A 57,671-nucleotide genomic window follows, 5' to 3' on the forward strand; every position below is an offset into this window, starting at 1 on the left:
CCCTCCTATTCCTCCCACGGCTAAAAGCCGATGGGTTTCCCGGAGTTTTTTATGAGTTTCATTTCAAGGGATAGCGATGAGATATAGCAAAGTCCTGAGTAATGAAGTGCTGAGTCGGTGAGTTCAAGATTCAACTAGCACGCTTCCTTGAGGAATCAGGAGTGTCCGCGCCCTATAAGGCGAGGTGCTATATGTGCATCTTCACGGCATCAGTTAGTCAGCCACGCATCAAATTGAATATTATGAGAACATCGCATCCTCACAATATTCCGCTCCGTCCCTACCGTATAGACGGATGGGGTATTCCGCGATCGCGATCAATAAGCCGACTGAAGAAGGATTTTCTCTACTATGCAAGCTCTTAAGCGCGTCCTGGTCAGTTTACAGGCTTACCGCTTCATTGTTTTGGGTGCTTTTGCGAGCTTGCTGCTGCTGACGGCGGCGAATGCGGTGACACCGCAACTCTTTCGTTGGGGTATCGACCAAGGAATTGCCCAGCAAGACCTGCAAGTCGTTTTCTACAGTGCCGTTTTGATGGTGGTGGTTGCCATTGGACGGGGTTTATTCAATTTTGGGCAGAGTTTTTGGTCAGAACAAGCTTCCCAGGAAGTGGCGTATGACTTGCGAAACAAAATATTTAATAAAATCCAAAACCTGAGTTTTAGCTACCACGATCAAGCACAAACCTCTCAACTGCTGACTCGCATCACGAGCGATGTCGAACAAATTCGCTCATTTGTGGGTACGAGCTTGATTCAGGTGGTGGGTTCTGTCGTGACATTAGTCAGCGTCGCCATAATCTTGCTGATTATGAACTGGCAATTGGCACTGATTACCTTAGTGTTAGTGCCGATTGCGGCATTACTGTTAGCGAATTTTCTTGTAAAAAATCAAGCGCTTTTTGGGCAAGTCCAAGAACAACTTGGCGACCTCAATGCCGTTTTGCAAGAGAATTTGTTCGGCGTGCGGGTGGTGAAGGCGTTTGTCCGCGAACCTGTGGAAAGGTCTCGCTACACCAAGCTCAATGATGAGTTGATGGCGGTGAACATGCAGACGATTAGTGCTATCCGCAACACCTTCCCGCTAATCTTTTTAATCAGTAACTTAATTACGGTGGTGGTCATCGGCTATGGCGGCGCACAGGTGATTGGGGGAACATTCACGATTGGCGAGTTGGTGGCATTTAACTCCTACCTGCTATTTATCCTCCAGCCGATCTTACTGATTGGCTTTGCTGCTCCGGTGATTGCTCAAGCGGCGGCTTCGGCAGAACGAGTGTATGAGGTGGTGGATGCACAGATAGAAATTCGCGATCGCCCTGATGCTGTACCCTTTGAGAAATGCGGCGGTCGGATCGCCTTTGAAAATGTCCATTTCCGCTATCCCGGCGCGTCTACAGAAGCGCTAAAAGGGATTTCCTTTGAGACAAAGCCAAAAGAATTGATCGCCATTCTGGGGATGACAGGTTCTGGGAAAAGTACGATTATTAACTTGCTCCCCCGCTTCTACGATGTGACTGAGGGAGCGATTCGCATCGATGGGCGAGATGTGCGGGATGTTCAACTGGAAAGTTTGCGATCGCGTATTGGCATCGTCTTCCAGGAAACCACCCTCTTTTCTGGCACTCTGCGCGATAACATCGCCTACGCGGTACCGGATGCGCCCATTGAACAAGTGATCGAAGTCGCCAAAACTGCCCAAATTCACGACTTCATCAGCAGTTTACCCGATGGCTATAACACGATAGTTGGGGAACGGGGAGTTGGTTTATCCGGGGGACAAAAGCAACGGATCGCGATCGCGCGGACTCTCCTCACGGACTACAAAATTCTGATTCTCGATGACAGCACCTCCGCCGTTGATGCCAAAACCGCTGCCGAGATTCAAGATGCTCTTGATCACCTCATGCAACAGCATACCTGCACCTCCTTTGTCATTGCCCAACGGATTACGACAGTCCGCAATGCTGACCGCATTTTACTAATAGACAAAGGACAATTAGTCGCCCAAGGCACCCATGAGGAACTGATGCGAAGGAGTCCTCTCTACGGCTCAATTCTAGAGTCACAAGTTAAAAAACATAGTCTTGTCTGAGTAGGAATACCTTAAATCCCAATACCTAAACTTATGAATTCCACTACTCTCAAACGTTTCTCTCTTGGAGAATACAATCGTTTAGGAGAATTAGGTTTCTTTAGTGAAGACGATCGCGTTGAGTTAATCCACGGACAAATCATTCAAATGGCAGCCAAGGGAACTGCTCATGAGGTTTGTTTAACGCGATTACTGCGGGAGTTGCCAAAACAGATAGGCGATCGCGCTACTTTACGTTGCCAGTCTCCCATTGTTTTACCCCCAGACAGCGAACCCGAACCAGATTTTACAATTGTCCAAAATCGCGCTGATGATTATCTCAATTCTCACCCTAGCCCCGAAGATGTCCTGCTGATCATTGAAATTTCAGCTTCTTCTGTGAGTTATGACCAAGAAGAAAAATTATCCCTTTATGCTGAAGCAGGGATTACTAATTATTGGATTTTTAACTTACTAGAAAATCACTTAGAAGTGAACAGCGAACCTTATCAAGGTTTACTGGGGAAATTTGGTTATAGTGTCAAACGGATTATTCTTCCTAATCAAGCGATCGCCATACCCTTTTCCCCTGATTCATCCCTCAACCTGTCTAGAATTTTTCCGATAATTACCGCAGATTCGTGAAGGTGAGATCGCCTCTTTGAGTCACGCTAGAGGGAGGTGTGTTTTCCTGCCAAAGGGGTGATGATGCTAAAAGTCGTTTGCCCAAAACTGCTATGCAACTGGAATTTGATCGAGGCGTCGGCGAAAGTATAGGCGCAAGCGATCGCCAAACTACACGCTTGTGCTTCAGTTCAAACCGTAATTGTAAGGAGCAAAGATGAGAGGTTCTAGCCCCATTGTTGCACCCGAGCAAAAAGCCAGCAGGCAACTCTCAACCCTGCAACGCTTTTTGCAGTATCTGAAACCCTATAAAAAAGAAGTCTTTATCGCCTTAACTTTAGTGGCGATCGGTGCAGCGTCGCAAGCACTAGGGCCGTTCTTAATCGGCTGGTCAATTGACAATCTAATCGTTCCTGGCAACTTACAGGGATTGATAATGATTCTAGTTGTGCTGGTAGCGGTCTACATTGGGGGAATCTTGGCAATCCGCGCCCAGATTTACCGGGTGGGTTGGATTGTGCAAAATATGCTTGCAAAACTGCGCCAAGACATTTTCCTCAAAGTCCAAAGCCTGCCAATTAGCTACTTTGACCGCAGCGAAGCCGGGGACTTGATGAGCCGACTGCTCAACGACGTGAGCGTCATCGATCAGACCTTTGGCAGAACGATCGCGCAAATGTTGGGCAACTTCTTCAGCTTGCTGGGTATTATCATCGCCATGCTTGCCATTAACCTGCGACTGGGTATATTGAGCAACTTGGTTGTGCCGTTAATGATTGTCACTACCAGCTTATTTGCTCGTTGGGCAAGGCAGCGATTTCGCCTCACCCGGCAAACCATTGGCAATCTATCGACCAAGATAGAAGAAGGCATCAGCAGCGTTCGAGAAGCACAAGCCTTTAATCGGGTATCACTAAATATTGCTGAGTTCGACGCGCTGAATGCGGCTAACCGCGACGCCAATGTCAACGCGGTGGCAATTACGGCAGCCTTTTTACCCTCAATTGATTTTCTCAACACCCTAGCAACTGGGGGCGTACTCGCTTATGGCGGCTACCTTGCCGTAACTGGCGCAGCAACGGTGGGAACAGTGACCGCCTTTTTACTCTACGTCCAGCAGTTTTTCCGACCGATCCAAATCCTCAGCCAGTTCTATACCCAGGCGCAATCAGCTTTGGCAGCGGTAGAGCGCATTTTCTGGCTCTTAGATGAACCGTCTCAACTCAACGATGCGCCCGATGCGGTGGAAATGCCTGCAATTGAGGGCGATGTACGGTTTGAGAACGTCAAATTTGGCTACAACCCGAACCAACTTGTTCTCAAAGGAGTGAATATCCACGCCAAGCCAGGGCAGATGATTGCTTTAGTCGGGCCAACGGGGGCAGGTAAAAGTACCATCATTAACTTAATTTTGCGCTTCTACGATGTCTCTGGAGGGGCGGTGAAGATTGATGGTGTTGATGTTCGCCGCGTGACTCAGGCGAGTCTGCGTCGTCAAATTGGCATTGTCCTGCAAGACAATATCTTATTTGGCGGTACCGTTGCGGAAAATATTGCCTTTGGTCGTCCGCAAGCAACCCAAGCCGAGATTGAAGCCGCTGCCCAAGTTGCCAATCTCCATGAGTTCATCACGTCTCTACCCCAAGGTTACTGCACCCTTTTAGGCGAACGTGGGGCAAGTCTTAGTCAGGGACAGCGACAGCTAATCAGCATTGCCCGTGCGGTTTTGGTGAATCCTCGCATCTTAATTTTGGACGAAGCGACGAGTAGCATTGACACGCGGACAGAGGCACTAGTTCAGGCAGCGATCGCGCGTTTACTTTCCGGTCGTACCAGCTTTGTCATCGCCCACCGCCTCAGCACCGTTACTCAAGCCGACCAAGTATTAGTCGTTCAAGAAGGTCAAATTGTCGAGCAAGGCACCCACACTGAATTGATGGCTCAACAGGGAGTATACGCCAATCTCTATTCACTACAACTGGGTGCCGCTACCCCGGTGGGATAAAAGACAGAGTCCTGAGTCGGTGAGTCCTGAGTCGGGGAGAAAGTATGAAGGATGAAGTATGAAGTATGAAACATGAAGGATGAAGTATGAAGGGTGAAGGGTGAAGGATGAATAGGGTTGGTTATTTTCTCCGCTGCTCCGCTGCTCCGCTGCTCCCCTGCTCCGCTGCTCCCCTGCTCCGCTGCTCCCCTGCTCCCCCGCTCCCCATCACCCCCGCTTCCTAATGTGCCAAGATTGAAATTTAAATCCTTAGGTGTGTCCCTCCATACTTCATCCTTCATGTTTCATACTTCATCCTTCACCCTTCATACTTCAACTGGGGATTCATGTTAGGCAAGTTACTCGACGGGCGTTATCAGGTTGTCCAAGTTTTGGGGGCTGGTGGATTTGGACAAACCTACCTAGCTCAAGACACTCGACGCCCTGGAAATCCAGTCTGCGTTGTTAAACACCTTAAGCCTGCTAGTCGCGATGCCAACTTCTTGCAAACGGCGAGACGTTTGTTTACTAGTGAGGCAGAAACCCTGGAAAAATTGGGGCATCATGACCAAATTCCCCGGTTGCTGGCTTATTTTGAGGAAGAACGGGAGTTTTACCTCGTACAGGATTACATTGACGGGCATCCCCTCAGCGTTGAATTGCCTCCTGGCAAGCGTTGGGCGGAAAACCAAGTCATTGAGCTACTGCAAAGCATTTTACCTATCCTGGAATTTGTTCACAGCCAGGGTGTCATTCACCGCGACATCAAACCCGACAATCTGATTAGACGCACTAGCGATCGCCAATTAGTCTTAGTTGACTTCGGTGCTGTTAAGCAAGTCCGGACTCCCAACATGGCGGCGGCGGCGCAAGCACAACTCAGTGCAGCTACTGTTGCTATTGGCACCCCTGGCTATATGCCAACCGAGCAAGCTCAAGGTAGACCCCGCCCTAACAGCGATCTCTACTCCTTAGGTGTCATTGCCATTCAAGCGCTCACAGGGTTGATGCCGAGTCAGTTACCGGATGACCGCCACACAGGTGAAATCCTTTGGCAGCACCTTACCAAAGTCAGTCCAGGATTAGCAGCCGTGCTAACTCGAATGGTGTGCTACCACTTCAAAGACCGCTATCAAACAGCAGCCGAAGCGCTGCAAGCCCTGCAACAGCTCAATGCTCCTTTCCCCGCGACGCAGCACCCGAATTCCCCTGAGTATCCAGGAGTGGGGTACACTAACCCGTCTGAACGCTTCCCCACACAAGCCCCACCCTCCAACTCCTACCCACCCGCGAATTCTTCTGGACAGTACACTATCCCGGCGGCATCTCCTCCCCCGCCAATAGCCCCCGCCAACTTATCACCGACTTCTCCTCAAAGCAGGCTGCCGTTTATTGTTTTTACGAGTATTGCGGCGGTTACCGTTGCCGTCATTACAATGGCTTACGCGATTCAACAGCGCCGGATCGATCAGAATTTAGCTGGCAATCCTAATAACAATTCCGGGGTAGTCACCTCAGAGGAAAGTTGCACGGTGGTCATTCCCTCACTCAATGTCCGCTCTGAACCGGGAACAAGCAATAACAATGTAATTGGCAGGGTTAGCAAAGGAACGACTCTCGCCTTAACTGGCAATCAGCAAAATGGTTGGGTAGAGATTAGTTCACCCCAAAGTGGTTGGGTGTTTAACGATAGTCAATATGTTGACTGTCCTGATTCGGTGCAAGCGGTACAACCATCCCCGCCTAAGCCCACCCCAGCTCAACCAAAGCCTGTTGATAATGGAGCGCGTACTTTAGCTACTGCTGCGGAGAAGTATCAGTCAGGAGACTTAAATGCAGCGTTGGCTGAGGCTCGATCGATTCCCTCTAGAAGTTCTGCTTACAGAGATGCTCAAGGAGCGATCGCCCGTTGGCAGAAAGAATGGTCGTTTGCAGAAACGAAATTTAGCGAATTGGAACAAGCTCTCAATCAAGGACGCTGGGATGATGTGATCGCCTATGAAACAGATACGGAGTTCCCAGAGCAACGCTACTGGCGCGGGCGGTTGAATGAGTTAATTGCGATCGCCAAGCAGCGAAAAGCAGAAGCTGAGGAGCCGGAGGAGCCAACGCCCACACCTACTTCTACAGAATCCCCATCCCCATCCCCATCACCCTCTGCTTCTCCTTCACCCATTGAAGAAGTTCCTGCTACGACAGAATCGCCACCTGCTACCTAGTACGGAGTTGCGTTCACTAGGGTAGTAGATTTAGGGTGGAGTATGAAGTAGCAGTATCTAATTAAACCTAGGACAGAACAGCGACAGCGATCGCAAAAACTAGCAACTTGTTTACAGGAACTGGGAGCCGCTGCGGGTGAGCGTTGATAAGCATCCGGTCAACATTTCCCAGTAACGTCAAAACCAGCAAGTTTTGTGTCCCGATTAGGCTATTTTTGCAACTTTTTATCTCAGCGTGTCACGCTAGTATTTAATCCTGACTTTTGCTCTCAGTAACATGTCGGAATCTTCTCGCAACTATTACGAAATTCTCGAAGTTTCCACAGACGCCACGATTGAAGAAATCAAGCATGCGTATCGGCGTCTTGCTCGCCAGTACCACCCTGACTTAAATCCAGGGAATAGGGTGGCGGCTGAACGCTTTAAGGAAATTCATGAGGCTTATGAAGCCTTATGCCATCTGATTCTCGGTTCTCATGCAGAGCAGAGGGATGATTTAGACGAGACTGGGGACAACCCCACAAAACAGAATGCTCACACCTTCTATGTTCTGGGAGTAGAAAAAGCCCTCAACCGAAACTATGAAGGAGCGATCGCTGATTACACTACAGCCATAGAGCTAAATCCTGGCTTTGTCGAAGCCTACATGAAGCGCCTCGCATCCCGCTACAAAGTCAGTGACGATCGGGGCGTGCTAGAAGACTGCAATTTGGCATTGCAAATTAATCCCAACTTAGCCGAAGCGCATTACTACCGGGGGCGATCGCGTTATCGCCTCGGCTACACTCAAGCGGCAATTGAAGCGTACAATCAGGCGATCGCCACAGAAGCCGATTATGCCCAAGCTCATTATCACCGGGGCTTAGCTCATCACGATTTAAGCGATCGCGCGGCGGCTACAGGGGATTTAAAGAAAGCCGCCGCTTTATTTCGCAAACAGGGCGATCTCGCTGGTCACAAGCTGGCACGAGATACGCTGAAAAACCTCAACCGCAAGAAATCGCCATTAAGTAAATTTTCCCAGAAATTAAAAGTTCCTACAGGGGCAAATTCTGCATTAAGTAATGCCTTGGCGGTTGCCAAACTCTTTCTTTTCAATCCCATTGAAGGATTACCCCATGCCTTCTCTCATCTCGATAAACAACAGGCGATCGCAGTGGGGATTACCTATGCCCTATTTTTCAACTTCTGCTTCGTCAGCATTATTTACCTAATTTGGCAGGATCTAATTAACAACCTGTCAATCCTTAGTCTAATTTTTGTTGGCGCTGTTCCCTTCATCAGCTTAGGACTTGCGATCGCGATCGTCAGGGGGCTTTTGCGCCATAGTGGAAATAGTTTTGCTGGCGACACCTTTCTAGCAGGCGCAGCACTTCTACCTTTGACTCTTCTTCTTCTCCTCAGCAGTCTTGTTAATTTCTTGCCCAGTAGCACCATGCCAATTCTTACCATATTTGCAGGTTGCTACACCATTTTCACCCTCTACAGTGGCTGCACTCAAATCTCCCAACTCTCAGAAAAAGCCGCCGTTTTCTGGGTGCCATTAATACTATTAGTGAGCGGTTTCTTTTCTTATTTTGCTTTTACTTCCCTACTGTTGTAGAGATAACTTAAAAAATAGACCTCCTAGAATGTATAAAACTAGCAGAAAGAACAAATAGTCTAAGTGAGACTAAAGGTTGAACTTCCAAATAAAAGCAATTAACAATAAAAACAGTAAAGGATAGAATCTAACGAGCAACAACTGTCCTTGGTTAAGAGTGAATTGAAAGCTCATAGTTTTACCTTAAGATTTAGGATGATTTTACTTTCTCAAGGGCGATCGCTATCTCAATTACTCTGCAATAAATTCATTGTTTTTTCTCTTCGATCTCGTTTAGCGATCTCCAGTAATGTCAAACCAGGAAGTGACTTGGCACTAAGATCGGCATCATGAGCAATAAAACTGCGATCGCCTCTATTTCCAACAAGACGATAAGTCGTTCAGGGAATCGCTAGTAAAACCTGATGCCTTTTGTGACATTAGGTGTTAGGCGATGAAGATTTGCTGAGTTGAGCAAAGATTTACTCATCCCATTCCATCCTGACCAAAATAATAGTGATACAATTCTCAACCATAGATAGCTAGGGGTGCCTGAGCAACCAGGCTGAGATTACACCCTGAGAACCTGAGACTGGTTAGCACCAGCGGAGGGAAGCTGTAACTAGAGGAAACACAATATGCGTTCAGAATGGATTGCTAAACGAAGAGGCGAGAGCAACGTCTCTCAAATGCACTACGCTCGGCAGGGTGTGATCACAGAAGAAATGCACTATGTCGCCCAGCGGGAAAACCTCCCGGCTGAGTTAATTCGTGATGAAGTGGCACGGGGACGGATGATTATCCCGGCTAATATCAATCACACCAACTTAGAACCAATGGCGATTGGCATTGCCTCTAAGTGCAAAGTGAATGCCAATATCGGTGCTTCTCCAAACTCTTCTAATCTGGACGAAGAAGTCGATAAGCTAAAGCTGGCTGTGAAGTATGGCGCTGATACCGTCATGGACTTGTCCACTGGCGGCGGCAATCTGGATCAGATTCGCACGGCAATTATCAACGCCTCGCCTGTTCCCATTGGTACGGTGCCAGTTTACCAAGCCTTAGAAAGCGTCCACGGCACGATTGAAAACCTCACGGCTGATGACTTTCTCCACATCATTGAGAAGCACGCACAGCAGGGGGTAGATTATCAAACTATCCACGCCGGGATATTAATTGAGCATTTGCCTTTAGTGCGCGATCGCATCACCGGGATTGTTTCTCGCGGCGGCGGCATTCTGGCACGGTGGATGTTGCATCATCACAAGCAAAATCCGCTTTATACCCACTTCCAAGACATCATCGAAATTTTCAAAAAATACGACGTCTCCTTCAGTCTGGGAGATTCCCTACGTCCCGGTTGTCAGCACGACGCCTCAGATGCCGCTCAATTAGCCGAACTCAAAACTTTAGGACAATTGACCCGCAAAGCCTGGGAACATGACGTGCAGGTGATGGTGGAAGGGCCAGGACACGTCCCAATGGATCAAATTGAGTTCAACGTCAAAAAGCAGATGGAAGAGTGCTCAGAAGCCCCCTTCTACGTGCTAGGGCCGCTAGTGACGGACATTGCTCCCGGTTATGACCACATCACCTCAGCGATTGGGGCGGCAATGGCGGGATGGTACGGCACGGCAATGCTGTGTTACGTGACTCCCAAGGAACACCTGGGACTACCGGATGCGGAAGATGTGCGGAACGGGTTAATTGCCTACAAGATTGCGGCACATGCGGCAGATATCGCACGGCATCGTCCGGGAGCACGCGATCGCGATGACGAACTTTCTCAAGCCCGTTACAACTTCGACTGGAACCGTCAGTTTGAACTCTCCCTCGACCCCGAACGCGCCCGGGAATATCACGACGAAACTCTACCCGCCGACATCTACAAAACCGCTGAGTTTTGCTCGATGTGTGGGCCGAAGTTCTGCCCAATGCAAACGAAAGTTGATGCCGATGCGTTGACGGAACTGGAGAAGTTTTTGGCGAAAGATAAAGAAGCGATCGCGCAAAGCTAACTTCTGCTTTTTGTCTGTAGTAGGGGCACGGTATACCGTGCCCTTAGTTGTTGGTGTTTACTGCTGTGCAGCAAATCGCGCTTGAATTTCCTCAATGGAAAATAAGGCTTGAAACTTCAGCCCCACTGACTGGTAAAACTCCGCACCCCCCTGTTTACGATCGATCAGGGAAATCACTTGCTCTACGCTGTAACCTGCGGCTTGCAGTCTTTCAACAGCTTTCATCGCCGATTGCCCCGTCGTGACAACATCTTCTAAAACGACGACTTTCGCACCTTCGGGCAAAGTCGGCCCCTCAATGTATGCCATCGTGCCATGCCCTTTTGCCTCTTTCCGCACAATCAGTGCTGGAATCGGTCGTTGTTCATAAGCAGAAACCACGCTAACGGCTGCCACAATCGGATCTGCACCTAAAGTTAAACCCGCTACGGCTTGCGTGTCGGCGGGTAACTGAGCCAGTAGAAGACGACCGACGGCTAAAGCTCCATAGGGATGGAGGGTAACAGGTTTGCCGTTGATGTAATAACTACTACGCTGCCCAGAAGAGAGGACAAAATCCCCCTCCTTATAAGCAAATTGGCAAAATAAATCCAGTAAGAACTGGCGTAGGGAAGTTAAATCCGTTGAAGCGTCGGGATTAAGTGTTGCTTGAATGTTGTCGATCATTACTTACGGCAAATAACGTCAGGAATGGGCAAGCGCCGAAAATTTTCCTAACAATATACTTACCTCATTTTGAGTTGTAAGCTTCCAGTGGCTCAGATCCCTGACTTCTTTAATCAGTCGGGGACATCGCCTTCACGAATGATTTAGCGCTGCTACATATCAGATATTATTGAGAAAACGTGTGGGTGAGTATTATGCAAATGCGGTTGACTATATTACTGGGTACGTTAGTTGTTGCTGCCTCGTCTAGTGTATTTGCCTCCTCGGCGATCGCGGGTGGCGGCCCTTCTAGTCCCGGCGCAGGAAGTGTTAACGCTACCCCAACTTCCCCTAATGTCCCCGTTAGTCCAAGAACTTTTGGCACTGAAGCGGCTCCTGCTACTCTCACTCCCAACGTTCCTGTCAGTCCGAGAACTCTCGGTATTGACGCACCTACTGGCACACCCAGCCGTCTCGAGACCATTCCCAATCTCTTTGAACGCGCTTTTTTTAACGAATCGGGAGACTTCTTCCGCAACCGTTCGCCTCAACGACAGGCTGAATTCATCATTGGGCCAGGTTTCCCCGATTTAGAGCTTGAGCGAGATGCCGAACTAGTTGAGGATATTTACAGAGATTTGCTAGAGCAGCAAGTGGCTAGCGATCCCGTACTGCGAACACCGGATCTACCTAATCCCTACGACACTTCGATTCGGCTACTACCTGCATCCCGCCGTTTTGTAGGTCCGAATGAGGGCTACCTCGGTCCGGTAGAAGGCAGTGAGTTTTTCTTTGAATCACCATTGCCACGTTAACGGCTGATGGTGAGCTGCGGTAAACCTGCAGGTTTTTTAAATCCAGGGTGCAGGAGTTGAACCTGCCTGGGGCGAATTATGAGTTCGCTGCCTCAACCGCTCGGCCAACCCTGGTTACTCTACCTATTGTAATCTGAGTGTGCACCCCCTGGCTCATCTCCTAATGGGTTTGAGCCTCGCCCCTCTTAAAATATGTAACGTTCAGAATGCCTGGTGTGGAGGCTTATTCCTTTGTAACTTATTCCGATTACGCCACAATCGTTGTGAATAAGATACAACTGATGTAAATTAACTTTCTGGCAGTACGTGTTAAAACAATCAAGTAATTGTTTGTGACCAATAACACAGCATGTGGCGATCGCGCTTCTGCTAATGTCCAATTGTCAGTTTTACCTTCAACCACAAGAAGGCTCCCGCCATAATAGGCTTTGGCGGCGAGATGAATGGCTCCCCCGCTATACTCGGTACTCCGAATTAGCGACGGGAGGATGTCAAAGCAGGCGTAACCTAGCCGCAAGTTGTGCAGCAACTCGGAGTAACTTGAATCACCGATGAAATTAAATTCAACTGTGGCACTCACTTTAATCCTACTGGCAATGATGTTGGGTGCCGGATTTGTAAGTGCAATGTGGGGGTTTACGCTTGGTCATGAAGCCCTCAAAGGTGTTACCCAACCAGATGTCCGTCCTACTAAAAAGTTCGCGGGTAAACAGCAAGCGTCTTCCGGTAAGGAAGGAGTTGCAATGTTGCGTGAAGAGGACATTCTCGTGAATGTCCACGCCTATATTAACGGCAAGGGCAAAGACTCTGAAGCGAAAGAGGAAACAAAGCAAAGCAGCAAGCCGGAAGCAAAAGAGGCGGTGTCGTCTAGTTCAGACGCATTCAACACGCAAGCCTCCTTTACCAGTACAAGCTCTAATATCCAGCTCCCGATACAAAGCGAAGATCGAGGCGTCTCCCTAGCCGTTACCTCGGCTAGCCAAGAAGGCGGCTCGTTGCTGCTAAAAGTGAGATTGAAGAACGAAGGGAGTGATGCAGTTCGCTTTCTTTATAGCTTCTTAAACGTCACCGATGACCAAGGACGTGCATTAAGTGCGATTACCGAGGGTTTGCCAGGAGAAGTTCCAGCTAATGGAGAAGAGTTTTCTGGTACAGTGAGTATTCCGACCGCTTTGCTAGAGGATGCCCAAAAGCTTTCTCTGACCCTGACAGATTATCCCGATCAAAAACTTCGGTTGAACATGTCTGAGATTCCTGTAGCGAGGTAAACCAACGGCAAGGTAAAAGTCACAATTTTTTGCTTGCTCCATGCCTTTTGCCTAAGTTGCGCTTTTTATGGTTTCCGACCCTTTGGTTTTCTTAGCGGTGAGGACGGCAATTAATCTCACTAGTCGAGACATTTTGTTGCGATTGTTATCAATCTTCCTCTTGATAGCAATCAATGCTTTTTTTGTCACCGCCGAGTTTTCCATCGTGTCGGTGCGGCGATCGCGAATTAATCAGCTTGTCGATGCGGGGGACATCCAAGCAAAGACAGTTCAGTCACTGCAACGCAGTATCGACCGACTGCTGTCAACTACACAGATCGGGATTACGCTTTCTAGTCTAGCCCTCGGCTGGATTAGTGAAAATACGATGGCGGTTCTAGTGGCGTCCTACTTGATGAAGTTGCCGCTCTCCTTAGAGTGGAGTCAGCGCCTTTCCCACTCCTTAGCCATTCCCCTTACTTTTTTTCTGATCGCCTATCTCCAAATTGTTTTAGGTGAACTTTGTCCAAAATCAGTTGCCCTGATTTATTCAGAAGATCTAGCGCGGTTTTTAGGGCCCTCCATCGGCGTAATTGCCCGCGTGTTTACTCCCTTCATCTGGATTTTGAATCAATCTACTCAGTGTCTCTTGCGGCTGGGGGGTATCCAGTACAGCGGGCAAGGCTGGTATAACCGTGTTACTCCAGAAGAGTTGCAGTTAATTATCACCACAGAACGAGAATCCACTGGACTAGAAGCGGAAGAACGGGAACTTCTCAATAACATTTTTGAGTTTGGGGAGGTTTCGGCAGGGGAAGTAATGGTACCCCGTACTAGTATTGCCGCGATTCCCCGCACTGCCACATTCCAGATCCTCTTAGAAGAAATTGCTGAAACTGGGCACTCTCGCTATCCCGTTATGGGGGAATCCCTTGATGATGTTCGGGGCATTATCTACTTTAAAGAGCTAGCTGAACCCCTTGCCAAAGGACAAATCACCCCGGAAACATCAATCGAGTCCTGGATTCGTCCGGCTCGGTTTGTCCAAGAATTCACGCCCCTCAGCGAACTGCTACCGCTAATGCAGCGATCGCATTTAGCAATGGTAATGGTGGTTGATGAGTTCGGCGGTACAGCCGGGTTAGTCAGCCTTAAAGATTTGGTTGCCGAAATTATCGGTGAAAATCCCGAACCCGAAAGTACAGAAGAGTTACCTGTCCAAATCCTGGACGAGCAAACCTTCCTCGTGCAGGCGCAAATGGACTTGGAAGAAGTCAACGAACTGTTGGACTTAAATTTGCCGATAACTGACGAATATCAAACGCTAGGCGGCTTTTTGCTCTACCAGTTTCAAAAAGTCCCGACCCAAGACGAAACCCTGCGATATGACGACCTAGACTTGACTGTGGTGTCAGTGGAAGGCCCCCGTCTGCAAAAAATCCGCATTCATCGCCACGATATAACCCCTCCTGACGAGGCAAATAGCACTTTTCCCCTGGAATCAGACTCCCTGGATACAACAGTCGCCAAGGTGACTGCCTTAAACAGCGAATTTAACAAAGATGGTGATACCTCCGTTGAAGACTCAGATAATTAAACTAGTCTCACCCCATCTTTCCTCTACCTTTGGGCATAAAGGATCGGATCTTCTAGCCCTAATTCTTCAAAAGCCGCAAATCGTAAGCGACAAGAGTCGCAGACTCCACAAGCCAGCTCCCCTCCGGCATAACATGACCACGTTTGCTCCCAGGGAACGCCTAGTTGATTTCCGATCTGGATAATTTCAGTTTTTTTGAGGTTGATTAGGGGAGTGACAATGGCGATCGCTTCTTTTTCTCGCCCCTGTTTCGTTCCCAGTCGAAATACTTCCTGCATCGCCTGGATGTAGTCAGGGCGGCAATCTGGGTAGCCGGAATAATCTAAAGCATTGACCCCGATATAAACTCGTTCTGCACCTGCGGCTTCCGCGTAAGCCAAAGCAAAGCTCAGGAAGATGGTATTGCGAGCAGGAACATAGGTAATTGGGATATTTTGAGACATTTCGCCTAAAGAGCGATCGCTCGGTAAATCCAAATTATTATCTGTTAGAGCCGATCCTCCCCACTGCCGCAAATCAAAGGTGATCACCTGGTGTTCTTTGACCTGAGCAGCAGACGCGATCGCCGCCGCCGCCTCTAATTCCCGGCGATGTCGTTGCTGGTAGTCAAACGAAAGGGCATAACATTCACAACCATCCTGAAGGGCTTGATACAGCACCGTAGAAGAGTCTAAGCCTCCAGATAACAAAACTACAGCTTTCACTTGCATACACTCTCCCGCATGTTCTTTAAACTTAGCCCTCGATTTCCATCAAATGGACGACCGAGAAACTGACACATCCGAAAATCCTCTCAGAGCGGATAAAACCACAATAAAAGAGGACTGACCGCGCCAAAGACCTCCTTTATTTTAGAAATTTCAGCAAAACTTAGAGATTCTTTATATTTAGAGGTGTTGTGGTAGTATCTGGATGGCTTGAGGCGGCTCAGGATGGCAAATTGACGTAGTTCCAGTGGTGGAGGAGCAGAACAGGAGTGCAAAATAGCATTAGCCAAAGACATCCAGAAGCCCATTTGCAACGCAATCAGCCGCAACCCATTCGGATTGGTGTGATCGGCGTTGGCAACATGGGACAACACCATGCTCGCGTTTTAAGTCTTCTCAAAGACGTTGAAATGGTGGGTGTGGCAGATATAAATGTTGAACGCGGTTTAGATACGGCAAGCAAGTATCGTGTACGCTTTTTTGAAGACTATCGTGACTTGTTCCCTTATGTGGATGCAGTCTGTATCGCCGTCCCGACCCGCTTACATCACAGCGTGGGATTAGCTTGTTTGCAGGCGGGGGTTCATGTACTGATTGAAAAACCAATCGCTGCTAACATTGCTGAGGCAGAATTGCTCGTCAATGCAGCGGCAGAGTCTCAGTGTATTCTACAAGTGGGGCACATTGAGCGGTTTAACCCAGCGTTTCAGGAACTCAGCCAAGTCTTAAAAACGGAAGAATTACTAGCTCTAGAGGCTCACCGCATGAGTCCTTATTCCAATCGAGCTAATGATGTTTCCGTCGTCTTGGACTTGATGATTCACGATATTGACCTGCTGTTAGAATTGGCAGCAGCACCCGTGACCAAACTAACCGCTAGTGGCAGTCGGGCGTCGGATTCCGGCTACTTAGATTACGTCACAGCCACTCTAGGTTTTGCCAACGGTATTGTCGCTACCCTGACAGCAAGCAAGGTGACGCACCGAAAAATTCGTCGGATTGCCGCCCACTGCAAAAACTCTTTAACTGAGGCAGATTTTCTTAACAACGAGATTCTGATCCATCGGCAAACGACAGCCAACTGTAGGACTGACTACGGTCAGGTGCTTTATCGGCAAGATGGTTTAATTGAAAAGGTCTACACCAGCAATATTGAGCCATTGCACGCCGAATTAGAGCATTTTGTTAACTGTGTGCGAGGCGGTAATCAACCCTCAGTGGGTGGTGAACAAGCCTTAAAGGCGCTCCGTCTAGCGAGTCTGATTGAACAGATGGCTCTAGATGGTCAAATCTGGCACCAGAACGACAAAGACAATCGCCAGATCAACTCTTCCACAATGAGCGTCTCCTATTAGCCAATTACTCCTGCTTCACTGGGTTGAAGGGGAAGTCGCTTAGATTGATCAGCAGCGAACGGTGAGAAAAGAGGCCTTTTTGCCCACCTCGCCAATCCTCCCCTTTGCTAATCCTTAGTCTCCAGTGCCGATCCTAGAGTCGCCCTCATTAAAGGACTCCTCAGATTGCTGTAGTAGTTTCTGAAGCGATCGCGCGATCGCTCCATTGATTCTTTGGTAACCTTCAGGACTGAGGTGGATGTGGTCGCGGTACAACGACGCTGGGGCTGGAGTATCGTTAAAGCTGGGTAGAAAATCTAGATAGGGAATTTGTTCCTTTTGTGTCAGTTCCAGCAGGCGCGACCGTGCTCGCTGCTCATAATCACGGGAACCAGGCTGGCCCAATTCTCTTAGTAACGGTGTCATACCCAGGAGAAACTGAGCACCATCGTTGCTAGCCTGTTGTTGAATTTGTCGGATTGCCTCCAAATTGAACCCAACGCGATCGCCTTCTTCACTATTGACCGCTTTCATTTCCGGGATAGGGGGAGCTTTCGTAAAGTAGCGCTCAAATACTTCCGCTAAGGCTGAGGGGTTTTTTTTGCTAGGGTAATTGCGATCGCGTCCGACAGGAATAGACGTTGGTGCAGTAGAAAATAAGTCGTCTGTGTTAATCAGCAACACCACCACCTGAGCCTCAAACGTACCAAACCGCCTGAGATAGGCGAGTTCATTCCGGGGGCCCCAAGAGTTAGCAGAGGCATTGAGGACTTCCACCTCGTGATAGCTCGGTAAGTCAACTTTCAGGCGTCGCGTCATTAAAGCAGAGAGAGTCTTGTCCTGGTCTGTCCACCAGGCACCATTAGCAACAGAATCACCTAAAAGTAGCACCCGCAGACACGCTGGAGAGCGCGTCGCATCTATCGTTGAACTCCGCATTGAATAATCATTGATCATGATGCGATTGCCAAAGCGACGCGTGCGCTGATTAGGGGCAAGCAAATATCCAATTTCCTTGTCGGAGATATACGTCAGGGGATTGCCAAAACCAAATAGAACCCTTAAGCCAACCTCCAAGGCAACTACTAGCCCCACCCCAAACACCAAACTCAACAGCAATAGTCTCAATCTGCTACTCCTCAATGCCTGCGCTCTCAATCTTTCAATGCTGACATAGTTGTCCCCGTGTTGCGGATGTAAACTTGAGCGCGATCATAATGCCACGATTGACGAAAAAAAATGGGATCACATCCCGTTCTTAAAACTTACAAGTACCCAAGACAATAGCTGAGTCCTAATTAAGGTAGCGGTGTCAAGGTTATGTTAAGGCGATCGCTTTTTAAAAGGTGCCATTTCCACTAATCAATTCACCCCTGCGAGTTATACGCTCACAGATTTTGCTCGTTAGAGTAGAGCAGGATATATTCAAGTTGTTACCACGCTCAAATAGGAGAGTAATTAAGAGATATGTCAGATCTCAACCGTGGCATCATGAAATTTGAGGGAGCGGATAGACCCACCGTAGTTATTGTCTCGGCGGTTGTATTGCTAGGCGGCATCGGCTTTCTCCTTTGGTGGGCACTGCAAACTGCTTATACCGTGAGCTAACCGTTCCTCAGGTGGCTGATCTAGCCAATAAATTCTCTTTATAAGCCAAATAGAGAGGGCAAGTCAGCAGTGAAAATTCTTTCAGCTGGCTCTGGCTTGCTCTGGTTTTCCTTCGATGTTGTGTAACCTAAGGAAAATTGCTGCCTTCAATTGCTCTTGTCGCTGCCAATTTCAGTACTCCTAAATTAAGATTGAATCTCCCTGACAAATTTCTCAATCTTTTTACCAGTGGCGTCTGGTACGCTTTCATCCATCAGACCCTGCCATTTCAGCGTGATTGTTTTGCCAGTACCATCTATGCTTGCTGTTTCTAATGTTGGTAGCCCACTTTTGGGAAGTGTTTGGCTAGACATTTCCATTCTGATGTTGATGCTAGTCCTTTCAGCCGCCTTTTCCGGTTCAGAAACAGCAATTACTGCCCTGGATAACCTAAAGCTGAGAGCGTTAATCAACGACCGGGGCGATCCTGGTGGTGTATTTCGTCTCGTTTTAGAAAAGCGATCGCGGTTCATCACTACGCTTTTAGTCGGTAACAACTTAGTCAACAACTTTACAGCGATTTTAACCAGTAACTTATTTGCTATCTGGTTAGGCAGCGCTGGTCTTGGGGTGGCAACGGCGGTTGTAACGTTCTTGGTGTTGATTTTTGGCGAAATTACACCAAAATCTTTAGCCATCAACAACGTCTTACCTATTTTTACCATTGTCGTTCGTCCTATCTACTGGCTGTCCCGCTTTCTATCTTTCTTTGGCATCATCTACTTTCTAGAAACGATCGCTCAAACGGCGATTCGCTTTTTCCAAGGCGGTGTAGTCCAAGAAGGCGAGTCGGTTCGAGACTTGAAGCTGATGATTGAGGTGTTGGGTGGTAAAGGCAAACTTGACCTAGATAAACACCAACTCCTCAGTAAAGCCTTGATGTTAGATAGCCTCAGTGCGCGTGACTTAGTCAAGCCCCGTATTGAGATGCGAACAATTTCCCACGAAGCTACTCTACAAGCTTTAATCAATTTCTGCTTGGAAACTGGTCATACCCGCATTCCCATCCAGGAAGAATCTAAAGATCAAATTGTCGGCATCGTTAACCTTAAGCGTGCTTTACAGCAGCTTACCGTCTCCCAAAAAGAAGGACGCCACGATGTCCCAGTGACAGAAGCGATGGACTCTCCTGTTTATGTACCGGAAACCAAACGTGTTACTAACTTGCTGAAGGAAATGCTACAACAGCGGTTGCATATGGCGATTGTTGTTGATGAATACGGCGGCACAGTTGGCTTAGTGACCCTAGAGGATATCTTGGAGGAACTAGTGGGCGAAATCTACGATGAGAGCGACTTCCCTCGGCTAATAACAGCCAGAGTCCCCAGCGCCTACAACGCCCCACGAAAATTTGGAGGCTAACCACCAAGGAGAGAGAGAATAACACTCCTTGCAAACATTTATTTGAATTCCTTAAAGACTATGTTATGCTGTTTAACCGTGGGACAAATGGGTCGATGCCCGAGCGGTTAATGGGGGCGGACTGTAAATCCGCTGGCTACGCCTACGCTGGTTCAAATCCAGCTCGGCCCACTTCACTAGAAGGGAAAAGTTATTATTACTTTTTCCTTCTTTGCGCCCGTGTAGCTCAGTGGTAGAGCACACCCTTGGTAAGGGTGAGGTCGCGAGTTCAATCCTCGCCACGGGCTTGATAAACAATCCATGGAAACCTCTCCCACAAGGCTTCCATGGATTATTTTTTTGCTCTCAAAACCTAAAGTTTAGGGTCAACCTACTGTAGTAACGAGAGTATTAGTATTAAAGCGAGTGATTCAGTTTGTGGAAATTTGGGTAACCTAAGCAATAAGGCAAGCCTTGTGCGCCACGGCGAGTGCTTGATTTGTAGTTAGGGCTTTGCTGAAACTCCCAATTTCCCAAAATTCCACTCATGAATGATTTCTGTCAAGCCGCACAATTTCAGGCAACTTGCCAACCGGGAGTAAACTTTCATTTGTAGGAAACGGGTGCGGCAGGACTCGAACCTGCGGCTCGCTGCTTAGAAGGCAGCTACTCTATCCACCTGAGTTACGCACCCACAAGACTCTTATATTATCAAAGATTGTATCGGCGATGAGGTAGGCAAAGCAATTCAAATTTTAACTCAACGTTTCAAGTGGCTTGACGGTCAATGTACACTGGAAACCATCCATCAATAGGCACTTATATAGGATAGTGTATAGAGTCAAGGCGATCGCTACTTAGAAGAAACCAAAGCCTACGCAGTCTGGATATTACAGTTGCTAATTGCTTTATTCCATTCCTCGCATTGTGCGCCCCGATTTCAGCTCAGGAGTCATTTGCCAGTGTCATGTTTATTCTGAAGCGGCAGGATGTTGAAATTTCGACAATTCAGCACCCAAAGCGGGAGCAACAAATCCCGGTTCTGAGCTATCAGGGGCAGACGTTTCGTTTGATTAGCGTCTTTGCTGCCAATCAACAAGAAGAAGCGAAAGCCTTCTGGCGTGATCTTACCGATAATCGCGGTAAAGCCTGTGTGCTCCTAGAAGAACCAGACCGCTACAGCGTCTGGGGGAAACTTCGCTTAGAACAACTTGGCAGTGAAGTCGGCACTGATACCAAAGCCCTCCCCTTTACTCAAGCCTGCATCTTGTTGCTGCAAACTGTCTATATCGATATTGCAGATTTTTTAGGCAATCGTCAGGCAGGATTATTTCAGAAAGATATTACCGATGTCTTTCGCCAGTGGCACTTTCCCCAGGCAGATACCTCAGAAGCCGTGAACTATCTGTTCACCATGGACCCCCTGACAACGCTTCAGGTGCCTCAGTGGGAAGAACATCATCTAATCACCTTGCTTCAAGAGCTGTATCGCCTCGGTAAGGAATATTTTGGCAATGCTAATTTTGCAGAAGGTGTAGGAGAAATTTTGCAAGATATGCCAGCCTCTGACCGCAACCAATTTCTGGAGTGGCTCAATCAATCTCCTTTAGGCAAACTCTGGCGATAAACAAGAAAATATTTAACTTTTGTAATCGGTCTAAGCTCTAGATGTAATACTGGATTGAGGTAGAAATTCACCATTCAGCATCCCGTTCAAGGCTGGAGAATCATCGACACCAGTTATCTTAGGAAGTCTTATGAGTGCCTCTGCGGACAAGCCATCCGGTTTTCAATCTCTTCTCAGCGGTCAGAACATTGTCTACATCGGAGTAGGGTGGGCAGTATTCTCCCTGTTATTTTTTTTGCTGTTTAGCATCAATGTCCCTGGAGAAGACAGTCCCTTTTGGTACTTGATTGGCACCTATGTCTTGGAAACTCTGCCCTTCTTAGGGGCGGCTTTACTCTGCTATAGAAATTGGCAAAGTCCTCAAATTGCTAGCGGACGGAATGTGTGGTTGGGCATTGGGTTAGGAATGCTGTCGTTTTTCATCGGCAATTTGCTCTTTGGTTGGTGGGAAGTGTACTGGGGTCTTGACCCCGATGTATCGCCTGCTGACTTGTTTTACATTGCGTTCTATATTTTGCTCGGCTGGGGCATGACGCTAGCTGTTCTTCCTCGGCGCTTGAATTTGGAAAAATGGCAGTGGGTCACCGTAGCAGGAATTGGCGCAATTGGAATCATTTTTGCGGCTTGGCTTTTCTTCTCTACACCCGCCAGTTCTGAGACTGCCCAAGTGGATGCCTCTGCACCTTCAACAACACAGGGATCTCCCTCTGCCTCGCCCATCGTTAAACCTAGCCCTACCCAGGCTGCCCCTGCCCCCATATCGACAGGGGAAACGACAACAGCAGCGGATTTGGATGGGGTAAGACAGCCTCCAAGCTTTATCCTAGATCTAGAAAGTATTCTCAGTCCCCTGGCTCGACCGATCAATTTCCTCTATATCCTCGGTGATATTTTTCTTTTGATTATTGCCTCTACTCTGTTACTTGCCTTTTGGGGAGGGCGTTTTGCCCAATCTTGGCGAATGATTGCCGCCGCTGCCTTTTCGCTATACATTGCAGATATGTGGTTCAAATATATTGAAGCGCGTGCTGTAGAGTACGAAAGTGGCGGTCTTTTAGAGGTATTTTTTGTATTTAGCGGCGTACTATTTGCCATTGGTGCCGCCCTAGAATATGATGTGTCGAGCCGTTCCCGCCGTGGTGTACGCAAGCGTGCTTGAGGTCACCGAATGAGTCCTAGAAAATTATCTGAGTCTGACAAAAAAGATATTCTGAGCTTGTATCGACTGCCAGAAGAAACCACTTCTACTCTGGCAGGTCGTTATGGCGTGAGTAATTCCACGATTAGCCGCCTGCTCAAAAGCAACCTGTCAGAGCCTGACTATGAAGTTTTAATTCAGCAAAAGCGTTCTGGGCGTACTCAAAATAGCTCTTCCCAGGCGGTTACTGAAGCCATAAAGCCGCCAGAAAACGAGTCGGCTAGTCAAGAAGAAGTACAAGAAGTACCTGTTCGGGAAGTGCCGATACTGGACTCCTCCCAACGACGGCGGCGCAAACGTCCCTCTACGCCTATTCCAGCAGCCAGAGAGTCGGCGCTAAGCGAATCCTTATCACAGGAAACCTCGGCTCAACATGACCGCTTGGAGGAGGCGGAGCCGCTGCCGCCGGAGCGTCCCATCATACCTCCACCGGAAAATCATGCTGTTTCCCCAAGCCCCAAAGTCTTAGAGATGTTGGGAGAAGAGCTAGAAGACTTGGATGAGGACGACGATGAGCTAGAAGACTTGGATGAGGACGATGACTGGGATGAGGACGATGACCTAGCGGACACAGAAAGTCAGTATGCCCGTGTCACCCTGCCACAAAAACGCAACAGCCTTGTGCAAGTGCTGCCCATATCTCAGGCATCGTTTCCAAAAACTTGTTATTTGGTTGTAGATAAAGCTGCCGAGTTAATTGCTCGACCGTTAAAGGATTTTAGTGACTTGGGCACAATTCCGGCGGAGGAAGTGCAGGAGAAGACCTTGCCTGTGTTTGACAACCACCGGGTAGCACGGCGTTTTTCCAATCGTTCTCAGCGGGTAATTAAAGTCCCAGATGGGCAGATGTTACAAAAAACCTCTTCTCATCTACATGCCAAAGGAATTACTAGACTGTTGATGGATGGTCAGGTTTATTCCTTGTTACCCATGCGCCAGGAAAACCTACAGAACTAGTCCTACTTCTGAAGAGTAAGGGTAGATTAACTGATAGGAGATTCGCGGCAAACGAGGTTTATATCGTCTGCGTTTGATTGTCTAAGACGGTGGGGGAGAGGAGGAAAAAGATTTTTTGCTTCTCCTCAACTGGCGGCAACCACCCATGTTGAACCTTTTATAATAATATCTAAAATTCTCTCCATCCCTCGGTGGAAAAAATGCTGACCATCTTTTGCCTGAGCGTAGGGGATAGAGTCGGTTCAGTGACTTTTGGATAAAGTTTATTTAAATGTATTTGTTACTTAACTAGCAACTTGCCTCTTTCCTAGCTACCCTTTGCAAAGGTACTCCTAGGGGGATGAAGACGGCACCAAATCTGCTTCTATAGAAGTAGCTAGTGAGCTATGACAAGCCAGTGCGCCTGCATAGCGAGTTTATTGATCTCACATTGTCTTAGCTTCTGGTCTACTGTTATACAACTCCTCATCCTCTAAAGGTGTAAAAAATTAGGCTTGTTGGGTATAAAGGTACTGTTCGTGACTAATTAGAAACAAAGCTAGCTAAGATTATCTAAAATCTCGAATATTTACTGTAGAGCAAATTTTAAAATCTAGTGAATATCCGTATTGCTACGGAAAAATATTACTATTTTTACTATTTTGATAAATTGAATTTATTTAGTTTAAAAAATATTCACAAAATATTTGTAACGGAGTTTCAATAGACTCAGAAACCTACCTATATAGAGCAGTAAAATTGTAATTAATAATTCAATAAGTCAGCAATAGTCGGAATTCAAAAGCAATCATGCTTAGGCTGCTTGTAGCAGGAACGGGTAAGCTTAATCCTAAAAAAAGCTGGACTTATAGAATTTGAAACAATCATCGCCAACGATGAACTACCTGGAGTGCCTACATGCATGTACACCGTCTCCTCAAACTTTATGAGCAGGGAATCAGAGACTTTGCTGGTGTAGACCTGAGCGGGGCAGATCTCAGAGGCATTACCCTCATTGGGATCAACCTGAGCGGAGCCAATTTGAAGGGAGCTGATTTCAGTCGGGCATTTTTAACCAAGTCTGACTTGAGTGAGGCACAACTTAACTGGGCAAATTTGAGCTTTGTTAAGCTGAGTGAAGCAAAGTTGGTAGAAACTGACTTGACAAAAACTAATCTCAGTGGGGCGTTTATGGTGAAGTCCAAACTGCCCAGATCTAAACTTAGTGGTGCCAATCTTAGTGCAACTAATCTTAGAGGTGCTAACTTGTGGGGGGCAAATCTCTGTGGGGCAAATTTGGAGAGGGGGAACCTGCGGGACACTAACCTCAGTGGGGTTAACCTGAATTGGGCAAATTTGTCGGAAGCGAGGTTGGTAGGGGCGCGATTGTATGGAGCATCTCTCAATAGCGTCAACTTGTACAAGGCTTGTATGAAAGGAGTAGATCTAGGAGGCGTAGATTTAGAGGGGGTTAATCTCAGGGAAGCTAGATTGAATGGGGCAAATCTGGAGGGAGCTAATTTGGTGGCGGCGGATTTGAGCGAGGCGAATCTGTGTCGGGCTAATTTGAAAAGGGCGGATTTGACAGGAGCTAACCTAACCAGAGCGTCTTTGGAGGAAGCAAATCTGGCTTGGACAGTTTTGACGAGAGCCAAGTTGACTTATGCTGACTTGAGTCAGGCAATGTTAACGGGTATCAACCTGGAGGAAGTGCTACCGGGGGGAATGGTGATGGAGGAAGCTACAGAAGAGGTATCCTATTTAACCGCGATGTGAGGAGTAGCTAGGGTGACAGAGCAAGAAGGCACAATGAGCGCGGTTGTGGTGATGGTAACAACACCCTCGAAGGAGATGGGGGAAGCGATCGCCCAAGCTTTGGTTAAAGAGCAACTCGCGGCTTGTGTGAATTTGCTCCCCATCCATTCCATCTACACCTGGGAGGGTGAGGTAAATTCTGAAGACGAGTGGCAACTGCTGATTAAGACTGACAAGGCGGCGTTTCCGGCTTTAGAGAAGAGAATTTGCGAACTCCATTCCTACGACGTTCCAGAAATCATTGCGCTCCCGGTTGTTGCAGGTTCTCAGCCCTACCTCCAGTGGATTGCCGATCAGGTGAAGTACTAAGGCTGGCATTCTATAACGTCAAATCAATGTCAACAAATGGTTCTGTAACTCGAAGAGGAATTTCAATTGCCCTAACTATCCTGATTGCGACAGGATTAACAATATATTCATTACGCTACAAACAGCCCACTAACTGCCAGCAATTGTGCACACACGAACCTTGTCAAGTTGGTCAATGTAAATTTGGCGAGCAAAGAGCAGGCTTTCCATTACCAATCGTGCGGGATAAGGAAGGAGGTTCTCCCACAACTGGTTGGGGTAAGGTTGGTTCGGAGGATTACATTTATGGAAATCTTGTAACATTCGCCCTGAATATTACGTTCTATAGTCTTCTGTTATGGTTATTTTGGAGAGTTATCGTTCTTAGCAAACGTCTTATAGGACGGTGAGGGTATTGGAGTTGATACGACTCAACACTGATTGAGGTATGTCATCTACATAAAGCCGAAATCTTCTCATTAAATCAAACCAACGAACAACAAGCTTTTTTTAACTTTCTGTCACTATAGAAAGCAATTACTAGAAATTTAGAAATTAATCTCGCGCCATATGCTCAATAAGTACAACAAGGAGATTTTACGAGTTATCCTGGCTGTTTCAATAATCACCCTTGGCATTTTGCATTTTGTCAAGTCAGAGCCGTTTGTGAAGATCATGCCGCCTTATCTGCCTTACCATTTAGAGTTGGTTTATATCAGCGGATTTTTTGAGATTTTGGGCGGAATTGGGCTTTTGGTGCCTCCAGTAAGTCGGGCAGCCGCTTGGGGACTGTTTGCGCTATTTATTGCGGTGTTTCCTGCCAATATAAATATGGCAGTTAATCAAATTCATCTAGACGGTATACCAGACTCTCCCTGGTTTCAGATCATTCGGCTTCCTTTGCAAGCGGTTTTACTTGCCTGGGCATGGTGGTACACTAAACCGCCAGAAGATCCAAAAATTCAAGCTTCTATAATTCCAGGTCTACCCCGTTCTTAAGACTTCCCTGTTCTGGGCAGATAGTGGGTGTTTGGGGAAGGATGGCGGCAAAAAGGGTGATGTTCTTTGTGTAGGAGAGGTTAGGGCGATCGCTTCTGTGAGGAAATTAACTTTAATGCTTTTCAAGGATTCAACCTCACTTAGTAGACCTCTTAATTTAATCGCCGTGCTGATTCTTGTCCGTTTTCCCCTTACCATTGCGGTTATCCTGCATCGCCATGTCCGTCTGATGTTTCAGCCAGCCTTCGAGTCCGTCAGATAGCCGAGAGAGAGACTCTGCCAACTGCGGAGAAAGCTCAATGGGTAAGCTACCAGAACGAACGTGCAAGTCTTGCTGGGGAAAGGGAATTTCAATCTCGCGATTGCGGAGAATTGCCTCAATCCGAAAGTAGATGTCACTTTTGATGCGGAATTGCTTGCGCGGTTCACATATCCAAATGAGCAAATTAAATTTCAACGAACTCTCACCAAAGCCCTCAAAAAAGACTTTCGGTGTAGGTTCAGACAAGACATCGGGATGTTCTTTTACCGCATCAATCAAAGCAATGCGTACAGCGCTTGAGTTTGAACCATAGGCGACACCAACAGGGAGTCGTAGGCGAGCAATGGGGGTTCTGTGAGTCCAGTTGATTACTTCTGACTCTAAAAAGCGAGAATTTGGCACAATGATGGATAAATCATCTAGGGTGACAATTTCTGTGCTGCGGACGCCAATTCGTTCCACTGTACCGAGCAACTCGCCTAGCTCAACGAAGTCACCGACTTGAATTGGGCGCTCAAAAATTACCACCAAACCGCTAATAAATTCTTTGGCGATTCCTTGCAAGCCAAGACCAACCCCCACACCCAGGACGCTAGCAAAGATTGCTAGGGTACTAAGGTCTAATCCCCAGATTTGTAAAACAACAATCGTGCCGATGAAAATCAGAGAGTAGTTGGCAACTACGGCAATGGTTTCTTGGGAACCGCGACTTAATCCGGTCAAATTTAAGACTCGCGATCGCAATAATTTTTTTGCCGTTCTCGTTAAGACAAATAGACCGACAAACAGCCCGATCAGAATTAAAATATCAAGAACCGAGTAGGACTCCTGCCCTAGAGGAATGAAGGGTGAGGTAAGGGTAAAGGTGATGGAATCGACAACACTACGACTCCATTCCCGCGTTTGAGGAAATAAATTTGTGATGTAGAGGGTTGTGGCGAACCAAATGGCGGCACGGATAACCGATAGAATAACCTGCACCGTCTTTTTCACACTTTTGGACGGTTGGGAGTCGTTGGACTCTCTGATTTCTGCAGGAAGTAACGGCTGTAGCCAATGTTGCCAAATCCAACTCAACACCCAACTCAGGGCGAGTGCTAATAACAAGCAGCCAATACTGATTAAGACTTTCTGTGTCAGGTACTCAACGCTACGCTCTCGCTGGGCACGAGCGAGAGCCACTTGTAGTTCTCTCCTCCATTGGATGGCTTGCTCCTCAATGGTGCGTCCTGGAGGAGCATCTGCCGATGTCACCGACAACAAATGACCGCCATTGATCAAAATGACAGGCAAATCCTGACGTTCTTCGATTTCTACGCGCACGGGTTCGTCTGCTTGAATCGTTCCACGGAGAAAACGATTCGCTTCGGCGGCGCGTTCTTGAGCCGTGTATTGCCCGGATTGGCTGACATCAAACAATCGTCGTCCATCCAGGGTGACGGGAGCAGTAGTTGCTCTTTGGGCTAATGCGGGTACGGCGATGAGGATAAATCCCAGCGCCACCGCCACAATAATCAGTTGCAGGATTCGGCTCAGGAGAGACTGAAAGCGTAAAAAGCGATTCATAAACAGTTATTAGAGATTGGGAATTGGGGATTGGGGGATGAGGAAGAATCGCCCCAGTCCCCCATCGCAAACACTGGTTATTTAAACAGAGTAACTAGCTGTACAGCGGCTTAGTAAACTTAGTCTTATTTCACTGAAGCGTTGTTTCCCTTTCGTCTTTCACACAAATCCTGACTGCGTAGAGAACTAGCGCTTCAGTGAAACCGTATCCGCAGCTTTCTCCTCAGATGGGGAAAGGGAAGCGATCGCATTTTGCTGCTGTTCTGCCTGTTGTTTGGGCTGTAAGTAGAGGTTTTCTAGTAAAACCGCTCCACCCGCCACCCAAGGCGGGACAATCAACGCGCCAACAATCCCCAAAACCTGCGTCCCTCCCAATACTGCCAGCAGTTGATACAACGGGTGAACCTTCACCGAAGGGCCAACTAGCAAGGGGTCAAGGACATAAGTCTCTAGATTTTGGATAATCGCAAACAGCAGCAGCACCCACCCGAAAGTCAACCCCTCGTGAGAGATCGCCACAATCAGCGCCGGAATCGCCCCCAAAATCGGCCCGACGAAGGGAATCAAATTGGTGAAGCCCGCAATCACTCCCAAGCCCAGGGCAAACTCCGATAGTCCCAAGATTCTCAAACCCAAGGTAATAGCTATACCCAAAATTCCAGAAACGAGAACCCGTCCCTGAATATAACTCCCCATGCGTTTGCTTACTGGTACCACCTGTGCTGCCAAATGCTGATTCCAGGGGTAGGGGAAGAGGCTAATCAAACCGCTAATTAAGTTCTTACTCCCTACCAACATATAGCCCGAAAGCAGCAACGCCAGAATTATGCTAAGAACCCCACCAACAATCCCTCTAGTAACGCTGTAGGAACGTATCGCTACCTGTTGGCTAGAACGAATTATCCAAGATGTCAGCGCTTGAGTATCAAACAGCTGACTGATGGGACTAACGGTTTCTGGGTCAGTCACTCCCAGACGAATTGCCAAGTTTTCTATCAAAATCCAGAGATTTTCCAGGTAAGTTGGCAGTCTCCGGATCAAGCGTTCAATCTGCTCAACAACCGTCGGACCAATTAAAATCCCGGCTCCCGTTATACCGCCAATCAACGCTAAATAAACAGTAACGACGGCTAGCCAACGAGGTAGCCGTAACCTTTCGGCTCCATTAACAATGGGAGCCAATGCCGCCGCTAGTACCACTGCAATCATCAACGTTACTAGCAGACTTCGTAACTGCCAGAGTAAGAGGGTGCTGCCAATTACCCCCACAATCAAGAGCAGGTTAGATAAAGAAATAACAAAGCGCTGCTTAGGCATGTTGTTCAAGTTAACCGCTTCCTCAATTATGAAGTTTTTCGACAATCCCAGTTTAGTTATGACGCCAGCGAGTAACACCACCCGGTTGGTCGATGAGGGTAATACCTTGGGACTGGAGTTGATCTCGGATGCGATCGCTCATCTCAAAATCCTTTCCCTTCCGCGCCTCAGTCCGTTGCTGAATCAGCGCTTCAATCTCTGTATCGCTCAATCCCGATCCGATTTCCTTCACCCCCTCTGGCTTGGCTTCCAACCCGAAAACTTGTGCTAGATCCACCAGGGTTTGCCAGAGCATTTGCAACTCTGGCGCTGGCATTTCAGGTTTTCCCTGATGGGTCAGCAGATTCCGCTCTCGGACTAGCTCCTTCGCCATTTCAAACAAAACTGCTAATCCCCCAGCAAAATTCAAATCTTCATCCACTGCTTCTTGAAAGCGTTTCACATAAGGATTAGGGCTTGTAGCCCCTTTTGAAGGGGAGGATGAATCTTGCCATCCCAACACAGAGGCGCACTGCTCCCCAAACAGTAACCCCTCTTTGAGGGTATTCCAGCCGTTAGTTGCTGCCTCAATCACCTGATCGGTAAAATCAATCGGCTTGCGATAATTTGCTTGCAGCACAAACAACCGCACTGCCATTGAGTCAGTTCCTTTGTCTAGCAAATCGCGAATTGTAATAAAATTGCCCAAAGTTTTAGACATCTTCTCTCCATCCACCGTTACCATGCCGCTGTGCATCCAGTAACGTGCCAAGGGCTTACCTGTAACGGCTTCCGACTGGGCGATTTCATTTTCGTGGTGGGGAAAAATCAAATCCGCCCCACCCGTATGAATGTCAATCGTTTCCCCTAAATCATCTCGAACCATTGCCGAGCATTCAATATGCCAGCCAGGACGCCCCGCACCCCAAGGAGACGAGAAGGCAGGTTCCCCTGGTTTCGCCCCTTTCCACAAAGCAAAATCAAAGGGGTCTCTTTTCTTAGAGCCACTGGGATCTTCGGCATCCACTCGCCCACTCGCCCCCGCTTGCAAGTCTTCTAACTTGCGTCCCGAAAGCTTGCCATACGGATCAAAGCGTCGCACCGCATAGTAAACATCCCCATCGGCTGGGTAAGCGTAATTTTTTTGTTCTAACTCGTAAATTAGTTGCTTGATGCCATCTAGGGTATGGGTTGCACGGGGATAGGCATCCGCTTCCATGACATGCAACCGCGCCATATCCTCAAAATATGCCTGAATGAAGCGATCGGAAATCACTTCCATCGAAACGCCTTCTTTTATCGCCCGATTGAGAATTTTGTCATCGATATCAGTAAAATTCTGCACGTAGCGCACATCGTATCCTCGCCATTGCAGGTAACGGCGAGCCGTATCCCAGATAATGCAAGTTCTGGCATGACCCAAGTGACAGTAGTCATACACTGTGATGCCGCAGCAATACATTTTGACTTTACCGGGTTCTAGTGGCTCAAACGGTTCCTTGCGACGAGTCAGCGTATTGTAAAGCGTTAGGGTCATGTCACAGCAGCGAATAAATCAGCAGCGGATGGATAAGCAATAATAGGGACAGGCAAAGGATGTGATTAAAACATCCCCCTGTCGATATTAATAGCATTTGTAGCTATCCTTTAATATTCTGACGTTCTCGCATCTTGTCATTATGCAATCAACACCTACTCAAGCCGCCTCCTCACAAGGCATAGACCTCCCTAAGCAAGGCTTACCCGTAACCATCATCACTGGTTTTCTTGGTAGTGGCAAAACCACACTACTCAACCACATATTGACCAATCAGCAGGGCATCAAAACCGCTGTGTTGGTTAATGAATTTGGTGAGATTGGCATTGACAATGAGCTGATTGTCACCACGGGTGAGGACATGGTGGAGCTAAACAACGGCTGTGTTTGCTGCACCATCAATAATGACTTGGTTGAAGCCGTTTACAAAGTCTTAGAACGCCAAGACAAAATTGATTATCTGGTTGTAGAAACAACAGGTTTAGCTGACCCCCTACCCGTTGCTCTCACCTTCCTGGGAACCGAATTGCGAGATATGACTCGCCTAGATTCGATTGTTACGGTGGTAGACTCAGAAAATTTTAGCCTCGACTTGTTTAACAGCGAAGCGGCTTACAGCCAGATTGCTTACGGCGACATTATCCTGCTCAATAAGATCGATCTGGTTGATGAAGCGGATGTCGATGCTCTGGAACTCAGAATTAGAGACATCAAAGCGGGATCGCGAATTCTCCGCACAACTAATGCTCAGGTTCCTCTACCTCTGATTCTCAGTGTCGGTCTGTTTGAGACGGACAAGCATTTTAGTTCCGACGCTCACGACCATGACCATCATGATCACGCTCATGACCATGACCACGACCACGACCATCATGACCACGAGCATCACGACCATCACTCCCATCACTTAGAAAATGACGGCTTTACCTCCCTATCCTTCCAAAGTGAAAAGCCGTTAGCGATTAGGAAGTTTCAGAATTTCCTAGATAACCAATTGCCCTCAAATGTGTTCCGTGCAAAAGGGATTCTCTGGTTTGATGAAAGCCCTAACCGCCACATTTTCCACCTCAGTGGCAAGCGTTTCACGATTGAGGACGATGAGTGGAAAGGAGAACCGAAAAATCAGATCGTGCTGATTGGTCAGGGTTTAGACCACGATACTTTGCGCGAACAACTGCAAAAGTGTGTCTGTTTCCCTTCCACCAATCGTGGGAAAGGGTTTGGGAAGTAGCTCGGTGGAGCGAAGGCTACAGTAAGTCAGTCTGATGGTGGGTTAGGCAAACTATAACCCACCCGACGAATCTAGCCTCTAGTTCCTAACTCCTAAACCATGCGCGTTATTATCCAGCGAGTAACAGCCTCAAAAGTTGAGGTAGCAGGTACTGTCGTCGGTCAAATTGGACGAGGGCTAAATTTGCTTGTCGGTATTGCTGAGACGGATACCCAGACAGAAGTTGACTGGATAGTGCGAAAGTGTCTGGACTTGCGGTTATTTCCTGCTCAGGACAAGGGAAACGACCGCGGGGAAAAGTCTGTCTTGGATATTGAGGGAGAGTTGCTGGTAATTAGCCAGTTTACCCTCTATGGCAATTGTCGCAAAGGTCGCCGTCCTTCCTTTGACCGTTCTGCGGCTCCTGAACGCGCCCAAAAACTGTATGACCAATTTGTGGCGCAGTTGCGGCAAAGTGGCTTGCGGGTGGAAACAGGTCAGTTTGGAGCGATGATGCAAGTTTCCATTGAGAATGATGGGCCGGTGACGCTGATTCTAGAGCGAGAGTCGGCGCTTAACTGAAACCCTATCTGATGAGAAGATGGTTTTATAACCAACTATCAAGATTAACTAAAAGGGATTCGTAATGGCACAAATTCAGTTTTCTAAAGGCATTAACGAAGACGTTATACCAGATATCCGTTTGACTCGTTCCAAAAATGGTAGTGGTGGCACGGCTACATTCACCTTTGAAAGCCCCAGTGCCTTCAATAGTGATACATCTGAAGATATTACTGGGATGTACATGATTGATGAGGAAGGGGAAATTGTCACCCGCGAGGTGAAGGGTGTTTTTGTGAATGGTCAGGCAAAAGATATCAAAGCGATTCACTTGATGACAACTCCTGCTGAATGGGAGCGCTTCCTACGTTTTATGGAGCGATATGCCAAGGAGCATGGTTTGGAATTTACTAAATCATAATTAGTCCTGATTCAGTAGGAATCGTTGAAGGTTGACAGGTTGAAAGTTCTAACATTCCAGCTTTTAACCTGTATAACTTCTAACCCTTGAAGGACAACTGGCAATAGTACCTATGATGCACCAGCCTCATCCTGATTCGACAGCGATCGCCATAAGTTGTGCAGTGATTACGGTAAGCGATACGCGATCGCCCCAAACAGACCGCAGTGGTCAATTGATTCAGCAGTTACTAGTTGAGGCGGGTCATCAGGTAGGAGTCTATGAGATTCTCAAAGATGAACCGAGGCAAATTCAGGCACAACTGACTACCCTAGGGGGACGAGCAGACTTAGATGCCTTGATTTTCAATGGCGGTACGGGTATTGCCCCTCGCGACACAACTTACGATGCTCTCGAACGCTTATTAGAAAAGACGTTGCCGGGATTTGGAGAGTTGTTTCGGTTCTTGAGCTACCAAGAAATCGGCACGAGGGCGATCGCCTCTCGTGCCGTTGCAGGAATCTATCAAAAAAAGCTGGTCTTCTCACTTCCTGGCTCTAGCAATGCTGTCCAACTCGCAATCAAAAAGCTCATCTTACCGGAACTGGTTCATTTGGTAACACAACTGCGAACTGGATAGTTTGCTAAAACGGGTACATTGCTACCCTCAAAATTAATCCACCTTAAACTCCCACGTTCGGCTGATTAGCGGATACTGATCGGTCTGACAGGCGCGATAACAGTTCGACCAGCAACATCAGTGGCTAACACCGAAACCGCTTGTTTGTAGTGCGGGTCATCATTCGTGGCAACCAACGTTGGCTGCAATGACAATCGCTGCACTTGTTCGCGGCTCAAGTCGAGCTTTACATCCGGTGTAATGCCTTTATGACTAATATCCGTGCCGTTGGGGGTGTAGTAGTGAGCAACCGTTACTGCTAAACCAGAACCGTCAGAAAGCGGATGAACAGACTGCACTAATGCCTTACCAAAGGTTTGAGAACCAATCACCTTGGCGCGGCGGTTGTCTTGCAGAGCACCGGAGAGAATTTCACTAGCGCTTGCCGAGTCCCCGTCCACTAAAACTGCCAAAGGTCGTTTAGTCAGGGCGGTGCGGTTTGCTGTGAATTCCTGCTTACCTCCCTTGCGGTCTGTGGTGCGAACAACAGTACCCGACTCTAGCCACATCCGGGCAATCTCAATACTGGAATGGAGCAAACCACCGGGATTGCCTCTTAAGTCGAGAACATAAGCATCTACCTTCTGATTATCCAAGGAGGAGATTGCCCGCTGCATTTGTTCTGCCGCGTGGGAGCTAAACTCCGTCAAGCGGATATAGCCCACCCGCAGTTGACCTTCTTGCTTCAGGGTGTAGTGAACGGAGGGTAGTTCGATGTTGGCACGGGTCAGAGAGACCTCAAAAGGACTACTAGCCGTCCGGGAAATCTTCAACTTAATCGGTAGTCCAGGTTCCCCCCGAATCAGACTGGAGGCTTCCTCGACGGTCATTCCTTTTGTCAGTTTGCCATCAATTTCCAGAATCTCATCTCCGGCTTTGATCCCCGCTGCAAACGCCGGAGAATCCGGTAGCGGTTCAACCACCGTTAGCGTTTGTGTTTTAGTATTCACTTCCATCCGAATCCCCACCCCGGAAAGCTCGCCCGCCGTTTGGCTCGTGAGCGCTTGATATTGTTCCGGATCAAGAAAGCGGGTATAGGGGTCGCCTAATCTTTCTAAAGCTTCGCGAACTGCCGTGTACGCTTGTGCCCTAGAGGTGTAGTTTTTGCTCAGTAAAGTTTGCCTCGTTGCTTGCCAATCAACTTGGTTAAAGGAGGGATCGACATATTCGCGATTAACCAGTTGCCAAACTTCATCGACAATATTTTTAGGGCTGTCTTGAAGGGCGGCAACGACTGAACGGCACCAGATTGGGCCAAACAAAGACAAAGCGGCTGTTGTGGCAAGCGCTCCAGTAAATACAGCGCCTCTGAGGAATTGGAAGTGTTTTGGGGATTGGTTCATGAAGAGTGGCTGATGGAGAGTGGCTGAAACGGGGGAGTTTAAATAACTACATAGCTATTTAGAGAAGCAGACAGTTGAAGGGATACCCGGCTCTGGAACTGGTGCACTTAGATTTACTTTGCTGCGATCGCACGGATAAAGCTGGCAACACCCTAGCTTCAAGATACTTAAAATGCCAAGACAAGTAACAGGAATTTTGTGCCAGTTTACTCAGTGTCCCGATTATCTAGACAATACTGCCAAAAGACAAGGTTGACTGAAGCGTAAGGTTAATTAATCGTTATGAAGCATCGTAGTCACAAAAATCAATCCCCACGAGTCAAACCTCGCCGACGTTTGCTCCTCGTGGGGCTATCGAGCTTCAGTGTCCTCCTTTGTGGTTGGTTGTTGATTAAGGCTTTGACCTTGTGGTCAGCCGCATCAGCCCCCGTAGATACTTTTTTTGTTTTGGGGGGGAGTATTCGTCGAGAAATCTACGTCGCGCAACTGGCAAAACAGCACCCTGATACGCGAGTTTTAATTTCTCAAGGCTCAAAAGACCCTTGCATTTTGCAGCTTTTTCAGCGGGAAAATGCACCAATCCCTCAGGTTTGGTTAGAAAAGTGTGCTAAATCTACCTTTGAGAACTTCTACTTTAATATCCCAATTTTGCATCAATGGGGCGTTCGTAAAGTTAAATTAATCACTTCCCCCACTCACATGCCACGCGCCCAGTGGCTAGCGAGGATTCTTTTGGGGGCACATGGGATCTGGGTAGAAACAGATCTTGTGGAGGAGCAAGGCATTCCCGGCAATCGCGAGAGTTGGTTAAAAACAGGGCTAGACGTGGCTCGTAGCGTGATCTGGGCAGGGCTAAGTCAGGTAATTCACCCCCGCTGCTCCGAGGTGATTCCGCTTTCTTCTGTAGATCTAGAAGCATGGCGCAGCTCAGGCTTTAAGTGCGAGCGTCAAGGAGGATTGGATTGATAGGGAGCGGGGGAGCGTGGGTGCAGGGGAGCGGGGGTGCAGGGGTGCAGGGGAGAGGAAGAGAACCAATAACCCCTTTCATCCTTCATACTTCACCCTTCATACTTCATCCTTTCTCCCCAACTACCTCAGCAATGCGGCGATACCTTGCCAGGACTAACTCGTAGCTACCGTAGGCAATTAGACCGAGGGCGACAATGCCTAGGAGGATTAGACCAAAGGGTTGTCTGGCGATCGCTTCTAGTGCGCCTTCTAATCCTTTGGCGGCTTCGGGATCGTACTGGAGGGCGGCTTGAATCAAAAAACTGCCAGTTACGCCGGAAATCGCACCCCGAGCTGTAAAACCAAGCCTGCCGAGGCGGATTGCCCAGACTTGCTCAATTTTGCTCATCTCAATCAGCTTGAAGAAATTTTGGAAGTCAGCTTTATAAACGCGGTAGAAGTACGATAGGCTAACGGCGATCGCAGAAACTCCCATCCCTATCACTAGCCAACGACCAAAAGGCTGGGCGAGCAATTTTGCTGTCCAGGCTATCGAGGATGCCTCATCCGTTTCACCATCATCCAAACCTGTAAGGATCTTAGTAGCAGCAATGGCTAAACCCACATGAGTTAGACCACTGACGGCAAATCCCAGGCGCGGGATGATGCGCTTGGGACTAAATTCCTGGTATTCGGGGTCTAAGATTGCTTGTACGAATCGCCAGATGGCATAGCCGACTAAACTGGCAGCAATAGCGATGAGTATAAACTCCCCAAAGGGCTGCATCATAATCGCTTTGAGTGCGCCCTTTATATTGGTGAATTGACCGCCAATTCCTAAGGAAACTTGAGCTGCCAGTAAACCAATGGTGACGTAGACTACTCCCCTAGCGGCATAGCCAGACCGTGCCAGTTTTTCAAGCAAGGGACTGGACACCACCTTTTTTGCGGCGATTTTTGCTTGTTTTTCGACTTGAGGGACGGTTAATCCGTTTTGCTCCATTGTTGACAGCTAATAACTAATCCTCACGTTAGCAGCTATTGATTCAATAGAGTTTGTGCTGCCATGCTTTGGATGGTGGACAGAGGAACTTGAGAGAAATACCGACGGCGGAATTGTTCTTCTTTGATGGCGGCGAGGAAGGTGAGGATAGTGTCATGAGTGACATCGGCAGTGCCACCAGAAGCCTGCCAACTGACTTGTATAGCCCAATCTTGGTGTTTTACCTGAAAACCGAGGTGAGAAAGTGCCTGAAGTCCGAGGTGAAGGCTGCGATCGCTTAAATCTAACTTCTCACTCAGTTGCGCTAAGGTGGCAGACTCCCCCGTGCGGCTGAGGTATTTAGCAATGCCGATCAGTTGTTCCCAAACGTCGCGGGGAGAAGGTGGTTCAGGAGGGGAATAGGCGATCGCTAAAGGACGTTCTGACTGCGTTGCCCGTCGAAACCAAACTTGCAACTCATCCCAACTACTAGGGCATTCTTTCAAAATGATGTAGTTAGAAGCCTGAACACTCAATAAATCCTCTTCCTCACGCCAGTCTAAAATCCACTCTTGCTGAGTGGAACGGTTAAACCCATTAGCGCCCAAGCGAGGTTGCACCGCCAAAAGACGCACTTCCGTCCGTTTTTTATAGTTGTTATAGTCCAGCTCTACAATGGCATCGCATCTCCCTTTTGGTAGCTCATCTTGGTAGTGTCCCCACCAGATACCAGCAAAAGCTTCAGGGCTAGAGTCGTCCCATATTTCAAATTCAGTTTTGATGTACTGAACTTTGCGCCCCTTTACATCTTGAGTATTGCGATTCCAAACATTACTAAACCAACAGTTCTCAATCAGCAACTTGGGGACAGGATTGCCCATACCGCAGGGTTCAAGGAGTTTTAATTCTCGGAATAATTCTTTGCTCAACTCTGCCACAGGAACGACCAAATCGGCGGTCATCGTTGGCTTACCCGTAATAACGCCTTGTTGCCGTAGTTGTTGATTGATCGCTTCTGTAAATAAAGGGATATTCTCTGCGGGTAAACTTAATCCGGCGGCGAAGGGATGTCCCCCAAAACGATGCAGCAGGTGCTCTTGGGACTTCACCAACTGGTAAAGGTCGATTTGATTGACAGAACGGGCAGAACCGCGTGCCAAGATCTCTCCGGCGTCGGTCATCGGTCGTTCAGAGTCAAAAGCATCCGCCGTGAAATTGTCGGCTGTGCTTAACAGGATGGTGGGGCGTCCGTATTCTTGGGCAATTTGTCCGGCGACTAAACCCAGGACACCCGGTTGCCATTGTTCGTCACAGAGGACGATGACGCTAGTCGTGGAAAGGTCGAGTTGAGCAAGTTTTTGTTGGACTTGCTGCATGACATCTTTTTGCAAAGACTTGCGGCGGGCGTTGGCGAGTTCGGTATCCCATGCCAACTCGTGACAGCGCTGTTCGTCGCGGCTGGTGAGGAGTTCTACGCAGAAGGAGGCGTCGCCCTGAATGCGGCTGACGGCGTTGATGCGGGGCCCAATTCCAAAGGAAATATCCGTCGGGCGATCGCCACTGCGTTGACACAGTTCTAGCAGACGCGTTACCCCCGGACGTCGTTGGGAAATTGGCAGGGATTCCAAATTCTTTTGCAACCGTCCAATCCCCAATTGCGCCAGATAGCGACAATCACCACTCAGTTGCACCAAGTCAGCAATTAACCCAATTGCCACCAGATCTAACAAATTCTCTAACGGCTGTTTGGGCACATCTGGCATCGCAGAGTAGAGGGCTTCTACCAGTTTGTAGGCAACAGCAACGCCAGAAAGATGAAAGAGTTGATGGTCTTCGGCGAAATAGCGGGGGTTAATAATGGCGACAACGGGGGGACGTTCTGGGGGCAAGGTATGGTGGTCGGTGATAATCACCCCCATGCCTAAACTCTCGGCATAGTCGATTTCACTAAGGTTAGTGCTGCCCGTGTCGCAGGTGACGATTAGGGTGACTCCCTGGCTGGCGAGGGCGTCAATGCCTCGGTTGTTGAGTCCGTGGGATTCTGTGAGGCGATTGGGAATGTAGTAAGTTAGGGCTGAGTGCTGAGTACTGAGTCCTGAGTTGGGGATTGCAGATGGCGATGTTGGACGCTGCGGGAGAAACTGTCCTAAGCCTTCCCAAAGTACCGCTGTTGAAGTGATGCCATCGGCGTCAAAGTCTCCCCAAACGGCAACTTTTTCCCGGCGATCGCGGGCTTGTTGTAAGCGTTCCACTGCCCAGTGCATTTCCTGCCCAAAGGCGAAGGGGCTGGCGGGTTTATACAATTTTGGGTCTAAAAAGCCTGCTAACTGTTCTGGGTCTTGAATGCCTCGTTGCCACAGCAATTGCGCCGCATAACGTCCGTCTGAGGTGGGAGAGTGGCGTTTGACAGCATCAATAAACCACTGCGGTAAGTGAGGCGGTGGCGAGACTTGCCATTGAAGTTGCGGCTCAGGCATTTTAGGGGGCAATTTAGAACAAAGGAACTACTACCCAGTATGTTTGTATTTTAGGACGAATGGATGTTAAAGCGCGATCGCGCTATCGTTACCCAACTAAAATAGTTACACAATTACCTGCCTACTGACTGATGAACACCACAGAAGCTCGCAACCAACTTAAGCAATATATTGAGCAGTTATCACCTGAGAGATTGCAGGTTGCTACTGATTTTCTAGCTTATCTGGTAGAACGAGAAAGTAATGAGGCAACTGAGGAATTATTAGCTATTTCAGGTTTTAAGGAAGCGTTTGATAAGGCGAAAAAAGATATTGCAGAAGGAAAGGTGACTCCGGTTGACCGACTCAAACGAAAATATTGATTTATATTAAGTTGTTGTCAGTCGTGAGGCACAGGAGTTTTTTGAAGGAACGTCAGCGTCTCTTCAGCGAAAGCTAGATTGATGCTTTGATAGGCTAAAAATGGAGCCTCTGCTAATTCTGGAAAGTTAAAACAAGCTCAAGTTTTACTGAATACACTGCCACTCACGAGCATCAATAACCTGAGACAAATGCCCTACATTCGTTGTGGCGATTATAACTTCATTCTCTTGATTTTCTTCTAATTTTGCTTGAGCTGCCAAGATCACATCTCCATCAAGGGCTTTGGGATCTGCGGTTGGTTGCCCTCTCATTCGTGCTTCAGCCCATAACTGAGCTGCTAAAAGCATCGTTTCTGTGGTAATAGGAAAATATGTAATTGCTGCTTTGAGTTGGTCTAGTCTTTTTACCCCTGCTACCTTATTCGCCCGCAGTAATTCCCGCCGCACTTCGTAATCAGCAATTTCTGGCAACACAACTTCATAGCCTTTCAACGGCAAAGAATCTAACCAAAGTTTGCACTCTTTACAGGTAGAGGAATTTTTAGGGTTAGTGACCATTCCTAATGGACCAGAGTCCAGCATAACAATTTTGCTCATGGAAACAATGGACGATTAGAAGGTCGATCTTCATCAAGTACTTGACGGAGATATTCCCAAGTTTCCGTTTGTTCTTGTTCATCTCCCTCCTCTAGCCATAACTTAGTGAGTTCGCTCAAAGCTTTATGTTGCTCTGCTAGGCGGGTAGTTTCTTCCGTTTCAGCAGACAAGTATTGCTTTGATGCTACTTCTTCAGTAAAACGAGATAAATCTATCCGCTGATACCTATCTCTTGAAGTTGCACTCCTTGGATATCTATTTGTTAGAGGTGTATACCTTTGCATAGTAATTTGTTGCATTTTTCTAATTATTCTTAGCAAATGCTCAGGTTTTAGTTGCAGATCGATTGGAATAATTATCTGTCCATTGGGATGCGTCCAAACTATACTATTTTCTCTTATAGATTTACGAAATCCTAAATTAGTAGCAATCGGTTCAAGCTCTTGCATTAGTTGAGCAGAAGTTAACATTTTTGTTATTACCTTTTAGTTGCCGACGTAAATGCTTCTAAAAATCTTAATTTCTACAATTCATAGGGTGCTATCCCAAGTTTAACCTCTAAATTTGGGATAGCAAGATAGCAATAGTAAGGGGAGCAACTGCCCACCCTAGCTTCATTATCGACTCGCTGCTGTCGGCATCCCCAGAATATCCTCAATTCTGGGCATTTCTTCCAACGGAATCACCCGTCCCTCATCCTCGAAACCTTCAATTTGATCGAAGTTCAAATACCGATACAAATCGCCTGCGAAAGGATTAAGTTTTTCCGCCACAATCTCCATGTATTCTTCAACCGTGGGAATTCTTCCTAATAGCGCACAAACCGCCGCCAATTCCGCAGAACCGAGATAAACCCGCGCATCTTTCCCCATGCGGTTGTTGAAGTTACGAGTAGAGGTAGAAAACACTGTTGCGCCATCTTCTACCCGTGCTTGGTTACCCATGCAGAGAGAACATCCTGGCATTTCCGTTCTGGCACTTGCCGCGTTAAAGATATCGTAAATACCTTCTGCCCGCAGTTGTTGCTCATCCATGCGAGTGGGAGGACAAATCCAAAGGCGCACCTTCACCTTACCCGCCCCTTCTAACACCTTGGCAGCAGCGCGGTAATGACCGATATTGGTCATGCAGGAACCGATGAACACCTCATCAATCTTGTCCCCAGCACACTCGGACATTAACTTAACGTTATCTGGGTCGTTCGGTGCAGCAACGATAGGTTCTTTGATTTCGTTGAGGTCGATTTCCAGGATATCGGCGTACTCTGCATTCGCATCCGCCGACATCAGCTGAGAATTTTTCAACCACTCCTCCATCTTGGCAACCCGACGCATCATAGTGCGCTCATCCTTGTAGCCTCGTGCAACCAGATTCGTTAGCAGGGCGACATTAGAACGGAGATACTCGGCAACGGTTTCCTCACTCAGCTTGATGGTGGAACCGGAACAGGAACGTTCAGCCGTCGCATCAGTGAGTTCAAAGGCTTGTTCTACTTTCAAATCCGGCAAGCCTTCCATTTCCATAATCCGCCCAGAGAAGAGATTTTTCTTATTCTGCTTCTCAACGGTTAGCTTGCCTTCTTGGATGGCGACGTAGGGGATGGCGTTGACGATATCCCGTAGAGTAACACCGGGTTGCAATTCCCCTGTGAAACGCACGAGAACGGATTCGGGCATATCTAAAGGCATCACACCTAAGGCGGCAGCAAAGGCAACTAACCCAGAACCCGCCGGGAAGGAAATTCCCAAGGGGAAGCGGGTGTGGGAGTCGCCCCCCGTACCGACGGTATCGGGTAGCAGCATCCGGTTTAGCCAGGAGTGGATAATGCCATCGCCAGGACGCAAAGCGACGCCGCCACGAGTCGCGAAGAAGTCGGGTAAGTCTTGATGCGTCTTAACATCAACGGGTTTGGGATAAGCGGCGGTATGGCAGAAGGATTGCAGAGTTAAGTCAGCGCTGAAGCCAAGACAGGCGAGTTCTTTGAGTTCGTCCCGCGTCATTGGCCCCGTGGTATCTTGAGAGCCAACGGTGGTCATGATCGGTTCGCAGGAGGTGCCAGGGCGCACGCCGGGGAGTCCGCAAGCTTTCCCTACCATTTTCTGCGCTAGGGTGAAGCCTTTGCCTGTGTCCGCCGGGGCGCTAGGACGGATGAAGAGGGGGCTAGGTTCTAATCCTAGGGCGGCACGGGTTTTATCGGTGAGGGAACGTCCAATTAGTAGGGGGATGCGTCCACCTGCACGAACTTCATCGGTAATGGTTTCAGGTTTGAGGGTGAAGGTGGAAATGACTTCTCCAGCTTCGTTTGTGATTTCGCCTTTATAAGGATGAATGGTGATTACATCCCCAGTTTCCATTTGGGTGACATCGCACTCGATGGGTAAGGCACCAGAGTCTTCAGCGGTATTAAAGAAGATAGGCGCGATCGCATTACCCAAAATATAACCCCCTGCCCGCTTATTAGGTACGAAGGGAATATCTTGCCCAATATGCCACAATACGGAGTTAATCGCTGACTTGCGAGAGGAACCCGTACCCACAACATCGCCGACATAAGCAACGGGATGCCCTTTTTCCTTGAGCTTGCTAATGGTTTCCAATCCCTCCGGCATCAGAGATTCCAGCATTGCCAGGGCGTGTAAGGGAATATCGGGGCGTGTGGTGGCGTGGGTGGCGGGAGACAAGTCATCTGTATTTGTCTCTCCCGGTACTTTGAACACCGTCACCGTTATGGTTTCTGGTAATGACGGACGGGCGGTAAACCACTCGGCGGCTGCCCAAGAGTCAATCACTAACTTGGCGTAGCTATTGGTTTTTGATAGCTCGTAGACATCGTTGAAGGCGTCATAAACCAACATGATTTTGCTCAACTGGGCGGCGGCTGCACCCGCTAACTCGCTGTCGCTATTGAGCAAATCTATTAACGATTGGACATTGTAGCCGCCGACCATTGTCCCCAAGAGTTCAATGGCTTCGATGGGTTTGAGTAAGGGGCAACTCACTTCACCTTTGGCAATGGTGGTGAGAAATGAGGCTTTTACATACGCCGCTTGATCGACTCCGGGAGGAACGCGATCGCGCAATAATGAGAGTAGGTACTCCTCTTCACCCGCCGCTGGCGCTTTTAGCAGTTGGCACAACTCGGAGGTTTGTTGAGTATCCAACGGTAAGGGTGGAATTCCCAACGCCGCCCGTTGTGCGACGTGTTGACGATAAGATTCAAGCATTACGAAAGTCTCCTCTTTCCTATCTGCATTCATTGTTCTCGTTTGCATAACAGCTTAGAAGGCAAGATAGCGCCACGCACCGTCCTTTGCTGCTAGCCGTGAACGCAATTATTGCAGGTCGTTTATTTATCACTATGCCAAATGTTACAGGATGTTACGCTACCAGATCCCCGTAATGCCCTGTCGGTGATTAGCACTCCTTGCTACTCGCCACGAATCCTGAACAACTCAGCACTTCGCACCTTTGCCTCTCAGCCGAGACAGGCGACCAAATAAAAAGCGATCGCTTTTTGCCAACTGTGAGAATCTGTTCTCTACCCTTGGCGGGCGATCGCTTAATCTAATTGTTGAACCATCAAACTAAATCTAAATGGCTTGCCGCGAAACCAGTTTTTCGATGTTTGCCTGGGTTTGCTGTAATAGCTGCTCTCTGCTATCGGCTGCCTTAGTAAGGGTCGGGACTAAGTTACGGGCTTGTAAAGCCATGTGAAGCTGTAACTGAGCCACATACTCACTGATATCTTCATGAAAAGATGGGTTTTGAGCTTGAGTAGAATGCAAATCCAAGGTGTTCTCCCGTTGTAACTCTAAGACTCTAAGCTATTCCTAACGTTATAGAAATTATCACGATGTGACCGCTCTCTTCTTATTCTGCAATGAAGTTTAAATATTTTTGGGGGCAAGCATTGAGAAGTGTAAATTTTTGATAAATAGCGCTACAAATCCGGTCTTCACCTAGACATAGAGTCAAAGAGCGTATATATACCAATACCGAGATTGGTAAATTCTCGGCACCACCACAAAGAAATATTGGTGGCAAAGATCAGACCTACGCTAGATTTATCCTGTGATATTTAGCTTGTTATTATCCCGGAAGCCGCCATTTTCTTCCTCCAGTACTAGACTCCAGAACAGGCAGGACTAAATTTTGCCATTTTTAGCGAGTCAATCCGTTCCGACTGCCGGGAAAATCTCATGCGCCTTGCCGATGACATCTCAGTTTAAGTTTTGCACTCCCTCCACATCCGAGCAATTGCAGCGTCTGGAAGAAATTACTCGCCAGTGCTTCAACGAATCGAGTAGCCATTGGTCGTCCTACTACCAGAACGTCGGACAAGAAAACTTTCGCTGCTTGCAGCGTGCAGGGGAAGTCGTGGGCAGCTTGGCAATTTACCCAATCGCTCAGTGGTTTGGCGGTCAATGCATACCGATGGCAGGACTAGCCTCCGTCGGCGTACCACCGGAACACCGAGGAACTGGGGTGGCGGTGGAAATGCTGACTCAAACATTGAGAGAACTGCATCAAAACGGTGTCCCTCTCTCCACCCTCTATGCCGCCACGCAACGTCCCTACCGGAAGGTAGGTTACGAACAAGCCGGAACGCGGTGTCTGTGGAAGTTGCCCCTTGACAGTATTTTGATGCGATCGCGAACGCTTCCTGTCCGTGCCGTTCCCCGTCAAGCCGAAGTATTTGCAGACCTTTACCAAAAAGCCGCCAGCCAGACAAACGGCAAGCTAGAGCGCAATGCAGCACTGTGGACGCGAGTGCTCCAGCCGCAAAGGGCAGAAGTTTATGCCTACACCATCGGCAGTGAAACCCAACTCGTCGGTTATGTCATCTTCAAGCAGCAGCAGACGAGTACGGGTTATGACCTCGTGGTTCAAGACTGCGTGGTGCTGACCCCGGCAGCGGAGCAGCAGTTGTGGACTTTCTTTGCTGACCACCGCTCTATTGCTCAGTCGGTGCTGTGGCGCGGGCCATCTGTTGACCCCTTACTCTTACAACTCCCCGAACAAACTAGCACGGTGCAGCATGTAGAACGCTGGCTGTTGCGGGTAGTGGATGTCCCCAAAGCCTTAGAAAAACGAGGTTATCCTGTGGGAGTAGACGCTGAATTACACCTAAATATTCAAGACGACGTACTGCCGGAAAACACCGGAAAATTTGTCTTAACCGTCTCCGGGGGAAGCGGTGAAGTCACCAGAGGCGGTCGCGGTGACTTGCAGCTCAACATCGGAGGACTCGCCCCCCTCTACACCGGGTTATTTACCCCGGAGCAACTCAAAACGGCTGGATTATTAGCATCTACAGACGCGGCTCTTGTCGCGGCGACTCAGCTATTTTCTGGATCAGAGCCGTGGATGAGCGAGCATTTTTAATTCCCTGCCAGAAATTGCTGTAAACGCGATCGCCTCCTAGCAAGCATTCCCAGATCTGTTTATCCAGGAAACTTAAGCATGAGTGAGACTAAGCTGCCACTATCACCCCTAGACATCGATTCACCAATCGTAAAACCAGTGGAAGTAGAATCTCGCGATCGCTTCATTGATTTAATTCAAGGACTTGACGCCATCATCTGGGAGATGGACGCCACCACCGGAAAATTTACCTTCGTGTCTCGTCGTGCTGAAGATCTTCTCGGTTATCCGATCCGCCAATGGCTAGAGGAGCCGGACTTCTGGCAAAACCGCTTGTTGCATCCAGAAGACCGGGATTGGTGTATCACCCTCTCTACCACGGCAACCCAAGCGTCCCAAGATTACGAGCTTGAGTATCGCGCTCTAGCTACTGATGGTCGCATCATCTGGCTCAAAGACCGGGTGCGAGTGGTGGCAGATGAAAACGGTCGTGCGGCGCGGCGGCGCGGCGTGCTAGTAGATATTACCCAAGAAAAGGCAGCGGTAGAACAAAAACAGCAACTGTCTCAGGAACAAGCCACACGCCTCAAGTGGGAAGCCGTGCAGGACGCACTCCGCAAGAATGAAGAGCGCTACTGCTCCCTTCTCAAAGCAACTACCCAAATCGTCTGGAATACCAATGCAGAAGGCAAAATCGTCTCCCCCCAACCCGGATGGAGCGCCTTTACTGGGCAAACCTTTGAGGAATATCAAGACTGGGGATGGCTCAATTGTGTTCACCCGGACGATCGAGACAACACAGCCCAAGCATGGCTAAATGCCGTAGAGAACAAAACACATTACGAAGTCGAGTATCGGCTGCGGCGTCATGACGGAGAATACCGCTACATGAGCGTTCGCGGTGTGTCAGTGCTAGCAGCCGACGGTAGCATTCGGGAGTGGGTGGGCATCCACACCGATATCACTGATCCCAAGCAGGCAAAGGAAGCTTTGCGACAGGAGCAGGAATTTACCAAGGTCTTGGTGGAAAACTTCTCGGAAGCTGTAGTCGCCTGTAATGCCAATGGAAAGCTAACACTTTTCAATCGAGTCGCTCGTGAATGGCATGGGTTAGATCCTCTGACTGTACCACCGGAGCAGTGGACAAGCCTCTATGACCTTTACGAGGAAGACGGAGTCACCCCACTAGCAACCGAAAACATTCCCCTCGTGCGTGCCTTCCAAGGCGAGTCTGTACGTAATGCGGAAATGGCGATTGTGGCAAAAGGTCAACCGCCCCGCTATATTCTCGCCAATGGCGACCCCCTGTTTGACGACAAAGGACGCAAAATTGGTGCAGTGGCTTTGATGCACGACATCACCGAGCGCAAGCGAGTGCAGGAGGCACTAGCGAAGGCATTAGGGGAAGCTGAAACCGCCCGTGCGGAATTGCAACGCGTGTTTTTGCAGGCACCTGCTGCCATTCAAACCTCTCGCGGCCCCAATCATGTTATAGAAACATCTAATCCCCTGTATGGGCAGCTAGTAAACAACCGGGAGATCAAGGGGAAAACGGCTCGTGAGGCATTTCCGGACTTAGAAGGACAAGGCTTCTTTGAACTGCTTGATCGGGTGTATGCCACGGGCAAGGCGTATGTGGGGAAGGAGATGCGAGCCGTCTTTGACCGCAACGGTGATGGTGAGTTGGAAGAAAGCTTTTGGAATTTTGTTTATCAACCGTTGTTTGATAGTGAAAACCAGGTGTATGGCTTAATGACTCATGCCGTAGAGGTGACAGCACAAGTCAGGGCGCGGCAGGAGGTTGAGAAAAAAGCAGAAGCCTTGACTCAACTGACTCAGGCATTAGAGCGCAGCAATCAAGAACTTGAGCAGTTTGCTTATATTGCTTCCCACGATTTGAAAGCCCCCTTACGAGCGATCGCTAATCTTTCTGAGTGGCTAGAAGAAGACTTAGGAGACACCCTCAATGAAGATTCCCGCCAGCATTTGAACTTGATGCGCGGGCGGGTTCACCGTATGGAATCCTTAATTGACGGAATTCTCCAGTATTCCCGCGCCGGTCGCCTTTGTCATCAGACTCAAACCGTTGATGTTGATGCCCTGCTAGCTGACGTTGTTGAACTCCTAGATCCCTCACCGGAAGTCGCGATCGTTATTCAGCCTGGAATGCCGACATTTCACACTGAAAAAATCCCCCTAGAACAAATCTTTATGAACTTGATTAGCAATGCGATCAAGTACTCCTATCGCCCCGATGTCCGGATCGAGATCGGCTCTCAAGAGGTCGGCAGCTACTACCAGTTCTCCGTTGCCGATAACGGACAAGGAATTGCACCAGAGTATCACCAGAAAATTTGGATCATCTTCCAGAGATTAGAGGCTCGCGACAAAGTGGAAGGTACTGGTATTGGGCTTTCTGTTGTGAAGAAAATTATTGAGAGCCGAGGGGGACGCGTCTGGGTAGAGTCGGAAGTAGGGGCGGGGGCAACTTTTTATTTTACTTGGCCAAAATCTACCTAATGATAAGTGACAAACGATCCCCAATTCAGGAACGATTGAGGGAAGTATTACCCCCTGCCATGCACGGCTGTTGACCAGTTTCCGTGACGCCCTATCGAAATCGCTATGGAAACCAAGCCAGATTCTAATTCTCCAGTTGCCCCGCTGCTCGAAGACATTGCGGAAAAGCTGCGTCTAACGGGCTGGATTGCCTTTTGGGTACAGTTGGGGCTGGCTGTGGCATCAGGCTTGTCTTTGTTATATGCCCAGATAGGTATCGGATTTGCCGCAGAAGAAAGCCCAGGCCTTGGTATTGGTATATTTTGGGCCGTTTGCGGTATTCTTGCCCTGGCATTTGCGGTTTATTTGGCTTTCCGTTACACGCGCATTGCCAGATTGCTTCGTAGTCCCCTATCACAGGTGCGTCCTTCAAAAGCCGAGACTACGAAACTGGTGCGATTGGGATTAATTGTTGGCTTAGTGGGAATCTTCTTAAACCTACTGGGTGCTAGCTTTACTCTGAGTGTACTAGTGGCAAAAACAGTCTCCCAACCTCCAGGGGTTGCCATCACTGACCCTTACAAAATCGTTCGTACCCTTGACGTGTTTGTTGCTGTGGCAAATGTCAATGGTATTGGCGCTCACTTCTTTGGGACTATTGCTTCCCTGTGGTTGTTTGACCGCGTGAAACATCACTAATTGTCAGTGATTGTAAAAGTGCGGATCGCTAGTCCCTAATGATTCTGCGTTGCCCGACGCTCTTGGAGTTTTAGCAAAATTTCTGCATGGACTTCACGAGTGATGGGGTAGAAGTAGGCGAGAATTATGCCCACAATCAAGGCGATCGTTGGTAACGGGCCAATGGCGATGCGAATTGCCCACAGTACCGCCTCTGGTTGAGCAGGGGTTAGGTTCTCGGCAGTTGGGGCGATGTATCCTGCCCAATCCAAGCTTTTTAAAACTAGAGCGATCGCTACGGCTAAACAAACTTTTTGCAGTAGCACCATAAAGCTATAAAAAATCCCCTCGCGCCGTTGCCCTGTTTGCAGTTCATCCAGTTCAATCACATCAGGTAACATCGACCAGGGAATGAGGTAAGCAGTAGAGACGCCAAATCCTGCCATGACGGAAAGGATGTACAGCAAAACGATTTGACCGGGTTGTAAGAAAAGCAGTCCAGCTTGAGCGATAATCCACAAGCCCATACCCATAAAGTACACCGCTCTTTTACCCACTCGCTTGCTAACGGCACTCCAGACAAACAGCATCAATAAGGCAGTCCCCTGAACCGCCAGGATGACTTGGGCGACGGTTGAATCGGGTTCGCCCATCCAGCGGATGACAAAGTAAGGAATAATGGCGGCGGTGACTTGGACACCTAACCAGGAACACAGATAAATGCCAATGACGTAGAGAAAAGGGCGGTTACTAAAAGCAATCCGCACCTGCTCTAATATTGGCAGGGTAACGGGTTGCGTCTCAGCCGGGATTCTTGCCTCTGATTCCATAACGCGATCGCGTATTCCCCAAACACACCAATACAACGTCAATACGGAAACTACACCGCAGCCGATACCGATCATTAAATACTGGAACTGTCGGTCGGTGGGAAACAGAGCAGCGATGATCGCGACAAAAATAACAGACAGGATACTACCGCCAATAGAGAAGGTGAAGCGAAAGCTATTGAGGGTGGTGCGTTCGTTGTAATCCTGGGTCAGTTCTGGGGTGAGAGCCGTATAGGGTAAATTAACGGCGGTATAGAAAGTATTGAATAAAACGGAAACTAGCAGGTAGTACCAAAACAATCCCCACTGACTGAAGTCGGGGACAATCCATTGCAAAACGAAGGTAATCCCAAAGGGAATTGCCCCATAGAGCATCCAAGGGAGACGACGCCCCCAGCGTTTGGAACTGGTGCGATCGCTTAACACTCCCACCATCGGATCGTTTACGGCATCCCAAATCTTGCTGAGGAGTAACAAGCTAGCGGCTAACCCTGCCCCTAAGCTAGCAATATCCGTCAGAAAAATCGGGAGATAAAACGCCAGAATATTCGCCGTAATTGCCGCACCCATATCCCCTGCACCATAGGCAAGTTTGGTTCTAAAACGTAGCTTTTCTGACTTGGGTGTTGGCAAGGAATCCGACGGTTCAGATGAGGAAATATTACTCATAACAGCTTTGACTTTCGCAAAGGGGTCTCAAAAAAATGCACAAACGTAAAACAATCTCCTTTGTTGTTCGATTGCCATCAGAGGAGTTTAGTTGATCGTTGTACTATTTATTTAGATTTACTTCATCTATTGATGCCTTTCTAGACGCTTCTTATGCCCGATCTTTACATTTCTTGGTCAGAATACAATCACAAAATCGAGCAGTTAGCAGTCAAAATCTATCAAGCCAACTGGGATTTTAACCAAATTGTCTGCATTGCCAAGGGGGGGCTACGGGTTGGCGATATTCTCTGTCGCATTTTCCGCCAACCCCTAGCGATTCTTTCCACATCTTCCTATGGTGGGCCCGAAAATCGCGATCGCGGCACGATTATCTTTTCCCGCCACCTGAGCATGACCACGGAAAAATTAGGGGCGCGGGTGCTACTCCTTGATGATTTAGTAGATTCTGGGATTAGCCTTGAGGAATCCATCCGCTGGCTAGAGCGTCACCACGGGGCGAACATCGCAGAAATTCGTACTGGCGTCATTTGGTACAAAGACTGCTCTGCGATCGCCCCTGACTACTACGTAGACTACCTCGCCGATAATCCTTGGATTCACCAACCCTTTGAGCGTTACGAGCAAATGAGTCCAGCGGAACTCGCCGCCTCACTGCTTTCAACTACCGTCACAAATCACGACCAGGTATAAATGAGGCTAACTATCACGCCACATTCACCATTAACTGTTCATGTTCCACGACAAAGACGTTGGCGTAGAGATTAGCGACAATCTGTTGACCCTGTTGAGTCAGTTGTAAGTAGTTGAGGGCGTCCGTGATATAGGGAAAAACACCGTTCCAGTAAAACTTAGCGTAATTTTGCCGCAAGTCTCCGGGATGGCGGTAATTCAAGGCGCGGTTCACACCAGTTTCTTCAAACTCATAGAACAACGCACTAATCTTTTTCAGGTAACGTGGATCGCTAAGTTGACCAATTAAATCTGCGGCTCTTACTAAACCTGGGGAATTTACTTTGTCTTGATGATCTTCGTCAGCCGGAACGGGGAAACGGGTGAGTTCAATGTTGTGCTTAATCACCTCCGCATCAATTAAGTTGTGACCCCCAAAGCGCTCCTCAATAAAAAGTTTGCCTCGGTCTACATGGTAGGGGGTGAGGCTAGCATCGGACGCGCCTTCTTCTAGCTTCGCCATCTTGCCATCAACTCCCGTTGCATACAACCGCATCGCAATTTTGTCTTGCCGACAAACGCCCTTGACGTAGCCGATATCATGGCACAACAGCGAGATAATGTTGTGCATCCAGTCTTCGCAGGAGATTCCACCCTCTTTGATGTGCTTACCGCGCAGAATTTCCTGCCCTACCAAGGTCACTAAGATCGTGTGTTCGACGTTGTGATATAGGGCATCGCTGTTGGCGATATTTTCTAAAGCCATACTCCCCGCCCAGGCAAGGATGTCTGCATAGTTTGACTTCCAGCCACCATACGTCCGGTGGTAGCCGTCTCTGAGTTGGAGAACAAAATAGTCAATTAGTAGTTGTGTGGCGTCAAACATGGGATGTTTTTAAACCTCTTATGTTTTTTGTTAAGAGTGGGGAGAACGTTAACAAGGAATTGGGGATTAGCCACGAACCATGAACGACTGACAAATCCGGACTTTGGTCTGGGGATTTTGATCTATCGCCAATTTAACTTAACCTACTTCTACCCGCATCGTTGTGATGGCAACCCCATCGGCATTTTCAAGGGCTGACTTATCTATATAAATAAATAAGTGTTTTGTAATTGCCGCCCTTCAGGGGTTAGGGTGACTTGACGTTACTGAAAAGCTCAAGGCGATATTTCTACTTTAGTTAAAATCGTTAATAAATACTTTTATTGCAGATTGTTACACTACCATGATAAGCTTTCCTTGACCCTCTGTGTCTCTGCAAAGTTTGGCGGTAAATTGGTCTAGGAAATGTCGCACTTTTACAATCTCTGCGGTAGCTTAAAAGAGTTGGGATTGACCACCCTCAGGGCAGTTCAGGCTTTTTCGTAGTCAACGACATTCAGATCTAGCCGTACAAAGAGTTAGGCTGAACTTAAATTTAAGGTGAGTGTGATCGCCTCAGATAAATCAAGCACCTTTTGATTTTGTCAGCCATAGAGCCAACAGAAATGTTTTGGAGCCAGCAAAGCCAGTGAGTTCCTCTGCTTGGTGTGCAGCCTCTCACTGTACTGGGCTTATTTGATTGGTTTGCCTATCAAGCATACTGGCGAGTGCTTTTCGACTGTTACATTCACATTTCTCACTTACATAACAAGCAAGTCACTTTAAGTGTGTCAAAACTACTGCAACTCTCGGATTGCAGATAGTGTTCCTTGGTGGCTAACGCCTCGCAATGCTTTCGCTTGCACCCTTGCAAAGTTCCCAACTGCTGATTCTACCTTTTGCATTTTCAGTGCTTCCTGTTAGCCTTATCTCAGAGCAGAATTTTGGAGAGAGTAGATAGGTGTATGAAGGTCAAAAAGCATCTGAGACTAAACAAAAACCTGGCTATTACACTATCAGGCGTTCTACCTCTGGGCGCTCTAGCGATTGTCCTGTTCGCTTCATGTGCTGTCTCCCTTCAGGAGACTACTACTCCTAGAACCTTTGCTGATTGGTGTTTGAATAAAAACAAAGAGAGTGTGGAGACACAACACACTGTTGATGTTCTGTTACAAGAGGCCCAAACTCAAGATTGTCATCAGGCTGACAAGCTTCTTTCAACTCGCACCCAGCTTGACCTCAACAACAATCAAATATCCGACCTCAGACCCTTGTCAGCACTCACCAATCTGACTAATCTCAACCTCGCTGACAATCAAATAACCGACATCAAACCCTTATCAACACTCACCAATCTGACTAATATCTCCCTCTCTACCAATCAAATAGCCGACATCAAACCCTTATCAACACTCACCAACCTGACTAATCTCTCCCTCTCTACCAATCAAATAGCCGACATCAAACCCTTATCAACACTCATCAAGCTGACTCAACTCGACCTCTCTGTCAATCGAATAGCCGACCTCAGACCCTTATCAACACTCACCAATCTGACTCACCTCTTCCTCAACGAAAATTCCATAACCGACCTCAAACCCTTATCAACACTCACCAATCTGACTTACCTCTCCCTCAAAGACAATCAAATAACTGATCTCAAACCCTTATCAACACTCACCAAGTTGACTTCCCTCTACCTCGATAACAATTCCATAGCCGACCTCAAACCCTTATCAACACTCATCAACCTGACTTACCTCTCCCTCGACGACAATTCCATAGCCGACATCAAACCCTTATCAACACTCACCAAGCTGACTTACTTCTACCTCCATAACAACCAAATAACCGACATCAAACCCTTATCAACACTCACCAAGCTGACTTTCCTCTCCCTCGGTAACAATTCCATAACCGACATCAAACCCTTATCAACACTCACCAACCTGACTGACCTCTCCCTCAGTGACAATTCCATAACCGACATCAAACCCTTATCAACACTCATCAACCTGACTTTCCTCAACCTCCATAACAACCAAATAACTGACATCAAACCCTTATCAACACTCACCAACCTGACTTCCCTCAACCTCGATAACAATCAAACGCTCACCGATAAAACTTGCCCTGTCAAACCTGAATCTATCTGTGCCTTTTCAAGGTGACTGAAACTCAGGTTCTAGCAACTCGCGATCGCTCACTTGTCTGACTCCAAAGGTGATTGCTTAGTACCCAAAACCTGGCGGGTTTCGTGAGCGGTTTAGCCCCATTTGCGCTGGGTTTGGTTGCTCAACAGTATAGATTGCAACCTACCATGTGGATGTTAAGTGTTTTAAATTTAATTCCACCTGGCTACTTAGAAGCCTCACGTCCGTCAGGGTCAAGGGGAAGAGTAAAAAATTAGCTATTCATTTCGTTGCCCGCATCGCCACTGAGCCAGAATTAAAATAATGTATTACCAATCAAATTAGATATTTAAGTATTTATTTAGGTTTTGACTAACAAAAGATTTTACAATTTAACTAATCAATAGAAAGTATTAAATGGTTGCTTTATCAATTATTGTCATATGTTTAAAAAATGTGATTTTAATTAAATAAAATAAAAGTGGGCAGAATAATCGATTGTAACTTAGAAATAAAAATGCCAATATTTTATTTTTATCTAAAATTGTTTAAAGATTCTAGAAACTATACTGCCCATAATTCAATCTACAACTTTGATTGCAAGAATCAATAAACTGACGTTTGCAGTCAACACAAATGTAAGGCGTGTTTACCCCTTTGTCTGCCATTCTTACGAAAGTGAGTTGATGCACATCTTGGACATTTTATAGTCAGGGCTTTCATCCCTATTTCCATTCTGCAACACCATTTTGTCAGAGGGTCGAAAGATAATGGTACTAACTGACACGTTGTTTCGTTTTTAGAAAAAGCAACATTCGCTAAACCCTACAAGCCTGTTGGCGCTCGTGTATCAAGTCTGGCTCATCCTTGTCTGCCTTGCTGTCACTCCATCCCTACCAGAATCTGCCATCCAAGTCTAACCAAGTAAGCACGAATTCTTGCCAGATTTTTTGCTACTCTCTAGAGTCGTCAACATAGATGAACTAGATGCACCAAAAAATCTGAGTAGATTTTGAAAGTTTATAAATCTGGGGAGCAGACACTTGAGATGTGAAGATTTCGCAAATTTCGCTGCTATTTGTAAGGATTGTTGCCTTTTATGACTGTAGAAACCTCAAACTGTTACAGGATCTTTGGTATCCTTCGCAACACTTGTCTCTTCAAGGATGCGGGTTTTTATATTGTCTTGTCAGGGTCAACGCCTTGAATCTATAAGGCTACTTAACGCACATGAATGTTTTGGTAACAGTAGTTGGAGGTAAGGGCTTTTTGGCAAGATTTGTTCCACGAGTCAGCCAACTAGTCGCGGCTAAAGTACAGGGATGCTTACTCGCTGATGCCATTGTGCAGATTCAAACCCAGCTACCTAATCTGATCATCGTGCAGGCAAGTCAAGCAGATAGTCTCAAACTCTGTCGTCAGATCAAGGAACAGAACAGCCTAGAAGGGATTTACTGCCTTGTAGTCGATGATCGTATTCAATGCAGCCCGGAAATACCGTTAGAGCAAATTCAGGAATTGTTGGCAACAGCCGACGCCTTAGAAAATGGTGCAGATGCGTACTTGCGGCTGGTTTCAAAGCCAGAAAGTGATACAACACTAATTCAAGCAGAAGACCGACTGCTAACGGCACAAATTCAACTGGGGATGAGAGGGGTGCAAATGCACCGGGAACTGCAACACATGAACGATTTGCTCTCAACAATGGCACTGGCAGATCCGCTGACAGAACTGAGTAATCGTCGGGCGCTAGAGTGGGAATTACCCCGGCAGATTCAGAATGCTCGCTCCCAGGAAACCTCTTTGGGTTTGATTATTTTGGACGTAGACTTTTTTAAGGTAGTTAATGACACCTACGGACATCAAATTGGCGATCGCATCCTGCAACTTCTAGCGGCGCGTCTCCGACATCACCTGCGGCTGCAAGACACTCTATTCCGTTATGGGGGTGAAGAATTTGTGATCATTCTCACTCAAACCACCTTTCAAGAAGCTAATTTAGTGGCGGGACGCCTGCGTAAGCTGGTTGGGGAGCAAGACTTCACCATCAACGAAACCACCGCCCTTAACATCACAATCAGCATAGGAATTTCGTCGTTAAGAGCAGCAGACGACCCCAAAGGAGAAAGCCTGATCAACCGTGCCGACCAAAACCTGCTGCGTGCCAAATCTGCGGGTCGCAATCGCGTGGTTGCAGAAGAGAGTAGTTAGGCAGTAGAGCTACTGCTAAGTTGCCAAAGTTGCCGAGAACTACTACCAAACGAAAACTTATGCTTCGTACTTCGCTAAAGTAATTATTAACTGATCAACGGGTTGAAGAAATCAGCTTTTCGACTGCACGCGGAATCTGTATTGATAAAATCTATTTTTAAGTTTGACTCTGTTTACCATAAGAGCAAGAAGGACTCGCTATAAACCTCCTTCCTTTGGCACAAACAAGGTTTAGCCTCAATTTTTTTCAATGAAGCTAAACATCAAACTCTCCGCTAATAGTTCTCTACTGAAACCTATAGAGACGTTACTGGCAACGTCTCTACAACTGCTTTTTTTCCTGATTAAGTCATCTCGTGATGCTTTGTTGCGGGTAGAGAAGAGATTACTCCCGACGATCTTCATAATCAGTAGAAGACTTAGGGTCTAACTCCCAGCGAGCCGAGTCTCGCTTCTCCAACATCTCATTTGTCCAAAGAAATGACCTGTCGTCCATTTCTATACCCACTGCCTTTCCCAGCTCATCCACAACATCTTGGTCTGGTGTGGGGGCAGTTCCCCCAACTGCTTCTTCTGCCGCGCCTTCTGCCTGAGACCAAGCCGCATCAACATCACCTCCAGATAACTCTGGACTAACGGCGTTGTATTGATTCATGGAGTCCTGCATGGAGCGTCCGCCTACGTTGAGTCCAGGCTGTGGCTGAACGCCAGTCCCGTAGGATTCGGTAATTTCTTCGGGTAGATCTGAAACAATCGGTTCGCCAGTATCTTCTACGGGGATATCCGAAATGATGGGTTCGTCGGTTGTTTTGGCGATGTTTGCTTTGTCAGCGCT

Annotated in this window: 50 protein-coding genes, 4 tRNA genes, 1 pseudogene and 1 riboswitch (1 of these 56 running past the window's edge); of the genes and pseudogenes, 33 read left to right on the top strand and 22 right to left on the bottom strand. The window is 47.9% G+C overall.

Features of this window, described 5'->3' with window-relative positions:
- The first annotated feature begins 351 nt into the window (after nucleotides 1-351).
- The 6 genes from AC5JR3_RS06025 (at nucleotide 352) to thiC (ending at nucleotide 10,500) form a co-directional block, all read left to right on the top strand.
- Nucleotides 352-2,094, top strand: coding sequence for an ABC transporter ATP-binding protein (locus AC5JR3_RS06025; RefSeq protein ID WP_495844017.1), 1,743 nt, complete (start codon nucleotides 352-354; stop codon nucleotides 2,092-2,094).
- A gap of 33 nt (nucleotides 2,095-2,127) precedes the next feature.
- Nucleotides 2,128-2,718: a Uma2 family endonuclease gene (locus tag AC5JR3_RS06030; RefSeq protein WP_495844018.1), complete on the top strand. Its 591-nt coding sequence runs from the start codon at nucleotides 2,128-2,130 to the stop codon at nucleotides 2,716-2,718.
- Between the two features lie 196 nt (nucleotides 2,719-2,914).
- Complete coding sequence (locus AC5JR3_RS06035; RefSeq protein WP_495844020.1) at nucleotides 2,915-4,702, top strand: ABC transporter ATP-binding protein; 1,788 nt, start codon at nucleotides 2,915-2,917, stop codon at nucleotides 4,700-4,702.
- A gap of 326 nt (nucleotides 4,703-5,028) precedes the next feature.
- Nucleotides 5,029-6,900, top strand: coding sequence for a protein kinase domain-containing protein (locus tag AC5JR3_RS06040; RefSeq protein ID WP_495844022.1), 1,872 nt, complete (start codon nucleotides 5,029-5,031; stop codon nucleotides 6,898-6,900).
- 277 nt (nucleotides 6,901-7,177) lie between these two features.
- A complete protein-coding gene (locus AC5JR3_RS06045; protein WP_495844024.1) occupies nucleotides 7,178-8,503 on the top strand; it encodes a DnaJ domain-containing protein in 1,326 nt (441 codons plus the stop codon).
- A 513-nt stretch (nucleotides 8,504-9,016) separates the two neighbouring features.
- Nucleotides 9,017-9,113, top strand: a riboswitch (TPP riboswitch).
- A 7-nt stretch (nucleotides 9,114-9,120) separates the two neighbouring features.
- On the top strand, nucleotides 9,121-10,500 hold the full coding sequence (gene thiC, locus AC5JR3_RS06050) for a phosphomethylpyrimidine synthase (protein ID WP_495844026.1): 1,380 nt from the start codon (nucleotides 9,121-9,123) through the stop codon (nucleotides 10,498-10,500).
- A 57-nt stretch (nucleotides 10,501-10,557) separates the two neighbouring features.
- Here thiC and pyrE read toward each other — a convergent pair whose 3' ends face one another.
- The gene (gene pyrE / locus AC5JR3_RS06055; RefSeq protein ID WP_495844028.1) at nucleotides 10,558-11,166 is read right to left on the bottom strand and encodes an orotate phosphoribosyltransferase; all 609 of its coding nucleotides are present in this window, start codon (nucleotides 11,164-11,166) and stop codon (nucleotides 10,558-10,560) included.
- Between the two features lie 185 nt (nucleotides 11,167-11,351).
- On the opposite strand from pyrE, the gene AC5JR3_RS06060 reads away from it, so the two are divergent.
- Entirely contained in the window at nucleotides 11,352-11,960 is a 609-nt protein-coding gene (locus AC5JR3_RS06060) for a hypothetical protein (RefSeq protein WP_495844030.1), read from the top strand.
- A gap of 41 nt (nucleotides 11,961-12,001) precedes the next feature.
- Here AC5JR3_RS06060 and AC5JR3_RS06065 read toward each other — a convergent pair.
- Both AC5JR3_RS06065 and AC5JR3_RS06070 read right to left on the bottom strand, forming a co-directional pair.
- Nucleotides 12,002-12,074: transfer RNA gene (locus AC5JR3_RS06065), tRNA-Ile, on the bottom strand.
- 133 nt (nucleotides 12,075-12,207) lie between these two features.
- Nucleotides 12,208-12,540, bottom strand: coding sequence for a hypothetical protein (locus AC5JR3_RS06070; protein ID WP_495844032.1), 333 nt, complete (start codon nucleotides 12,538-12,540; stop codon nucleotides 12,208-12,210).
- Here AC5JR3_RS06070 and AC5JR3_RS06075 point away from each other — a divergent pair.
- Together AC5JR3_RS06075 and AC5JR3_RS06080 are read left to right on the top strand one after the other, a co-directional pair.
- Entirely contained in the window at nucleotides 12,512-13,228 is a 717-nt protein-coding gene (locus AC5JR3_RS06075; protein WP_495844034.1) for a hypothetical protein, read from the top strand. The two genes, AC5JR3_RS06070 and AC5JR3_RS06075, sit on opposite strands and share 29 nt — an antisense overlap.
- Before the next feature lie 67 nt (nucleotides 13,229-13,295).
- Nucleotides 13,296-14,804 carry a hemolysin family protein gene (locus AC5JR3_RS06080; protein ID WP_495844035.1) on the top strand — a complete coding sequence of 503 codons (1,509 nt, stop codon included), beginning with the start codon at nucleotides 13,296-13,298 and terminating at the stop codon, nucleotides 14,802-14,804.
- A 23-nt stretch (nucleotides 14,805-14,827) separates the two neighbouring features.
- Here AC5JR3_RS06080 and queC read toward each other — a convergent pair whose 3' ends face one another.
- Nucleotides 14,828-15,508 carry a 7-cyano-7-deazaguanine synthase QueC gene (gene queC, locus AC5JR3_RS06085; protein ID WP_495844123.1) on the bottom strand — a complete coding sequence of 227 codons (681 nt, stop codon included), beginning with the start codon at nucleotides 15,506-15,508 and terminating at the stop codon, nucleotides 14,828-14,830.
- A 272-nt stretch (nucleotides 15,509-15,780) separates the two neighbouring features.
- On the opposite strand from queC, the gene AC5JR3_RS06090 reads away from it, so the two are divergent.
- Complete coding sequence (locus AC5JR3_RS06090) at nucleotides 15,781-16,866, top strand: Gfo/Idh/MocA family oxidoreductase (protein WP_495844037.1); 1,086 nt, start codon at nucleotides 15,781-15,783, stop codon at nucleotides 16,864-16,866.
- Between the two features lie 114 nt (nucleotides 16,867-16,980).
- On the opposite strand, the gene AC5JR3_RS06095 is transcribed toward AC5JR3_RS06090, so the two are convergent.
- Nucleotides 16,981-17,973 (bottom strand): SGNH/GDSL hydrolase family protein, encoded by a 993-nt coding sequence (locus AC5JR3_RS06095; protein WP_495844039.1) that lies wholly within the window; start codon nucleotides 17,971-17,973, stop codon nucleotides 16,981-16,983.
- 339 nt (nucleotides 17,974-18,312) lie between these two features.
- Here AC5JR3_RS06095 and AC5JR3_RS06100 point away from each other — a divergent pair, with 339 nt between their 5' ends.
- On the top strand, nucleotides 18,313-18,453 hold the full coding sequence (locus tag AC5JR3_RS06100; protein ID WP_495844040.1) for a hypothetical protein: 141 nt from the start codon (nucleotides 18,313-18,315) through the stop codon (nucleotides 18,451-18,453).
- 185 nt (nucleotides 18,454-18,638) lie between these two features.
- Here AC5JR3_RS06100 and AC5JR3_RS06105 read toward each other — a convergent pair whose 3' ends face one another.
- Nucleotides 18,639-18,806: a hypothetical protein gene (locus tag AC5JR3_RS06105; RefSeq protein WP_495844129.1), complete on the bottom strand. Its 168-nt coding sequence runs from the start codon at nucleotides 18,804-18,806 to the stop codon at nucleotides 18,639-18,641.
- Here AC5JR3_RS06105 and AC5JR3_RS06110 point away from each other — a divergent pair.
- The 3 genes from AC5JR3_RS06110 to AC5JR3_RS06120 all read left to right on the top strand — a co-directional run bounded on the left by AC5JR3_RS06110 (nucleotide 18,727) and on the right by AC5JR3_RS06120 (nucleotide 20,141).
- Nucleotides 18,727-19,854, top strand: coding sequence for a hemolysin family protein (locus AC5JR3_RS06110; protein ID WP_495844125.1), 1,128 nt, complete (start codon nucleotides 18,727-18,729; stop codon nucleotides 19,852-19,854). The two genes, AC5JR3_RS06105 and AC5JR3_RS06110, sit on opposite strands and share 80 nt — an antisense overlap.
- 89 nt (nucleotides 19,855-19,943) lie before the next feature.
- Nucleotides 19,944-20,025 (top strand) — tRNA-Tyr (locus AC5JR3_RS06115).
- 44 nt (nucleotides 20,026-20,069) lie between these two features.
- Nucleotides 20,070-20,141 (top strand) — tRNA-Thr (locus tag AC5JR3_RS06120).
- Nucleotides 20,142-20,453: 312 nt separating this feature from the next.
- Here AC5JR3_RS06120 and AC5JR3_RS06125 read toward each other — a convergent pair.
- Nucleotides 20,454-20,527, bottom strand: a tRNA-Arg gene (locus AC5JR3_RS06125).
- 273 nt (nucleotides 20,528-20,800) lie between these two features.
- Between AC5JR3_RS06125 and AC5JR3_RS06130 the strand changes: the two genes are divergently transcribed.
- The 6 genes from AC5JR3_RS06130 (at nucleotide 20,801) to AC5JR3_RS06155 (ending at nucleotide 26,696) form a co-directional block, all read left to right on the top strand.
- Nucleotides 20,801-21,460: an Npun_F0813 family protein gene (locus tag AC5JR3_RS06130; protein WP_495844042.1), complete on the top strand. Its 660-nt coding sequence runs from the start codon at nucleotides 20,801-20,803 to the stop codon at nucleotides 21,458-21,460.
- A gap of 130 nt (nucleotides 21,461-21,590) precedes the next feature.
- The gene (locus AC5JR3_RS06135) at nucleotides 21,591-22,619 is read left to right on the top strand and encodes a hypothetical protein (RefSeq protein ID WP_495844043.1); all 1,029 of its coding nucleotides are present in this window, start codon (nucleotides 21,591-21,593) and stop codon (nucleotides 22,617-22,619) included.
- Between the two features lie 9 nt (nucleotides 22,620-22,628).
- A complete protein-coding gene (locus tag AC5JR3_RS06140) occupies nucleotides 22,629-23,615 on the top strand; it encodes a hypothetical protein (RefSeq protein ID WP_495844044.1) in 987 nt (328 codons plus the stop codon).
- An 897-nt stretch (nucleotides 23,616-24,512) separates the two neighbouring features.
- A complete protein-coding gene (locus AC5JR3_RS06145; RefSeq protein ID WP_495844046.1) occupies nucleotides 24,513-25,370 on the top strand; it encodes a pentapeptide repeat-containing protein in 858 nt (285 codons plus the stop codon).
- Nucleotides 25,371-25,403: 33 nt separating this feature from the next.
- The gene (gene cutA, locus AC5JR3_RS06150; RefSeq protein ID WP_495844127.1) at nucleotides 25,404-25,718 is read left to right on the top strand and encodes a divalent-cation tolerance protein CutA; all 315 of its coding nucleotides are present in this window, start codon (nucleotides 25,404-25,406) and stop codon (nucleotides 25,716-25,718) included.
- A 549-nt stretch (nucleotides 25,719-26,267) separates the two neighbouring features.
- Nucleotides 26,268-26,696 carry a DoxX family protein gene (locus tag AC5JR3_RS06155; protein WP_495844048.1) on the top strand — a complete coding sequence of 143 codons (429 nt, stop codon included), beginning with the start codon at nucleotides 26,268-26,270 and terminating at the stop codon, nucleotides 26,694-26,696.
- On the opposite strand, the gene AC5JR3_RS06160 is transcribed toward AC5JR3_RS06155, so the two are convergent.
- The 4 genes from AC5JR3_RS06160 to cysS form a co-directional block, all read right to left on the bottom strand.
- The gene (locus AC5JR3_RS06160) at nucleotides 26,682-26,822 is read right to left on the bottom strand and encodes a hypothetical protein (protein ID WP_495844050.1); all 141 of its coding nucleotides are present in this window, start codon (nucleotides 26,820-26,822) and stop codon (nucleotides 26,682-26,684) included. The genes AC5JR3_RS06155 and AC5JR3_RS06160 overlap by 15 nt on opposite strands.
- Before the next feature lie 31 nt (nucleotides 26,823-26,853).
- Nucleotides 26,854-28,524: a mechanosensitive ion channel family protein gene (locus AC5JR3_RS06165; RefSeq protein ID WP_495844052.1), complete on the bottom strand. Its 1,671-nt coding sequence runs from the start codon at nucleotides 28,522-28,524 to the stop codon at nucleotides 26,854-26,856.
- 186 nt (nucleotides 28,525-28,710) lie between these two features.
- Nucleotides 28,711-29,841: an AI-2E family transporter gene (locus AC5JR3_RS06170; RefSeq protein ID WP_495844054.1), complete on the bottom strand. Its 1,131-nt coding sequence runs from the start codon at nucleotides 29,839-29,841 to the stop codon at nucleotides 28,711-28,713.
- Between the two features lie 52 nt (nucleotides 29,842-29,893).
- Entirely contained in the window at nucleotides 29,894-31,357 is a 1,464-nt protein-coding gene (cysS, locus tag AC5JR3_RS06175) for a cysteine--tRNA ligase (protein ID WP_495844055.1), read from the bottom strand.
- A gap of 142 nt (nucleotides 31,358-31,499) precedes the next feature.
- Between cysS and AC5JR3_RS06180 the strand changes: the two genes are divergently transcribed.
- The 4 genes from AC5JR3_RS06180 (at nucleotide 31,500) to AC5JR3_RS06195 (ending at nucleotide 34,168) form a co-directional block, all read left to right on the top strand.
- Nucleotides 31,500-32,588, top strand: a complete 1,089-nt coding sequence (locus AC5JR3_RS06180) for a CobW family GTP-binding protein (RefSeq protein ID WP_495844057.1) — start codon at nucleotides 31,500-31,502, stop codon at nucleotides 32,586-32,588.
- A gap of 99 nt (nucleotides 32,589-32,687) precedes the next feature.
- Nucleotides 32,688-33,149, top strand: a complete 462-nt coding sequence (gene dtd / locus AC5JR3_RS06185) for a D-aminoacyl-tRNA deacylase (protein WP_495844059.1) — start codon at nucleotides 32,688-32,690, stop codon at nucleotides 33,147-33,149.
- A 64-nt stretch (nucleotides 33,150-33,213) separates the two neighbouring features.
- Entirely contained in the window at nucleotides 33,214-33,549 is a 336-nt protein-coding gene (psb28, locus tag AC5JR3_RS06190) for a photosystem II reaction center protein Psb28 (RefSeq protein WP_495844061.1), read from the top strand.
- A 112-nt stretch (nucleotides 33,550-33,661) separates the two neighbouring features.
- On the top strand, nucleotides 33,662-34,168 hold the full coding sequence (locus tag AC5JR3_RS06195) for a MogA/MoaB family molybdenum cofactor biosynthesis protein (protein ID WP_495844062.1): 507 nt from the start codon (nucleotides 33,662-33,664) through the stop codon (nucleotides 34,166-34,168).
- Nucleotides 34,169-34,233: 65 nt separating this feature from the next.
- Here AC5JR3_RS06195 and ctpB read toward each other — a convergent pair whose 3' ends face one another.
- On the bottom strand, nucleotides 34,234-35,550 hold the full coding sequence (gene ctpB, locus AC5JR3_RS06200) for a carboxyl-terminal processing protease CtpB (protein WP_495844064.1): 1,317 nt from the start codon (nucleotides 35,548-35,550) through the stop codon (nucleotides 34,234-34,236).
- Between the two features lie 282 nt (nucleotides 35,551-35,832).
- Here ctpB and AC5JR3_RS06205 point away from each other — a divergent pair, with 282 nt between their 5' ends.
- Nucleotides 35,833-36,516, top strand: coding sequence for a YdcF family protein (locus AC5JR3_RS06205; protein WP_495844065.1), 684 nt, complete (start codon nucleotides 35,833-35,835; stop codon nucleotides 36,514-36,516).
- 106 nt (nucleotides 36,517-36,622) lie between these two features.
- Here AC5JR3_RS06205 and AC5JR3_RS06210 read toward each other — a convergent pair whose 3' ends face one another.
- Both AC5JR3_RS06210 and recJ read right to left on the bottom strand, forming a co-directional pair.
- Complete coding sequence (locus AC5JR3_RS06210; RefSeq protein ID WP_495844067.1) at nucleotides 36,623-37,501, bottom strand: DUF1206 domain-containing protein; 879 nt, start codon at nucleotides 37,499-37,501, stop codon at nucleotides 36,623-36,625.
- Between the two features lie 35 nt (nucleotides 37,502-37,536).
- Nucleotides 37,537-39,957 (bottom strand): single-stranded-DNA-specific exonuclease RecJ, encoded by a 2,421-nt coding sequence (gene recJ / locus AC5JR3_RS06215; RefSeq protein ID WP_495844069.1) that lies wholly within the window; start codon nucleotides 39,955-39,957, stop codon nucleotides 37,537-37,539.
- A 131-nt stretch (nucleotides 39,958-40,088) separates the two neighbouring features.
- On the opposite strand from recJ, the gene AC5JR3_RS06220 reads away from it, so the two are divergent.
- Complete coding sequence (locus AC5JR3_RS06220) at nucleotides 40,089-40,319, top strand: hypothetical protein (RefSeq protein WP_495844071.1); 231 nt, start codon at nucleotides 40,089-40,091, stop codon at nucleotides 40,317-40,319.
- Between the two features lie 144 nt (nucleotides 40,320-40,463).
- Here AC5JR3_RS06220 and AC5JR3_RS06225 read toward each other — a convergent pair whose 3' ends face one another.
- The 3 genes from AC5JR3_RS06225 to acnB all read right to left on the bottom strand — a co-directional run bounded on the left by AC5JR3_RS06225 (nucleotide 40,464) and on the right by acnB (nucleotide 44,140).
- Complete coding sequence (locus AC5JR3_RS06225; RefSeq protein WP_495844073.1) at nucleotides 40,464-40,916, bottom strand: PIN domain-containing protein; 453 nt, start codon at nucleotides 40,914-40,916, stop codon at nucleotides 40,464-40,466.
- Nucleotides 40,913-41,386, bottom strand: coding sequence for a hypothetical protein (locus AC5JR3_RS06230; protein ID WP_495844075.1), 474 nt, complete (start codon nucleotides 41,384-41,386; stop codon nucleotides 40,913-40,915). Before AC5JR3_RS06230 ends, AC5JR3_RS06225 begins: the two co-directional genes overlap by 4 nt.
- A 147-nt stretch (nucleotides 41,387-41,533) precedes the next feature.
- On the bottom strand, nucleotides 41,534-44,140 hold the full coding sequence (acnB, locus tag AC5JR3_RS06235) for a bifunctional aconitate hydratase 2/2-methylisocitrate dehydratase (protein ID WP_495844077.1): 2,607 nt from the start codon (nucleotides 44,138-44,140) through the stop codon (nucleotides 41,534-41,536).
- Nucleotides 44,141-44,340: 200 nt separating this feature from the next.
- Between acnB and AC5JR3_RS06240 the strand changes: the two genes are divergently transcribed.
- A complete protein-coding gene (locus AC5JR3_RS06240; protein ID WP_495844079.1) occupies nucleotides 44,341-44,484 on the top strand; it encodes a hypothetical protein in 144 nt (47 codons plus the stop codon).
- A gap of 22 nt (nucleotides 44,485-44,506) precedes the next feature.
- On the opposite strand, the gene AC5JR3_RS06245 is transcribed toward AC5JR3_RS06240, so the two are convergent.
- Nucleotides 44,507-44,707 (bottom strand): hypothetical protein, encoded by a 201-nt coding sequence (locus tag AC5JR3_RS06245; RefSeq protein ID WP_495844080.1) that lies wholly within the window; start codon nucleotides 44,705-44,707, stop codon nucleotides 44,507-44,509.
- Nucleotides 44,708-45,128: 421 nt separating this feature from the next.
- Here AC5JR3_RS06245 and AC5JR3_RS06250 point away from each other — a divergent pair, with 421 nt between their 5' ends.
- The 3 genes from AC5JR3_RS06250 to AC5JR3_RS06260 all read left to right on the top strand — a co-directional run bounded on the left by AC5JR3_RS06250 (nucleotide 45,129) and on the right by AC5JR3_RS06260 (nucleotide 49,478).
- Nucleotides 45,129-46,301 carry a GNAT family N-acetyltransferase gene (locus AC5JR3_RS06250; protein WP_495844082.1) on the top strand — a complete coding sequence of 391 codons (1,173 nt, stop codon included), beginning with the start codon at nucleotides 45,129-45,131 and terminating at the stop codon, nucleotides 46,299-46,301.
- Between the two features lie 78 nt (nucleotides 46,302-46,379).
- A complete protein-coding gene (locus AC5JR3_RS06255; RefSeq protein WP_495844084.1) occupies nucleotides 46,380-48,800 on the top strand; it encodes a PAS domain-containing sensor histidine kinase in 2,421 nt (806 codons plus the stop codon).
- 105 nt (nucleotides 48,801-48,905) lie between these two features.
- Nucleotides 48,906-49,478 (top strand): DUF3611 family protein, encoded by a 573-nt coding sequence (locus tag AC5JR3_RS06260; RefSeq protein ID WP_495844086.1) that lies wholly within the window; start codon nucleotides 48,906-48,908, stop codon nucleotides 49,476-49,478.
- Nucleotides 49,479-49,513: 35 nt separating this feature from the next.
- Here the strand turns inward: AC5JR3_RS06260 and AC5JR3_RS06265 are convergent, their stop codons facing one another.
- Nucleotides 49,514-50,956: an MFS transporter gene (locus tag AC5JR3_RS06265; protein WP_495844088.1), complete on the bottom strand. Its 1,443-nt coding sequence runs from the start codon at nucleotides 50,954-50,956 to the stop codon at nucleotides 49,514-49,516.
- Nucleotides 50,957-51,109: 153 nt separating this feature from the next.
- Here AC5JR3_RS06265 and AC5JR3_RS06270 point away from each other — a divergent pair, with 153 nt between their 5' ends.
- Entirely contained in the window at nucleotides 51,110-51,649 is a 540-nt protein-coding gene (locus tag AC5JR3_RS06270) for a phosphoribosyltransferase (RefSeq protein ID WP_495844090.1), read from the top strand.
- Between the two features lie 13 nt (nucleotides 51,650-51,662).
- On the opposite strand, the gene AC5JR3_RS06275 is transcribed toward AC5JR3_RS06270, so the two are convergent.
- On the bottom strand, nucleotides 51,663-52,514 hold the full coding sequence (locus AC5JR3_RS06275) for an Npun_R2479 family HD domain-containing metalloprotein (RefSeq protein ID WP_495844092.1): 852 nt from the start codon (nucleotides 52,512-52,514) through the stop codon (nucleotides 51,663-51,665).
- 1,118 nt (nucleotides 52,515-53,632) lie between these two features.
- Between AC5JR3_RS06275 and AC5JR3_RS06280 the strand changes: the two genes are divergently transcribed.
- Nucleotides 53,633-54,664 (top strand): leucine-rich repeat domain-containing protein, encoded by a 1,032-nt coding sequence (locus AC5JR3_RS06280; RefSeq protein ID WP_495844094.1) that lies wholly within the window; start codon nucleotides 53,633-53,635, stop codon nucleotides 54,662-54,664.
- 554 nt (nucleotides 54,665-55,218) lie between these two features.
- Here the strand turns inward: AC5JR3_RS06280 and AC5JR3_RS06285 are convergent.
- Nucleotides 55,219-55,333 (bottom strand): annotated as a pseudogene (locus AC5JR3_RS06285) (IS1/IS1595 family N-terminal zinc-binding domain-containing protein); the annotation flags it as partial.
- Nucleotides 55,334-55,855: 522 nt separating this feature from the next.
- On the opposite strand from AC5JR3_RS06285, the gene AC5JR3_RS06290 reads away from it, so the two are divergent.
- Nucleotides 55,856-56,836, top strand: coding sequence for a GGDEF domain-containing protein (locus AC5JR3_RS06290; RefSeq protein WP_495844096.1), 981 nt, complete (start codon nucleotides 55,856-55,858; stop codon nucleotides 56,834-56,836).
- A gap of 385 nt (nucleotides 56,837-57,221) precedes the next feature.
- Here the strand turns inward: AC5JR3_RS06290 and AC5JR3_RS06295 are convergent, their stop codons facing one another.
- Nucleotides 57,222-57,671: the 3' portion of a DUF6335 family protein gene (locus tag AC5JR3_RS06295; RefSeq protein ID WP_495844098.1), read on the bottom strand. It continues 9 nt past the right edge of the window; the window shows 450 of its 459 coding nt (coding positions 10-459); its start codon lies beyond the right edge, outside the window — the gene reads right to left on this strand; it ends in the stop codon at nucleotides 57,222-57,224.

Source organism: Kastovskya adunca, from assembly GCF_059505785.1.

Coding starts and splice junctions, on each gene's coding strand:
- AC5JR3_RS06250 (WP_495844082.1), top strand. CDS start 45,129: ATGACATCTCAGTTTAAGTTTTGCACTCCCTCCACATCCGAGCAATTG.
- AC5JR3_RS06275 (WP_495844092.1), bottom strand. CDS start 52,514: ATGTTTGACGCCACACAACTACTAATTGACTATTTTGTTCTCCAACTC.
- AC5JR3_RS06210 (WP_495844067.1), bottom strand. CDS start 37,501: ATGGAGCAAAACGGATTAACCGTCCCTCAAGTCGAAAAACAAGCAAAA.
- AC5JR3_RS06205 (WP_495844065.1), top strand. CDS start 35,833: ATGAAGCATCGTAGTCACAAAAATCAATCCCCACGAGTCAAACCTCGC.
- AC5JR3_RS06040 (WP_495844022.1), top strand. CDS start 5,029: ATGTTAGGCAAGTTACTCGACGGGCGTTATCAGGTTGTCCAAGTTTTG.
- AC5JR3_RS06025 (WP_495844017.1), top strand. CDS start 352: ATGCAAGCTCTTAAGCGCGTCCTGGTCAGTTTACAGGCTTACCGCTTC.
- dtd (WP_495844059.1), top strand. CDS start 32,688: ATGCGCGTTATTATCCAGCGAGTAACAGCCTCAAAAGTTGAGGTAGCA.
- acnB (WP_495844077.1), bottom strand. CDS start 44,140: ATGCTTGAATCTTATCGTCAACACGTCGCACAACGGGCGGCGTTGGGA.
- AC5JR3_RS06255 (WP_495844084.1), top strand. CDS start 46,380: ATGAGTGAGACTAAGCTGCCACTATCACCCCTAGACATCGATTCACCA.
- AC5JR3_RS06035 (WP_495844020.1), top strand. CDS start 2,915: ATGAGAGGTTCTAGCCCCATTGTTGCACCCGAGCAAAAAGCCAGCAGG.
- AC5JR3_RS06075 (WP_495844034.1), top strand. CDS start 12,512: ATGAAATTAAATTCAACTGTGGCACTCACTTTAATCCTACTGGCAATG.
- AC5JR3_RS06105 (WP_495844129.1), bottom strand. CDS start 18,806: ATGTCTAGCCAAACACTTCCCAAAAGTGGGCTACCAACATTAGAAACA.
- AC5JR3_RS06080 (WP_495844035.1), top strand. CDS start 13,296: ATGGTTTCCGACCCTTTGGTTTTCTTAGCGGTGAGGACGGCAATTAAT.
- AC5JR3_RS06165 (WP_495844052.1), bottom strand. CDS start 28,524: ATGAATCGCTTTTTACGCTTTCAGTCTCTCCTGAGCCGAATCCTGCAA.
- pyrE (WP_495844028.1), bottom strand. CDS start 11,166: ATGATCGACAACATTCAAGCAACACTTAATCCCGACGCTTCAACGGAT.
- recJ (WP_495844069.1), bottom strand. CDS start 39,957: ATGCCTGAGCCGCAACTTCAATGGCAAGTCTCGCCACCGCCTCACTTA.
- psb28 (WP_495844061.1), top strand. CDS start 33,214: ATGGCACAAATTCAGTTTTCTAAAGGCATTAACGAAGACGTTATACCA.
- ctpB (WP_495844064.1), bottom strand. CDS start 35,550: ATGAACCAATCCCCAAAACACTTCCAATTCCTCAGAGGCGCTGTATTT.
- AC5JR3_RS06100 (WP_495844040.1), top strand. CDS start 18,313: ATGTCAGATCTCAACCGTGGCATCATGAAATTTGAGGGAGCGGATAGA.
- AC5JR3_RS06290 (WP_495844096.1), top strand. CDS start 55,856: ATGAATGTTTTGGTAACAGTAGTTGGAGGTAAGGGCTTTTTGGCAAGA.
- AC5JR3_RS06140 (WP_495844044.1), top strand. CDS start 22,629: ATGAGTCCTAGAAAATTATCTGAGTCTGACAAAAAAGATATTCTGAGC.
- AC5JR3_RS06260 (WP_495844086.1), top strand. CDS start 48,906: ATGGAAACCAAGCCAGATTCTAATTCTCCAGTTGCCCCGCTGCTCGAA.
- AC5JR3_RS06180 (WP_495844057.1), top strand. CDS start 31,500: ATGCAATCAACACCTACTCAAGCCGCCTCCTCACAAGGCATAGACCTC.
- AC5JR3_RS06270 (WP_495844090.1), top strand. CDS start 51,110: ATGCCCGATCTTTACATTTCTTGGTCAGAATACAATCACAAAATCGAG.
- cysS (WP_495844055.1), bottom strand. CDS start 31,357: ATGACCCTAACGCTTTACAATACGCTGACTCGTCGCAAGGAACCGTTT.
- AC5JR3_RS06195 (WP_495844062.1), top strand. CDS start 33,662: ATGATGCACCAGCCTCATCCTGATTCGACAGCGATCGCCATAAGTTGT.
- AC5JR3_RS06225 (WP_495844073.1), bottom strand. CDS start 40,916: ATGAGCAAAATTGTTATGCTGGACTCTGGTCCATTAGGAATGGTCACT.
- AC5JR3_RS06155 (WP_495844048.1), top strand. CDS start 26,268: ATGCTCAATAAGTACAACAAGGAGATTTTACGAGTTATCCTGGCTGTT.
- AC5JR3_RS06265 (WP_495844088.1), bottom strand. CDS start 50,956: ATGAGTAATATTTCCTCATCTGAACCGTCGGATTCCTTGCCAACACCC.
- AC5JR3_RS06145 (WP_495844046.1), top strand. CDS start 24,513: ATGCATGTACACCGTCTCCTCAAACTTTATGAGCAGGGAATCAGAGAC.
- AC5JR3_RS06030 (WP_495844018.1), top strand. CDS start 2,128: ATGAATTCCACTACTCTCAAACGTTTCTCTCTTGGAGAATACAATCGT.
- AC5JR3_RS06170 (WP_495844054.1), bottom strand. CDS start 29,841: ATGCCTAAGCAGCGCTTTGTTATTTCTTTATCTAACCTGCTCTTGATT.
- thiC (WP_495844026.1), top strand. CDS start 9,121: ATGCGTTCAGAATGGATTGCTAAACGAAGAGGCGAGAGCAACGTCTCT.
- AC5JR3_RS06130 (WP_495844042.1), top strand. CDS start 20,801: ATGTTTATTCTGAAGCGGCAGGATGTTGAAATTTCGACAATTCAGCAC.
- AC5JR3_RS06135 (WP_495844043.1), top strand. CDS start 21,591: ATGAGTGCCTCTGCGGACAAGCCATCCGGTTTTCAATCTCTTCTCAGC.
- cutA (WP_495844127.1), top strand. CDS start 25,404: ATGAGCGCGGTTGTGGTGATGGTAACAACACCCTCGAAGGAGATGGGG.
- AC5JR3_RS06045 (WP_495844024.1), top strand. CDS start 7,178: ATGTCGGAATCTTCTCGCAACTATTACGAAATTCTCGAAGTTTCCACA.
- AC5JR3_RS06220 (WP_495844071.1), top strand. CDS start 40,089: ATGAACACCACAGAAGCTCGCAACCAACTTAAGCAATATATTGAGCAG.
- AC5JR3_RS06230 (WP_495844075.1), bottom strand. CDS start 41,386: ATGTTAACTTCTGCTCAACTAATGCAAGAGCTTGAACCGATTGCTACT.